This window comes from Bacteroides sp. An279 (assembly GCF_002159615.1).
In the GTDB taxonomy this organism is placed as follows: Bacteria; Bacteroidota; Bacteroidia; order Bacteroidales; family Bacteroidaceae; genus Phocaeicola; species Phocaeicola intestinalis.
On the sequence record NZ_NFJA01000012.1, the window covers coordinates 1 to 57,671 of the forward strand.

Consider the following 57,671-nt stretch of genomic DNA (forward strand, 5'->3'; position numbering starts at 1 on the left):
CCGCTCCTGTTCTTCGTCAGATAGCCCGCTATCTTCCTCATCACAGAAGCGAAAATGCCTCAAAAACTCATCCCAAATCATCGCACGATAAATTCAAAACAGCTTCTGACTTTAAATGCCAATGAAAAGTAATATATACTGCATCCGCAGTTTCAGTGCATTGAAACTGCCAGAACAGATAACTGCATCGGCAAACGCAGTATATATTACTCTCAGATACTATTTCTTTTTGGCATCAAATACAGACAAACAGACATAAAAAAAAAGGCTACCCCGAACGAGTCAGCCTCTTTTCTGTAGCGGGACCCGGGATTGAACCGGGGACCTCATGATTATGAATCATGCGCTCTAACCAGCTGAGCTATCCCGCCATACAACCGCCAGGCGTGGAAGCCACCCAACGGTCAAATCATTACTTAGTAGCGGGACCCGGGATTGAACCGGGGACCTCATGATTATGAATCATGCGCTCTAACCAGCTGAGCTATCCCGCCATCTTTTCGATTGCGGGTGCAAAGGTAAAACATCTTTTCGACATACGCAACATTTTCGCCCATTTTTCTTTTGTTTTCCTCCACATCTTTTGCACATCTTTTTCACTTCTTTTTTACCTCCAAAAGCTAAATCCACGTACAATGCATTCATATCCAGCCATATGCGAAATCCATATTATCACGTATATCATCAAAACGGAAAATACGCAAAAGAGAAAAGCGAAAAATAATAGACGATTCATTATGTAGTGTACAAAAAATTAGTTTAATTTGCGCCCGTTATTTTAATTCATAACTTTAACAAAGAAAAGCCTGAAACTATCTATGAAAAAGAAAATAAAGATAGAATATACGTTAGCTCCTGCATCAAGCACTATTTTATGGAACGCCATCAGCACTCCACCCGGATTAAGCCGTTGGTTTGCCGATAACGTAACCAGACTTAACAAGACATTTATGTTCAAATGGGGAAAGACCGAAACCAGAGAAGCCGAAATAACCAATTTCCGGACCGAATCATTCATCCGTTTTCACTGGAAAGACGATGAGCCACGCACCTATTTCGAACTAAAAATTTATTACAATGAACTAACCACAGACCTTTCACTAGAAGTGACAGACTTTGCCGAACCCGGTGAAGAAGATGACGTTATCAACCTATGGGACTCTCAAATTGAAGTGCTAAAACGGACGTGCGGTATATAATTTTCTAAAAATATACAAAACATCATGCTCCGCGTTGTTTTTTATGCTACTTTTGCAAGCTGACAACCATATATTAAGGAATGCTACGCATAAAAAAACTAGATATATTCGTATTGAAGAGCTTTTTACTGCTCTTTTCTGGGACGTTTTTCATCTGTCTGTTTATCTTCATGATGCAATTTCTATGGAGGTACGTAGACGAGTTAGTAGGAAAAGGATTAGAGATTAATGTTCTAGCCCAATTTTTCTTTTATTCAGGTCTGACATTGATTCCCCTGTCGCTTCCTCTGGCCATCCTACTGGCTGCACTCATGACATTCGGAAACTTTGGTGAGCGGTACGAACTGTTATCCATGAAGGCAGCAGGCATCCCCCTACTCCGTATCATGCGGCCAGTCGTACTGTTCTGCATGTTTCTGGGAGGCATGTCATTCTTTTTCCAGAACGAAATCGGTCCGCGTGCCCAAAAGCAACTATGGACACTCTTGGTTTCCATGAAGCAAAAATCTCCTGAAGTAGACATACCGGAAGGAGTATTTTATAGTGATATCGACGGTTATAACATTTATGTCAAGCACAAAGACCGGGAGACAGGTATGCTGAAAGACGTGTTAATATACAACTTTTCCGATGGATTCGAAAATGCACATATCATCTGGGCGGAAGAAGGAAAGTTGGAACTGACCGCCGACAAGCAGCACCTTTTCCTTCATTTGTATAATGGTGAACAATTTGAGAACCTGAAATCCCAATCTGTCATTTCACGTAACGTCCCCTACCGCCGCGAATCATTCAAGGAAAAGCATACGCTTATCCAGTTTGACTCTGATTTCAACATGGTGGACGGTAGTTTCCTCGACCAACGCTCGGATATCAAGAATATGCGGGAAATCTCCCAGGCTATTGATTCGTTGGAAATACACGCCGACAGTGTAGGACGCGCTTACTTCAACGATGTCATTAACTCTACTTACAAGACACCGGTACTGACCAAAGCCGATTCTACCAAATTGGAGAAACTGAACGTGGCATACCTGAATACTGACAGCATCTTCAATTCCATGACTTCGCAAGAAAAGTCTCAAACATTGAGCAAGACGGAAAACAGGATTTCCTCGTTGGCATCCGACTGGGAGATGAAAAGCTTTATGAGCAAAAGTACGGACGGAAATATCCGTTCGCACCGTTCCGACTGGCACAAGAAAATCACTCTTTCGTTGGCTTGTATCATCTTTTTCTTTATCGGAGCGCCGCTGGGAGCCATTATCCGCAAGGGCGGACTGGGTATGCCGGTCGTGATATCCGTGCTGATTTTTGTGGTGTATTACATTATCGACTCGGGCGCGACCCGTATCGGGAAAAGCGGCGAGATGAATGTGGCGCTGGGTACCTGGATGAGTACACTCGTGCTGGCACCCGTAGGAGCGTTCTTCACTTATAAGTCAAACAAAGATTCGGTGGTGTTCAATATTGACACGTATGCGGCGTTTTTCCGCAAGGTGTTTGGCATCCGCTTGTCGAGACACCTGTTTAAGAAAGAAGTGATTATCCATACACCCGAATACCGGAAAGATGTCGAGGCGCTGGAACACATCAGCGCATTGTGTGAAGACTATATGCGTATGCATCGGTTGAAAGGATTGCCTAATTATATCAAGCTATTCATGAACAACAAGCCGGACGATGCCATCGCTGATATCAGCAGGCAAATGGAAGCGGTGATAGAGGAACTCTCGAATTCGAAAGATCCAATCTTGCTGAACGCGATGAACAATTATCCTTTCCTGGCGGTTAAGGCTCATAAGAGTCCGTTCGGGAACCGCTGGCTTAACTTGGCGTTAGGTATCGTGGTACCTGCAGGATTGTTGGTGTACCTTAATATCTGGCGGTTCAGGCTACGGCTGGAGAAAGATTTAAAAAACATTATCCGGACCAACGGACAGGTTATACAACAAATAAAAGACCAACATTATTATTCATAACAATAACGCATTATGGACAAGATAAAGCTAAATACCGTAGAAGAAGCCATTGAGGACTTCCGTAAAGGAGAATTTGTAATCGTAGTAGATGATGAAGACCGCGAAAATGAAGGCGACCTTATCATTGCAGCCGAGCTGATTACGCCTGAAAAAGTGAACTTTATGCTGAAACATGCCCGCGGGGTGCTTTGTGCGCCGATTACGATGTCCCGATGCAAGGAGCTCGACCTTCCGTGCCAGGTAATCAATAACACATCGGTTTTAGGGACTCCGTTTACGGTGACTATCGATAAGCTGGAGGGATGTACTACAGGAGTTTCGGCTGCCGACCGTGCCGCTACCATCCGTGCGCTTGCCGACCCGGCATCGGTTCCTGAAACTTTTGGCCGTCCCGGACATATAAACCCGCTTTATGCGCAAGACAAAGGGGTGCTCCGCCGTGCGGGACATACCGAAGCAAGTATCGACCTCGCCAAGCTGGCAGGGCTTTATCCCGCGGCTGCTTTGATGGAAGTGATGAACGAGGACGGTACGATGGCACGCCTTCCCGAACTGCGCCAGATGGCGGACCAATATGGGTTTAAGCTGATATCGATTGCCGACTTGATAGCCTATCGTTTGAAGCAAGAGTCGCTGGTAGAGCGGGGTGTGGAGGTAGACATGCCTACCGGATACGGACATTTCCGCCTGATACCTTTCCGCCAGAAAAGCAACGGCCTGGAACACGTGGCGTTGATAAAGGGACACTTCGAGCCTGATGAACCCGTATTGGTGCGTGTACATTCGTCGTGTGCTACGGGCGACATTTTCGGTTCTTTGCGTTGCGATTGCGGAGAACAGCTTCATAAAGCCATGCAAATGATAGAAAGAGAAGGCAAAGGTGCCGTTATCTACCTTATTCAGGAAGGACGTGGCATCGGATTGATGGAAAAAATGAAAGCCTACAAGCTCCAGGAAGAAGGCATGGACACCGTAGACGCCAACATCTGCCTCGGACACCAAGCCGATGAACGCGACTATGGAGTAGGCGCACAAATCCTGCGTGAGGTAGGCATTCACAAGATGCGTCTGCTTACCAATAATCCTGTAAAACGGGTGGGACTGGAAGCCTACGGATTGGAAATCGTGGAGAATGTGCCCATCGAGGTCACACCTAACGTTTACAACGAACGTTACCTGCATACGAAGAAAGACCGCATGGGACATACGTTGCATTTTAAGAATTAGAATTGAAAATCAAAAATTAAAAATTGATGATTATGGAAACAAATGATTTGGCAAAAGTGTACGCGTCTAAAGCAAAGGCCGTACAAGCTACACTGATGCGCAATGTCTACACATGGATGACATTGGCGCTGGTCATTACCGGATTGGTATCTTTATACGTGGCAAAATCATACACGTTACTCTCGATGATTGTCGAAAACCGGATGCTCTTCTGGGGGCTTCTGATAGCTGAAATAGGATTGGTCATCTATCTTTCCGCACGCATCCACCGGATTGCTTTCAGCACCGCTACCCTGCTTTTTATCGCCTACTCCATTCTGAACGGAGTCACACTCGCCTTTATCTTTATGATATACACCATGAGTTCCATTGCCACCACATTCTTTGTTACGGCAGGTACCTTTGGCGTAATGGCACTCTATGGCTATGTAACCAAGAAAGACTTGAGCCGTATCGGAAATATCTGCATCATGGCACTGATCGGACTTATCATTGCTTCACTGGTCAACTTGTTCCTGCATAACTCAATGATGGATTTAATCATTTCGGGTATCGGTGTGTTGATTTTCACGGGGCTTACGGCTTATGATTCACAAAAAATCAAGCAGCTATTAACAGGAGAAGACATAGCGATAAATGATACCACCCAAAAGATTGCCCTGATGGGTGCCATGACACTCTATCTCGACTTTATCAATCTTTTCTTGTATTTACTTCGGTTCTTAGGCGACAGAAAGTAATAAATGTTTTTATATGTCATAAAAAATGCTTTATTTTGCACCGATTTTGAACTAAAATTAAAAAGAAGAATATGAATCAACTTTCAGAACGTTTAAACAGTTTGTCACCCTCGGCTACGCTGGCTATGTCGCAAAAGAGCGGCGAGCTTAAGGCTCAGGGCGTAGATGTAATCAACATGAGTGTCGGCGAACCCGACTTCAACACTCCCGACCATATCAAGGAAGCCGCTAAAAAAGCGATTGACGAAAACTATTCGCGCTATTCTCCTGTAGCCGGTTATCCCGCATTGCGAAACGCCATTGTAGAAAAACTGAAAAAAGAAAACGGACTGGAATATACAGCAGCCCAAATCAGTTGTGCCAACGGTGCCAAGCAGTCGGTATGCAACACGATTATGGCTTTGGTAAACAAAGGAGATGAAGTCATTGTCCCTGCTCCTTATTGGGTAAGCTATCCTGAAATGGTGAAGCTGGCGGAAGGTACTCCCGTCATTGTGCGTGCGGGTATCGAGCAAGACTTCAAGATTACTCCCGAACAACTGGAAGCGGCTATCACTCCTAAGACGCGCGCCCTGATTCTTTGCTCGCCTTCGAACCCTACCGGCTCGGTATACAGCAAGAAAGAACTGGCGGGACTGGCTTCGGTATTGGCTAAGCACGAGCGTGTCATTACCATCGCCGATGAAATCTATGAGCACATCAACTACATCGGCAAACACGAAAGCATCGCCCAGTTCAGCGAAATCAAAGACCGTGTGGTTATTGTCAACGGCGTATCGAAAGCGTATGCCATGACGGGCTGGCGTATCGGATTTATCGCCGCTCCCGAATGGATTGTGAAAGGTGTCAACAAGCTTCAGGGACAATATACTTCTGGTCCGTGCTCTGTATCACAGAAAGCAGCCGAAGCCGCTTACACTGGCACACAGGCTCCGGTAGAAGAAATGCGCCAAGCATTCGAACGCCGTCGTGATTTGATTGTCAAACTGGCGAAAGAAATTCCGGGATTTGAAGTAAACGTGCCCGAAGGTGCTTTCTACCTCTTCCCGAAATGCGATTCGTTCTTCGGTAAGAAAGACGGTGACCGTGTTATCAACAATGCGGAAGATTTGGCGATGTATCTGCTTGAGGTAGGCCATGTAGCCTGCGTAGGTGGTACTTCATTCGGTGCGCCTGAATGTATCCGCATGAGTTACGCCACTTCCGATGAAAACATCATCGAAGCCATGCGCCGCATCAAGGAAACAGTGGCAAAACTGAAATAAAAAGTTTTCCAAGAAACTGTTTTGAATTACTACAAAAAGTTTTTCTTAGCTTAATGTGTTCGTCTTGTGCGTACTTTGGGCGATAAATTCAAAACGATTTCTAACTAAATAAAGAACCGGGAATAAAGAATAACGATTTGTTTATTCTTCATTCCCGGTTCTTTATTTTTTACTGTTCTGCTACCAAATACAGCACCCGGCTGGCATAATCATTCAGCTTGTGATAGTCCACCTTATGCGTGTAAGGGATTTCCAAACCGTTTTCCATCAAGAACTTGCCCGAATACGATTTCCCTTCGAACGGGAGAGGCTCGTTATCGATACGGTTCAACTCTTTGACCCGATACATCTTCGCCGGGTCGAGACCTGCCATGCGCATACGAGGCAAATGCTGGTTATAAAACGTTTCCATTTTCCACCAATAGAATACCGCCTTGTCTTTCTCGGGCGAAGTGTACATCAGAGATGCCACACCCAAGCGGTCGTAGGGAGAAACCAGACGGTAGATATCCCCGAACTGCACTACGGGACGAATCATCTTGTAATCGGCTATTGCCTTCCGGCAAATCTCCTTCTCCTCCTCGGTCATGTTCTTTGGCTGGATTTCCATGCCCAGACGCCCGCTCATCGCCACATCGATGCGGTATTTGATAGGAACGGTACGGAAGACCTGATGATTGGGAGCCGAACTGATGTGGGACGCCATGGCAATCGCCGGAAAGAAATACGAGGTGCCCCATTGCATGTAAATGCGCTGGAGGGCATCGGTATTGTCGCTCACCCAAAACTCGTCGAACCAAGGCAAGTACCCCCAGTTGGCACGTCCTCCACCGCTGGCACAAGCCTGGATAGTAAGGTCAGGATATTTGGCACGGATACGGTTGCATACACTCTCGAAGCCACGATGATACTCGATGTACATGTGGCTCTGGTTATCATGGGTCAGGTAATTCGAACCGTGGTTCATAATCGCCATATTGGCGTCCCACTTGATATACTCGATTTCGGGATACTTGCTCATCAGGTCATCCACCACGCCGAACACGAAATCCTGCACTTCGGGATTGCCGAGGTCAAGTACAACCTGCGTTCCGCCACGTCCCAATACCGGATCGCGCTGGGGAGCTTTCACTATCCATTCGGGATGCTTCTCGTAGAGTTCGCTCGTAGTATTCGACATTTCCGGTTCTATCCAGATACCGAATCCCACATGATGTTTCTTCGCGTCACGGAGCAATCCCTCAATGCCTTCAGGAAGCTTACGGGTATCTACCACCCAGTCGCCCAACGAAGAATTATCGGTATTGCGCTGGTACTTGCCTCCGAACCATCCGTCATCCATCACAAACAATTCGCCGCCCATTGATTCGATGTCCGCCATCATCTGTTCCATGCCTTGCTGGTTGATGTCGAAGTAAACACCTTCCCAGCTATTGAGCAGGATTTTGCGAGGCTTGTCTCCATGCGCCAGCTTATAAGTGCGTCCCCAGCGGTGAAAGTTCCGGCTGGCTCCGCTCAACCCTTCGTCCGAATAAGTAAGGGCAAGCACCGGAGTCTTGAACGTCTCGCCTTTCTGCAAATGATACATGGAATTATCTTCATTGATACCGGCAAAGAACTGGTGGTATTCGCTATCATCGGTGTCAATACGGAGCTTATAATTTCCTGTATAGCAAAGTGCCGCACCAATGGTCCGCCCTACGTTTTCCTGTGGACGCCCGTCGAGCGAGAACATCACTTCGGCATGTGCCGTATGCGAATTGCGCACCCCGTCCTTGTTCTTTATCACTTTCATGCCCGGCTCCAACGGTTCCTGAACCAAACGCCCTTCGTTCGCCCACGAACCATACAGGCTGGAGAGCCATACATTGCCCCTGCGAATGGGCAGGTAAGCCGAAGCGAACTGGTTGAGCACTACGGGTTTCTTTTCTTCGTTCGTTATTTCGGTCCAGGTCTCAATGATGTCCACATCCTGATAAGCCCGGTAACATACGTTGACATAAAATGGATACACCTTATCTTTCAAGCGGACAGAAACTTCCTTTGTCTTATCCCCATCGGTCGTAGCCACGCTTTCCACCACCAGCTGGGTTGACATGTTCCCGTCGGCATGGCATACCGAGAGCGCCGTTTCTGCCGGAGTATTCATTCCATACACCGGATAAGCGGCATGATTGCACGTACGCACCGCATCAATCTGTTTCAGGTCCGCATCGCCCAGCTTCGTACCATAATATACATATTTCAATTCTCCCCCTTGCGGTGCATCAATCACCAGCGAGGTTTCGGGAGTAGAGAGTCGCACAAGTTGCTCTTGCGCCCATACACCGGAAGCGAAAAGCGAAGCTCCGGCAACTAATAAGACTTTAGCTTTCATGTTTTTCATGATGAGTTGTTTTAAATGATATCAATGCAAAAGTAGGCATATTCCACCAATGCGAATGATACTGTTTTATCTTTTTCATTACAGATAGTGCGGATTATTACAGAAAATGCTATATATTTGCTGAAAGAAACCTTAAAACGAATTACGGATGATGAAACAACTGCATTTCACCTTGCTCTTGCTTGCCGCCCTCCTGCTGGCAGGCTGCTCTACCGTCCCCCTGACCGGACGGAAGCAAATGCTTTTGGTATCGGATAGCGAAGTGCTGTCCTCCAGTCTTACCCAATACAACGACTATATCAAGTCGGCTAAGAAATCAGCCAATGCCGCACAAACCGCCATGGTGGTACGGGTAGGGAAAAAGATAGCCTCCGCCACCGAAGCCTACCTGCGCGCGAACGGCATGGCATCGGAAATCCAGAACTTCGCGTGGGAATTCAATCTCATACAAGACCCGCAAGTGAACGCTTTCTGCATGCCGGGCGGCAAGATTGTAGTTTATGAAGGACTGATGAAGCTGGTCTCGTCCGATGACGAACTGGCGGTAGTGGTAGGACATGAAGTGGCACATGCCGTAGCAAAGCATAGCAATGAACGCCTGAGCCAACAAGTAATGGCGCAATATGGTGCGAATATCCTCAATTCGCTGGTAAGCGACAAGAGTTCTGCGGTGCAAAAGGTTGCAGGCACGGTTTACGGCATCGGCGCACAATACGGCATGATGCTTCCCTTCTCGCGCAAACACGAATCGGAAGCAGACTATATGGGGCTGGTATTCATGACCATGGCTGGATACAATCCCGATGTAGCCGTCGGATTCTGGCAAAAGATGTCGGCAGGAAGCGGAGGGTCTGTACCCGAGTTTATGAGCACACACCCCAGCGATGCCACCCGTATCGCCGATATCCGGAAAGAACTGCCGGGCATCAAGGCGAAATATGGCAAATGATGAACATTTACTATTTGACAATTTACAATTTACGATTTACGATTTATCCCCTAATCCTATTTTGTACATTGCAAATAGAAATGAAATAAATTGTAAATTGTAAATCGTAATTTGCTAAATTGTAAATGAAACAACTCTTTCTTTCACTCGCTGCCATGCTTTGCGCTTTGTGCGCACAAGCACAAGAGAGAGCCTTCCTTCCTCTGTCGGGCATCTGGGAAAGTTCGTTAGGCACTTGCCGGCTTCCGGGCACCACCGATGAAAACAAATTAGGCAATCCGGCACAGGCACCTTACGTTACCACCCAACTGACCCGGCTCCATTCGTATAGCGGACAAGTCACCTACGAGCGCGACTTCACCTTGCCCGAAGGATTTGCCGGAAAAAAACTCCGCCTGATTATGGAACGCACCAAGCCCAGCACGCTTTGGATAGACGGAGACAGCATCGGAAGCTTCTCACACCTCTATGCCCCTCATTGTTATGAACTTCCTTCCCTGAAACCAGGCAAGCACCATATTGTCCTGCGTATAGACAATTCTGAAACATCAGTACCGAAAGAAATACAAAGTTCACATGCTTGGACCGATGCCACACAAACCAACTGGAACGGTATCTTAGGCAAATTCGGGATAGAAGCCTACGATACACCTTATATAAATAAGGTACAAGTCTACCCATCTGTATCTGAAAAATGCGCCCGCATAACATTGGAGGTATGGTCCGACTATCCCTGTTCAGCAATTGTCAGTATCCAAGGAAAAGCATGGAATACCCCTACTACACACGTGCTTCCCACCTTCGAGAAAAACATAACCTTGCAACAGGGTGCCAATTCGTTTACCTTTACACTTGGCATGGGAGAGTCTCCGCTGCTATGGAGCGAATTTCATCCTGCCTTGTATGGACTGGACATTGCACTTAACAACGGGCACTCACACGACCAGCAACACATAGATTTCGGAATGCGTGAATTCGGTACAGAAAACACGCAATTTGTTTTAAACGACAAGAAAATATTGCTTCGCGGCAAACACGATGCCTGCGTCTTTCCTCTTACCGGATATACACCAATGGATGTGGAAACATGGCGCAACATATTCCGCATAGCCAAACGATATGGCATCAATCACTACCGGTGCCATTCGTACACTCCTCCCGAAGCAGCCTTGAAAGCAGCCGATATAGAAGGTATCTATTTCCAAGTGGAACTTCCACTTTGGGGAGCCATACAGCGTAACAATATATCGTTGAACACATTCCTGAAACGAGAAGGCAACATGATATTGGACTGGCTGGGCAATCATCCTTCGTTCATGATGCTGGGACTAGGCAATGAGCTGCACGGAGACATTGACGTAATGCGCGAGTGGCTTGACGAGTTCCGCCGGAAAGACCTACGGCACTTGTATTGTTTCGGTTCGAACAACAATCTGGGTTGGCAAGGTCCGCAAGATGGAGAAGACTTTTTCGTAACGTGCCGGGTAGGCGGAGGCGAAGGATATTCGACTCATGTACGCTCTTCCTTCGCATACGTGGATGCAGAAAAGGGAGGCATCCTGAACAACACCCGTCCCAATACAACCGCCAATTATGCACAAGCCATTGCCCAGTGTCCCCGTCCCGTAGTGGGACACGAGACCTGCCAGTTCCAGATTTATCCCGACTTCCAGCAAATTGCGAAATACAAAGGCGTGCTGTATCCATACAATCTGGAAATATTCCGTAACCGGCTGAAAGAAAATCACCTATACGACCAAGCCGAAGCCTTCCATCGTGCTACGGGACATTTCTCTGTGGCATGTTACAAAGCCGATATCGAATATGCCCTGCGCACACCCGGCTTCGGAGGTTTCCAAATGCTCGACCTGCAGGATTACCCCGGACAAGGCTCGGCACTGGTAGGCATACTTGACGCCTTTATGGAAAGCAAAGGCATTATAGACCCCGAAACCTTCTACGGATTCTGTGCACCGGTAGTCCCTCTGGCAGAGATGAAAGACTTCTGCTGGCGGAACACCCAAACCCTTCAGGTACGTGTAGCCCTTTCGAATTACGAAGAAAACGACTGGAACACCCCTATCCGCTGGCAATTGATATCAGATGACGGGACGTGGGAAAAGAAAGGCACACTCTCCTACTCCGCACCGCAAGGAAATGTCACGCCCATAGGAAACATCGAGCTTCCCCTCAACGAACTGAAGACCGCGCAACGCCTGACCCTGAACTTACAGACAGGAAGATACCACAATTATTACCATCTTTGGGTGTACCCCGATGAGCAGGAAAGTACAGAAGGAATTTACATCGATTCCCTACTTAACAAGCAGGTGAAAGCCAAGCTGGCAAAGGGAGAAACCGTACTCTTGCTTCCCCGCCACAAGGACATCGGGAAACAAAGCGTAGGAGGCATGTTCACACCCGATTATTGGAACTATGCCATGTTCAAGACCATATCGGAAAATGCAGGCAAAGAGGTTTCGCCGGGTACGATGTCGATATTGACAAATCCCGCACATCCCTTATTCCGCCACTTCCCTACCGAAGAGCATAGTGACTGGCAATGGTGGAGCATCACCCGGAATTCGCGTCCGATGATACTGAACCACACAGACAAGGCATACCGCCCCGTAGTGCAAGTCATTGATAACATCGAACGGAACCACAAACTGGGTATTGTCTTCGAGTTCCGCATCGGAAAAGGAAAGCTTCTGGTATGCACCACCGACCTCAATGCCATTAAAGGCACACCCGAAGGAAACCAGTTCCGCACCGCCCTGCTCCGCTATGCAAAGTCGGCACAATTCCAGCCCGACACCGTATTGACATGGGAAGAACTGACCCGGCTTTTCACCGAGGACATCATCCAACGAGATATACAAGGAGTAAAGAATCAATCAGACTATAGTTCGAATGTGCCAATGTGAGAATGTGCCAATGTGAGAATGTGCTAATGTGACAATGTGCCAATGTGAGAATGTGCTAATGCGACAATGTGCTAATGTGACAATGTGCCAATGTGAGAATGTGCTAATGTGAGAATGCATTGGCTCATTAGCAAATTAATAAATTTAAGACCATGATAGTAAAAGACAAAAACGTTATCCGCGAAATTACTCCTCTTTCGGAAAAAGACTGCTTCTACATTGCCGACCGAAGGAAAAGCGAATTCACTTATCCGATGCATTTCCACAAGGAATTCGAACTGAACTTCGTAATCAATGCCCCCGGAGTACAACGCATCGTAGGCGACTCTGCAGAAATCATCGGCGAATACGACCTGGTACTCATCACCAGTCCAGATTTGGAGCATGTATGGGAACAACATGATTGCAAAAGCAAGGACGTTCGGGAAATCACCATCCAGTTCTCACCCCAATTCATGAAAACTTTACTCAGCACCAATCAATTCGACCGCGTCATGAAAATGTTCGACAAGGCACAAAACGGACTGAGTTTCCCCATGCAAGCCATTATGAAAGTCTATGCCCTGATAGACGAACTGCCCGACACGAAAGGTTTCTATGCCGTGACTCGCTTCCTTACCCTTTTATATGAACTTTCCATGTTCACCGAAGAAGCACGCGTGCTATCCAGTTCTTCGTTCGCGAAAATCCAACAACACTCAGACAGTCGCCGAGTGCAGAAAGTACAAGACTATATCAACCAGCATTACAAAGAAGAAATCCGGCTGAACCAACTGGCAGATATGGTCGGAATGACCGAAGTATCGTTCAGCCGCTTCTTTAAACTCCGCACGGGCAAAAATCTGTCCGATTACATCATTGACATCCGTCTGGGACATGCCACACGCATGCTGGTAGACTCCACCATGAGCATCGCAGAAATCTGTTACGAATCAGGATTCAACAACCTTTCCAATTTCAACCGCATCTTCAAAAAGAAAAAACTGGCATCCCCTAAAGACTTCCGGGATAATTACAAGAAGAAACGGATTCTGATATAGAACTGTTTTGCATGTACCGTATGCCGATTGGGAAGAGTTGTTGAGAAGCTGTTTTGAATTTCTCCAAAAAGTTTTTCTTGGCTTGATGTATCCGTTTTCGTGTGTGCTTTGGGCGATTTTTTGGTCCTTTTCGCTCCTGTTCTTCGTCAGATAGCCCGCTATCTTCCTCATCACAGAAGCAAAAATGCCTCAAAAACTCATCCCAAATCATCGCACGATAAATTCAAAACAGCTTCTGAAAGGCTTCACCGTACTTCACATTCCAGTCCTCTTAAAATCCTAAGGTGCAAGGACTGCAGTCCTACCCTATATAGGACTGCAGTCCTATTCCAATGGGACAGCAGTCCTGACTCGGTAGGACTCTTTACGCAATAAACTGCCTCCGCCCGTCAATCATTTCTATTCGTCTGCGTAAAGCATCTTTCCCTGTTATCCACCACTCCTATTTCATCAAAAATATCATCTTTTTATAGAATCGGATAAAATAGTATCAATTTCGTATTTCCGTATAGGCTATATTTGCAAAAAACAAATCTAATAGCTTATGTGGAAACAAATAATTTTATCCGTTTTAATTTTACCAGCGTTCCTCATCGGTTGTACATCCACACCGAAAGAGGTGTCTTCACCATTTATTCAAGTCAAGAACGGACAGTTCATCCGTAACGGACAACCTTATTATTATATAGGAGCCAACTTCTGGTACGGTGCCATCCTTGCCTCGGAAGGAACGGGAGGCAACCGCGAACGCCTGCACCGGGAACTCGACTTCCTGAAAGCCATCGGCGTGGACAACCTGCGCATCCTGGTCGGATCGGACGGAAAGCGAGGCGTCCCCACCAAAGTGGAACCGACCCTGCAAGAAGCTCCGGGCATCTATAATGATACTATTCTGGCAGGATTAGACTACTTATTGGCAGAAATGGAAAAGCGTGACATGCTGGCGGTGCTCTATCTGAACAATTCGTGGGAATGGAGCGGAGGATACAGCCAGTACCTCGCTTGGGCAAGAGGAGACAAGGCTCCCGTGCCTGCCGTAGACGGATGGCCCGCCTTCATGAACTATGTAAAAGAGTTCGTGGTATCAGACAGCGCACAAGCATTGTTTGCCAATCACGTGAAATACATCCTCACCCGTACCAACCGGTACACCCACCGGAAATATACAGACGACCCGACCATCATGTCGTGGCAAATCGGGAACGAACCCCGTGCTTTCGCTTCCGACTCTATCCATAAAGCAGCCTTCGCCAAGTGGATGAGCAAGACTTCTTCCCTTATCCGCTCGCTTGACCCGAACCATCTTATTTCTACAGGAAGCGAAGGCAAACACGGATGTGAAGAAGACATTGCCCTCTTCGAGAAAGTCCATGCCGATACAAACATCGACTACATGAACATCCACATCTGGCCCTACAATTGGGGCTGGGCACCGAAGGACAGCCTTCAAGAGAATCTAGAAAAAGCCTGCACAAACACGCAAGCCTATATCAACGAACATCTGAATATAGCAAAAAAGTATCAGAAACCGCTTGTACTGGAAGAGTTCGGCTATCCGCGTGACAGTTTTCAATTTGGTAAAAACATATCAACCCATGCCCGTGACGGGTATTACAAGTGTATCTTTGATTTAATAGTTAAACACGCAACCCATCAAAGCCTGTTGGCTGGTTGCAACTTCTGGGGCTGGGGCGGTTTAGCCGTTCCCTCCTCGGAACATGTTTTCTGGCAGCCAGGGGACGATTATACAGGCGATCCCGCCCAAGAAGAACAAGGGTTGAACTCGGTTTTCGCATCCGACTCCAGTACGATAAGCCTTATCCATACGGCAAATAAAGCATTGCTGCACAAGTCAGAAACTTCTTCGAAATAAATATTACGAAGGTGTATCAAGATTGATAAAATTATATTAGTTTATCCGTCAAGTATGCGGTAATTTTGCCAATGACAAAAAACGGTACGGCATAGTTACCGGCATACAGACGGCATACTATAATGTAACCTTAACTATTAACAATTCATCCTAATTTATCATGAACAAACATGCAAAAAGAACTGCATTTGCGGCAGGAATCTGTTTATCCATGATGTGGATAAGCGGTCCCCAAGCCATGGCAGCTTCCACCGAGTTCTACGCCTCCCAGCAGGCTCACTCAGTGTCAGGTGTCATCATCGATGCAACGGGACTTCCCGTCATCGGAGCGAACGTACTCGAAAAGGGTACAACAAATGGTGTCATCACTGATTTGGACGGTAAATTCACCTTAAACGTGAAACCAGGTTCCACATTGGTCATCTCTTACATTGGTTATGTAACTCAAGAAATCAAAATCACTAACCAAAAAAACTTGAACATTACACTAGAAGAAGATTCGGAAACATTGGATGAAGTCGTAGTGGTAGGCTACGGTACAATGAAGAAGAGCGACCTTTCGGGTGCTTCGGTATCGATGGATGAAAATGACTTGAAAGGGTCTATCATTACCAACCTTGACCAGTCTCTTCAAGGACGTGCGGCAGGTGTGACCGCTGTTACGACCTCGGGAGCTCCCGGTTCGTCTTCCTCGATCCGCATCCGTGGACAAGCCACCATCAATGCCAATGCCGAACCGTTGTACGTAATTGACGGCGTCATTGTACAAGGTGGTGGACAAAGTGGTGCCGATTTTGGTCTGGGTGACGCTTTAGGAAACGGTTCTGTATCCACCATTTCTCCTTTGTCGACCATCAACCCTGCCGATATCGTAAGCATGGAAATCCTGAAAGACGCTTCGGCTACAGCCATCTACGGTGCACAAGGTGCAAACGGTGTCGTATTGATTACCACAAAACGAGGCAAGGCAGGTGAAGCCAAATTCACGTATGACGGCATGGTAGCCGTACAACGTCAAACCAAACGCCTGGATTTGATGAACCTGCGCGAATATGCTAACTTCTACAATGACTTCGTGAATGTGGGAGAAGAAACAGAAAGCGCATACCTGTCCGACCCCAGTTTGTTGGGCAAAGGTACCAACTGGCAAGATGCCATTTTCCAGACCGCTTTGCAACACCAGCATCAGGTAAGTGCACAAGGAGGTTCGGACAAAGTGCAATATTACGTATCCGGTTCGTACATGGATCAGGAAGGTACTATCATCGGCAGTGACTTCAGCCGATTCAGCGTGCGTACCAACTTGGACGCACAGCTAAAGAAATGGTTGAAATTGGGCTTAAGCGCTACTTACTCCAGTACAGACGAAAGCTTGAAATTGGCGGACAGTAACCAAGGTCTGATATACTATTCACTGACCACTATTCCCAGTATACCTATTTATAATGTAGACGGAAGCTATTCTTCTATCTCCCAAGAAGGCTACACCAACCCCAACCCTGTGGCGTTGGCTTTGATGGACGATATCTTGCTGAACCGTCAGAAATTGACGGGTAATATATTTGCCGAAGTCACGCCTATCAAGAACCTGGTATGGCATGCCGAATTAGGTTACGACATCAGTGCCAGTAAAGCAGACCGTTACCAACCTATGGTAAATTTGGGCACATGGGTGCGTGATTCAAATTCAAGCAGCATCCAAAAGAACAGCTCCACTTTCTGGCAACTGAAAAATTACCTTACCTATAATGGTAATATTGACAAGCATAACTTCACAGTAATGCTTGGACAAGAATGTTGGAAATCAGACTATAACTATTCCAGTGTGGCAAATACAGACTTGCCTTCTGACGCTGTGCACAATCCGGCTTTGGGGGACGGTACCCCCACAATCGGTTATGGATTCGGGAACTCTTCCATGGCTTCCTTCTTTGCACGTGGCACTTATAATTACGATGACCGTTATCTTGCCACTTACACTTACCGTTACGACGGTTCATCCAACTTCGGTCCAGAGAACCGATGGGCAGGCTTCCACGCCATTGCCGCTTCCTGGCGTTTCTCTAACGAAAAGTTCTTCGAACCAATACGCAATGTCATCAACAATGGTAAACTACGTATCGGATGGGGACAGACCGGAAATGCCAACATCGGAGGTTACTTATGGGGATCAGCCATTTCCATCATGCCTACCGGACTGGGGATGAGTTACCGCCCGTCCAATATTGCCAACACCGGTATCAAATGGGAATCACAAGAACAGATTAATGTCGGTTTGGATTTAAGCTTTTTCAATGACCGTATCAATCTGACCATAGACTGGTATAAAAAGGAATCAAAGGACATGCTAATGCAATTGCAGCTACCTTCCTATATGGGTACAAGCGGAAACGTTTCTTCCGCCTTGGCTGCACCTTGGGGAAACTACGGACATATCCGCAATACAGGTGTGGAAATATCGTTGAACACACATCCGTTAATCGGCGCATTCCAATGGGATTCTGATTTTCAAATTTCGGTAAACCGCAACAAGTTAGTAGCGTTATCGGGAACCAGTGCCGCCCAAATCGTAGGATATGGACAATGGTCGGACGTAGTTACCGTTACCAATGTAGGCGAATCGCTTTATAACTTCTACGGCTATGTAACAGATGGCGTATACAAAGATCTGGAAGATCTGCAAACCTCTCCGAAACCTGCCAACAGCTATCCTTCGAACGGCGTATTCAACAAAAACAATACGGTATGGGTAGGTGACATCAAATACAAAGACCTGAACGGCGACGGTATCATTGATGAAAATGACCGTACAAACTTAGGTTCTCCACTTCCTAAATTCACCTTCGGATGGACCAACACGTTCCGTTATAAGAATTTCGACCTTTCGTTATTCATCAACGGTTCAGTAGGAAACAAAGTGTACAATTACTTAAGCATGACACTGACACACATGAACTCCACGTGGACCAACCAGCTGACGTCTGTAAACAACCGTGCCCAACTGGCACCTATCGACGCCTCAAAAGACTATTCAAATGGAGTAAACGTAAATGGTACAACCGTATGGCACTGGTATGACGATGTAACCAATGTCTATGTGACAAATCCCAACACCTCTACGCCCCGTGCCACAATCAATGATCCGAACGACAACGACCGTGTCAGCGACCGTTACATCGAAGACGGATCGTATGTCCGCTTGAAAAACATCACGTTAGGATATACTTTCCCAAAACGTCTGATAAGCAAATGGGGCATTGAGAACCTGCGTCTCTACGCCAATCTGCAGAATTTAGTGACCATCACAGGCTATAGCGGATATGACCCTGAAATCGGTGTAAGCACATCCAGCGCCAACGTTATGGGTCTGGATAATGGACGTTATCCGTCGCCTACAGTCTATTCATTTGGTTTGAATGTCACTTTTTAATCACTAAATCTTGAAAAATATGAAATTCAATTATCTCAAATACGGTATATTGGCTGTTGTATTGGCAGCAGGCACTTCTTCTTGCGAAGACTTCCTTGACAGACCGACCATAGACAATTACAACACGGACAATTATTATGAAACGGACGACCAATGTATTTCGGGCGTAAATTACTTGTATAACTCACCGTGGTATGACTTCCAACGCGGTTTCATCAAAGTTGGTGAAGTTCTTTCCGGAAACTATTACTGGAGCAATAGCCCCTACCTGACTTTTACAGTAAACGGAACAGATGAAGACCTTGTAAACATGTCTTATTCATTGTGGGCGGTCATCGGACATACAAACACAGTCTACGACCTCTTGCAAGAAAGTCCTGCATCCGAATCGGTCAGAAACCAATGCATGGGCGAATGCCTCACATGGAAAGCGTTGGCATACTTCTATCTGGTACGCACTTTCGGTGACGTACCTATTATCCACAACAATACAGAAGAACTGGTAAACGGCACTTACAATGAAAAGTACAAGGTGCAAAAAGCAGATGTATATGAATACATCATCATGACACTGGAAAAAGCGATGGAACTGTTGCCACGTTCGAGCAGTGCAGGCCGTATAGATTACTATTGCGCCGAAGGATTAATGGCAAAAGTATATCTGACCAAAGCCGGCGTAACGGGAACACTGAATGCCGAAGACCTACAAAGGGCAGCCACGTATGCCAAAGATGTCATAGACAATTCCGGACGTAGCCTGCTGACTAATTACAGCGATGTATTCCGGCTTGCCAACAATACGAACGAAGAAAGCCTGATAGCATGGCGTTGGACGGCTGAAGGCAACCAATGGACTTCACAAAACACGTTACAGTCAGACTTGGCCATCGACGGATTCGATGAATTCGGAGATTGCTGGGGCGGTTGGAACGGCATGTCGGTAGATTTGCAAGAAGCTTTCGGGGTAAGACTACTGGAACAAACCCCTGACGCTTGGATCAATGGCACAGACACCCGCCGTCAGGCTACCATGATGTTGCCCGGTGACACATACAGCTATTTCTGGCAAGACAAAGGTGGATTTGATTATCTCCGGTTTATTTACGACACCGATTACAATGCCGGAGCAGGGACATTGCAGTCTGCTACGGGTTCCAACACCGTAAAACACCTGTACGGTAACGCACAAGACCACGTAAGTGGTGCCGGACACTCTGCCGCTTATATGAAAAACAGCCTTGCCACCCATGTATTAAGGTTGTCTGATGTTTATCTGATTTATGCAGAAGCCATGATGGGAACAGCCCGTTCTACCTCTGACGCTTCAGTTATCGACGCTTTTTATGAAGTACGCCACCGTGCACAGTCTACTTATACACGCCCTACTTCCATTACTTGGGAAGATGTATGGAACGAACGTCGGTTGGAACTGGCTATGGAAGGCGACCGCTGGTATGACTATGTACGTGTAGCTTACTACAATCCCCAATTCTGCATCAATGAATTGAGAAATCAAAAGCGCAATTCGTTCTTCGGGCTGGATGATCTTTATGAAGCCTACTATAATACAGGGAACTGGACGGTAGACGAAACGGCAATGCGCTATGATGACAGCGTCGCCGCCCCCAATGTGACAGAAAGCAGCTTTACCCTTCCGTTCCCGACCGAAGACGTAGTATTCAATCCGCATTTGATGGAAGATCCGATTCATGAAGATGTACGTAGCCTGTATAGTTATTAATCTTAAAAACGCATAGATTATGAAATTACAAAATAAAATACCATTCAGCCTCTTTTGCCTGATAGCTCTTGTAGCGAGCTTTTCTATGGCATCCTGCGAAGACGAACCGGACAAGTACGAAGTAGCAGACGGCTTGCCCACAGTCCGTTACATCCGCTCTCCGTATGCAGTTTCAGCAGATTCACTGATTACGGAAGCCAGCACAGGAACAACCATTTGCCTGGTCGGCGAAAACCTGCGCAGCATTTATGAACTTTACTTCAATGATGTTCAGGCCATCTTGAACAGCAGTTACATGACAGACAATACAGTCATAGTAGATGTGCCCCAAAGCATCCCGACTGAAGTTTCCAATAAAATGTATATGGTCACCCGGAACGGTGAAACCGTGGAATACGATTTCAGTGTAACGGTTCCCGCACCTACCCTTACAACCATGTCGTGTGAATACGCTCCAGCAGGATCAGAAGTCACTATTACTGGAAACTACTTTGTCGATGACCCCAATGTTCCGCTTAGCGTAGTATTCCCCGGCGACATAGAAGTGACCGAATTTACCAACATCTCGCAAAGCTCCATCAGCTTCATCATGCCGGAATGTACCGAAGAAGGAGCTATAGATGTAACTACCATTTACGGAACCACGACCTCTGCTTTCCACTATTTAGACACACGTGGCATGTTGTTTGACTTTGATGGCATGACGGGTTTGGGCAATCATGGATGGCACGACCGTACCATAACTTCTGACGAAACATCCATCACCGGCAACTTTGTCCAATTAGGAGATGGCAACACCACGCTGGATGCGGCAGGCGGTTGGAACGACAGCCAGTTCGCTTTTGAATACTGGCCGGGAAGCTGGAATACTCCGACCGATTATCCTGAAGGTGAAGGAATACGCCTGTACGATTTAGCGGATTTCTCTGATTACACCAACATGAGCATCAAATTCGAAATGTATATTCCGTCAAGCAATCCGTGGAGTTCAGGTGCCATGCAGGTAATCTTTGCCGGTACCGACCTTGTGACTTACGGCAATGGCGGAACAGATATCTACGGAAACGCAATTGCAGGACCGAACAACACCTATTTCCAAAACGACGAACTGCCACGTGCCCTTTACCGTCCTTGGACTACGACTGGTTCTTATCACACAGATGACCAATGGGTAACCGTTTCATTGCCTATTTCATCGAACTTCATTTACGGATTTAACGGCGGAACAGCTACCGGTACGCTAAGCGCGGATGATTTTGCCAGCCTTGTCATCTTTGTCACTGGCGGCGGAGTAGAAGGAACAGAATGTACACCTTTAATTAAAATAGACAACATCCGTGCCGTACCCAACAGATAACATAAAACAATAGCACCATGAAGAATGTAAATAAAATAAAGACACTGTTGCTCTCATGCCTGGTCCTGTTAGGATTGTCAGCATGCGACAACGATGATTTGAGCACCCAACAGTATACTGGGGGAGTAAGCTTGAATGTATATGGTCCGCAACCCGTAGTACGTGGAGGGACATTACGTTTTCTGGGTTCGAATCTTGACCAAGTGACACAAGTAATCATTCCGGGAGTCAATCCCATTACGGATATAGATGTCCGCCAGTCGGGCATACCCAGCGAAATATGGGTACAGGTTCCGGTAGACGGTCCGGAAGAAGGTTATGTCACACTGGTAACCGCAAATGGGGAAGAAATCACAACACTTACCCAACTGACCTACGAAGAACCTATTGTTTTCGAAGGATTCTCTCCAGCTTCCGCCATGCCGGGAGAAACCATCACCATTACGGGAGATTACCTCAACCTGATTCATGAGGTGATTTTCGCCGAAGAGGTGGCTGTACCTGAAGAGAATTTCATTTCACACGACCGGTATCAAATACAAGTAGTTGTTCCCGACTCGGCCCGTACAGGAGAAATCATCTTGAGCGATGGAGCGGAAGAACTGCCCAACTGGATTTACTCGGAAGAAGAGCTGGAAGTAGGCACACCTACTGTCACCTCCATAACGACCGACACCCGGTTTAAAGCAGGAGAACGATTAAGCATCAACGGTACGGCATTGAGCCTGGTGGATTATGTACGCTTCGAAGGGGCGGAAGTTCCGTCTGCTGCTTTGGCAGAAGACGACAAGGAGCCGTTCAACGTCAATGAAAACGGTACCAACCTGACATTGACTTTACCGGCAGAAGCCGCTTCGGGAACGGTTGAACTGGTATTGCGTTCGGGCGTAACAGTCACAGCATCCCAACATTTCGAAGTCGTTGTGCCAACTGATATCACTGTAACAACCTCACGCATCAAAGCCGGAAATGCCCTTGCCTTATCAGGTAATGATTTGGATTTGGTCACCTCATTGTCTTTCCCCTCAAACGAAGAAGGGACAACTATAGACGGAGGCGAATTTACGGTAGCTGCAAACAGTTTGACACTAAACACAGTTCCCGAAACAGCTATCGATGGCAACCTTTCGCTGAACATGGCAAACGGCATGAGCGTAGCTGTGCCCTACACATTGGTTAAACCTACCGTTACTTCTTATTCTGCCAATCCGGTCAATGCTGGGGAAACCCTGACCTTGACAGGTACAGACTTAGACTTGGTTACAGGAGTCAGCATTGGCGGCGGAAGTACAGCTACCCCCATTGAAGGAAGCACAGAGAGCAACCTGACAATTACTGTCCCGATGGATTCGCAAAGCGGACCCGTATCCTTGATACTGGCAAACGGCACCTCGGTAGAAAGCGGCACCTTGAATGTAAACGAAGCCGTATTCTGCTACATAGCCAACATGCCCGAAGAAGACATCGTGGTGGGCACAATCTGCCAAGTAGAGATAGCCAACGGCGACAGATTGACCGAAGTGCAAGTAGACGGAACATCCGTCAACTACATTGTAAACGGCAACAACCTGTTATTCAATGTACCGACTACGGCTGGAAGCAACAGCACCGTGAAACTGATTTCATCGAACGGTGAAATTGAATACACGTTCCCGTTCGTTTCTGGAGTAGCAGAAGAAACAGTAATCTGGACCGGAAATTTCGATTTAGGCAACTGGGCAAACGGCATGCAAGATCTGGCATGGGGCGGATATGACTTTTCTGCATTACAAGCCGGGAATACAATCATCGTCTACTTCACACAAGATGCCACAGCTTCGTCATGGCAACTGAAACTGGGCAGAGGAAGTGACTGGAGCACGTTGCCCGACTTCCAAGAATATGCCGGAGGTGGAGATGCAACCGACCTAACGGCAGGAGCAACAAGTTTTTCATACCAGTTAGGTGCCAATGATGTCAACGAAATCTTAACCAACAATGGATTAATCTTCCAAGGTGCGAATGTGACCTTGACGCAAATATCCATCATATATTGAACCTTATAAAACGACAGAATTATGAAATTGAAAAATATAATCGGATTCTTGCTGCTTTCGATGGCATTCGTCACCGTTGCCTGCGATGACGATGTAGAATACACCATTACAGAGGTAGATGCCCCCGTATTGGTTTCTACTACCCCCGAAAACGGCTCTACCAACGTTTCGAGTGGCGATGTTACCATCAGCATCACTTACGACAAAAACGTGTTCTTCGCCAGCAGTTATGCGGATCAGCTTATCTTTACAGGCGGAACGGTGACGAGTGCAGATGTCATAGGAACCAGCCCCACATTGACCGTGAATGTAAACGTGCCTGAACGAGGAACACAATGCACACTGACCATTCCCGAAGGTCTGGTGACCGGACCGAATCAGATGCTGGCTCCCGAAGTAAGCGTAACGTTCACAACCACAGGACTTGATCAAAATCCGGTCTATACACTGACAGCCGAAGCGCAACGCGTGTACGACTTCTTACAAGAGAACTTCGAAACCCGCACCATTTCAGCTACAATGGCAAACGTGGCGTGGAACACCGAAAACGCCGAACAAGTCTACCAATGGACCGGACAATATCCGGCTATGAACTGCTTCGACTACCTGCACTTGGCTTCTTCACCTTCCAGCTGGATTGATTACTCGGACATCACACCGGTGAAAGAATGGTGGGACAACGGAGGCATCGTACTCGCCATGTGGCACTGGAACGTTCCAAAGACAGAAGGTGATACTGATACAAACAACTACACCTCAACCCTAAGCGAAACGGCATTTAACATGGACAATGCCTTTACCGAAGGAACGTGGGAATACCGTACCGTACAAGCTGACCTTGAAAAGATGGCAGGTTACCTCAAACTGTTACACGACGCAAACATTCCGGTCATCTGGCGTCCGCTGCACGAAGCTGCAGGAGGATGGTTCTGGTGGGGTAAGAATGCCGACAGCTTCAAAAAACTTTGGGTAGAAATGTTCAACTATTTCGAAGCACAAGGCTTGAACAACCTGATTTGGGTATGGACCAGCGAAACAGGCGATGCCGACTGGTATCCGGGTGATGCGTATGTAGATATTATCGGGCGCGACCTGTACGGCAACGATGCTGCCGACTGCGCTTCGCAATACCAAACCCTCATCAACGACTTCGGCAACAAGATGATTACGCTGAGCGAATGCGGTTATTCGGAATATACCGACTCTACGGTCGGACTGCTTTCTGAGCAATGGAACGCAGGTGCACGCTGGTTATGGTTCATGCCATGGTATGACTCCGACAACAGCACCACCCCACATGCCGACCAAACTTGGTGGGAAGACGCTATGAGCCAAGACTATGTCATCAAACGCGGAGAATTTAGATAAGCCTGTAGGTTTTTGAGTTCTTGAGTTTGTAAATTTGCAAACTCAAAAACTCAATAACTTATACTTTAAGCGGCATTGAAATATGCATATTGTAGATTGCCATCACCGTAGAGAAGCATGCGTTTTGATGAACATAAGTGACTCGACCGTTTAACATAAGTAACTCGACCGTTTAACATAAGTAACTCGCACGTTTCACATAAGTGAGTCGGCCATGTCACTTATGTTCGTCAACGGAGTCTTTTGACGTTCTGTGGCGACATCAACAAAATGCACAAATCCATACCGCGCATAATATAAAAACTCAATAACTCAAAAACTCAAAATGAAACCCATCCATACAATACTTGCAGGCACTTGCCTGATAGCCACAATGGCAGCCTGCAACAATGCAAAAGAACAAGAAGTGTCCGCACGCACCCCCGAAGCGCTCGCGATGCTCCAGACACTGAAAACGCTTCCCGAAAAAGGCGTGTTCATGTTCGGACATCACGATGATCCCGTGTATGGCATCCGCTGGGACGGAGATGAAAACCGCAGCGACGTGAAAAGCGTGTGTGGCGACTATCCCGCCATGATGTCGTTCGACTTGGGACATATCGAACTGAACGATAGCGTCAATCTCGATAAAGTATCGTTCGACCGCATCCGACGTGAAGTGGTAGCACAATACGAAAGGGGCGGTATGTCCTCCTTCAGCTGGCACCTCGATAATCCGCAGACCGGAAAAGACACATGGGATGTATCCGATTCTACCGTCGTGCGTTCCGTTCTGCCCGGAGGAGCCAACCATGAGAAATTCATCACATGGCTGGACCGTGCCGCCGATTACATGAACTCCATCCGCACAGCAGACGGCACCAAAGTGCCCGTCCTCTTCCGTCCGTGGCACGAACATACCGGAAGCTGGTTCTGGTGGGGACAAAAGCTCTGCTCTACCGAAGAATATAAAGCATTGTGGAGCATGACTTACAACCGCATGAAAGAAAAAGGTGCCGACCAGTTGCTTTGGGCATACTCGCCCGGCATTGAACCGAACGACACGACCGAATACCTGGAACGCTATCCGGGAGACAGCATCGTCGACCTCATCGGCGTAGATGCCTACCAGTTCGAAAGAGCCGCCTACGAACAGGCACTCGACAAATCACTGCGGATAATGACCCAGATAGGCAAGTCGCACAATAAAGCCATTGCCGTTACCGAGACCGGATACGAGACCATTCCCGATTCTACATGGTGGACCGGAACACTGATGCCTATTATCCAGAAATATCCCATCAGTTACGTACTGGTATGGCGCAATGCCCGCGAAAAGGAAAACCACTTTTATGCACCTTATCCGGGACAAGTGTCGGAACAGGACTTCGTGAAGTTCTACAACGACCCGAAAACTCTTTTTGCCGGAGATATGAAAAGTAACTAATTTAAATTGAACACAGAGACACAAAGACACAGAGAATTAAAGCAAACTTTGTGAACTTTGTATGCTCAAAATAAAACGCTGTGCCTCCGTGCCTCTGTGTTCATTTCCATAATAACCATAAACAACCACGAATATGACCTCATTTGAAGAAAAAGTAAAAGACCTCATTGCCCGTCACGAGGCACTCATCACACGTAAAAACGAACCTGTAGCTGAAAGCAATGGCGTGTACACACGCTATAAATACCCCGTCTTGACCGCAGCGCATACCCCTATCTTCTGGCGTTACGACCTTGACGAGAAAACCAATCCTTACCTAATGGAACGCATCGGCATGAACGCCGTGCTTAACTCGGGAGCGATTAAATGGAACGGGAAATACCTGCTCGTAGCCCGCGTGGAAGGTGCTGACCGCAAATCGTTCTTCGCCGTAGCGGAAAGCCCCAACGGGGTAGACAACTTCCGCTTCTGGGATTACCCTGTAACCATGCCCGATGACGTTATCCCCGCCACCAACATCTACGACATGCGACTCACGGCTCACGAAGACGGCTGGATATATGGTATCTTCTGTGCCGAACGCCATGACAACAATGCTCCGGCAGGCGACCTCTCTTCTGCTACAGCCACTGCAGGCATCGCCCGCACCAAAGACTTGAAGACATGGGAACGCCTGCCCGACCTGAAATCGAAGAGCCAGCAGCGTAACGTCGTGCTTCATCCCGAATTTGTCAACGGCAAATACGCCCTCTACACCCGTCCGCAAGACGGATTCATCGATGCCGGAAGCGGCGGAGGAATCGGCTGGGCACTGATTGACGACATCACGCATGCCGAAGTGAAGGAAGAGAAAATCATCGACCTCCGCTACTACCACACCATCAAGGAAGTGAAGAACGGCGAGGGTCCGCACCCTATCAAGACTCCGAAAGGCTGGCTGCATTTGGCTCACGGCGTACGCGGATGTGCCGCCGGGCTGCGCTACGTATTATATATGTATATGACTTCTTTGGAAGACCCGAGCGAACTTATCGCTTCGCCGGGCGGCTACTTCATGGCTCCCGAAGGTGAAGAACGCATCGGCGATGTATCAAATGTATTGTTCACCAACGGCTGGATTGCCGATGACGACGGCACGGTGTACATCTATTATGCTTCTTCTGACACGCGGATGCACGTTGCGGTATCTACCATCGACAAGTTGGTAGACTACTGCATGAACACGCCTCAAGACGGGCTGACTACTACCGCTTCGGTAGAAACGCTGAAACGGCTCATTGACAAGAACCTTGGAAAATGAATAATTAAGTATGAGGAATGAAGAATGGGGCATCTATTTTTCATTCCTCTTTCAGCTAAACAAATAAGTAAGTATGCAAAATTAATGATATTATCAGAAACACAGATTTTCGCGGATTAGCGCAGATTATTGTAATTTACGATTTGACAATTTACTATCCTTTAAATCGTACTTCGTAAATCGAAAAATAGTAAATTAAAAGAATCCGCGCTAATCCGCGTTAATCTGCGTTTCTGAGCCGACTGATTATATAAACTAATTCTCAACATCTACTTAATAACCATGATTAAACTCAAAGAAAAAATCGGCTACGGGCTGGGCGACATGGCTTCCTCAATGTTCTGGAAGCTGTTCGGAGCCTACCTGATGATTTTCTATACCGATGTATTCGGACTTCCGGCGGCTATGGTGGGCACAATGTTCCTCGTCACCCGTGTGTGGGACTCGGTGTTCGACCCTGTCATCGGCATCATCGCCGACCGTACGTCGAGCCGTTGGGGAAAGTTCCGCCCCTACCTGCTCTTTCTTGCCGTCCCGTTCGGACTTATCGGCATACTGACGTTCTATACACCTCCTTTTGGCGAAGCGGGTAAATTAGTCTACGCCTACATCACCTATTCGCTGATGATGATGGTCTATTCGGGCATCAACGTGCCCTACGCTTCGCTCTTAGGCGTCATGAGCCCCAACCCGAAAGAACGCGGCACGCTTTCTACTTTCCGCATGATGTTCGCCTACATCGGAAGTTTCATTGCCCTGCTGTGTTCATGCCCATGGCAAACGCTTTCAGCGGACACAGTACGGACATAGCCGCCCAACAACATGGCTGGCTGATGGCTGTAATGGTCATTGCGGCAATGTGCGTCTTGCTTTTCTTCGGCTGCTTCTCGTGGACCAAAGAACGGGTAAAACCTATCAAGGAAGCGAAAAGCTCATTGAAGGATGACATACACGACCTCTTCCATAACCGCCCGTGGTGGATTCTGTTCGGAGCCGGAATCGCCTCGCTGGTGTTCAATTCCATCCGCGACGGAGCGGCGGTGTACTACTTCAAATATTACATCGTGGAATCAGACTTCCACGTCATCACGCTTTTCGGGATGTCGTTCGTGCTGAGCGGACTCTTCCTCTCCGTAGGCCAGGCTGCCAATATCATCGGCGTAGTCTTGGCGGCTCCGGTCAGCAACAAGATAGGCAAGAAAAACACCTTTGCCATCGCCATGCTCCTTGCCACCGCACTCAGCATCATCTTCTATTGGTTCGACCGCAGCGACCTGGTATGGATATTCATCTTCCAATGCCTCATCAGCATCAGTGCCGGAAGCATCTTTCCGCTCCTGTGGTCGATGTATGCCGACTGTGCCGACTATTCGGAACTGCGCAGCGGAAACCGCGCTACAGGACTTATCTTCAGTGCCTCGTCGATGAGCCAGAAGTTCGGCTGGGCAATCGGCACGGCAGTAACGGGCTGGCTGCTCTCCTACTTCGGATTCCAAGCCAATGCCGAACAGAGTGCCGAGACCATCCACGGCATCAAACTGTTCCTCAGCTGGTTGCCCGGGGCTGCAGCATTCGTCTCGATGCTCTTCGTTATCGGCTATCCCTTGGGCGAACAGAAGATGAAAGAAATCATCGGCAAGCTGAACGAGAAACGGAAATCCTAACTTTCATTCTCACCACAGATTACACAGATTTTTTAATCAGACAGGAAGCTGATAAAATCTAAATTGAAAATCTGTGTAATCTGTGGTGAAAAAAACAATGCACTATGAATCAACTTATCAACCAGCTCCGGAACGAAATGCACTCCGAGCTTGAAAACAACATCCTTCCGTTTTGGATGAACAAAATGGAAGATAACGAAGAAGGCGGCTTCTACGGACAAATCACCGGCGAAGACGAATTGAAACCTGAAGCATCGAAAGGCGCGATACTGAACGCACGCATCCTGTGGACGTTCTCGTCTGCCTACCGCCTGCTGAAGAAACCCGAATACTTAGAAACAGCTACCCGTGCCAAACGCTATCTGATAGACCGGTTCTACGACCCGCAGTACGGTGGCATCTACTGGGAACTGGATTACAAGGGCAACCCGCTTGATACGAAAAAACAAATCTATGCCATCGGCTTCGCTATTTACGGTCTGAGCGAATATGCCCGTGCCACAGGGGATGCGGAAGCGTTGGAATATGCCCAAAGACTCTTCGATGCCATCGAACAACATAGCTTCGATTCCGAACAAAACGGATATGTAGAAGCCTTGACGCGTGACTGGCAACCCATCGGGGACATGCGCCTGAGTGACAAGGACGAGAACGAGAAGAAAACGATGAACACACACCTGCACATCCTGGAACCTTACACCAACCTCTACCGCGTATGGAAGGACGAACGGCTGGAACGACAGCTACGGAACCTGATTGAAGTATTCATCAGCCGCATCCTCGACCCACAGACCGGACACCTCAACCTGTTCTTCGAAGAAGACTGGACCAACAAATACCACATCGTCTCCTACGGACACGACATCGAAGCCTCATGGCTTATCCACGAAGCGGCATTGGTACTGGGCGACCCGGCGTTGCTGAAACGGATAGAGCCCCTCATCATCCGGATAGCTCAAGCCGCCGATGAAGGACTAAATCCCGATGGAAGCATGATATACGAAAACTTCCTCGACAAACAAAAGATAGACCGTGAACTGCACTGGTGGGTACAGGCGGAAAACGTAGTAGGACACATCAACCTCTACCAGCACTTCGGCAACACGGAAGCTCTCGACACCGCCGTCCGCTGCTGGGAGTTCATCAAGACGAAACTGATAGACCACGAACAAGGCGAATGGCACTGGAGCCTCCTGCCCGACGGCACCGTAAACCGCCGCGATGACAAGGCTGGATTCTGGAAATGTCCTTACCACAACGGCCGCATGTGCATGGAGGTCATCGAACGCTTCTGACTTTTTCACCACAGATTACACAGATTTTCAATTTAGATTTTAAAGTTTATACAAACAGTCAGTTCAGAAACGCAGATTAACACAGATTTTCGCAGATTATTTTAATTTACTATTTTTCGATTTACAAAGTACGATTTAAAGTTCAAATAGTAGATAGTAAATTGTCAAATCGTAAATTACAATAATCTGCGTTTCTAATAATTCAACAAAAACCATGAAACGATTAAGTTTAATTTTTTTGGCGATGCTGTTAGGCAGCATTGCTTGGGGAACGACCCTGAAATATACCGAAGTTCATGACATTCCCTACAAGGAATCGGAAGAAGCCTACGTGAAAGAACGCTGCAAGTTAGACATCTATTATCCCGAAGACACGACGGGATGCCCTGTTGTCGTATGGTTTCACGGAGGCGGACTGACACAAGGCAACAAGTCTTTCCCTTGGAAACTGAAAGAAAAGGGCATGGTGCTTGTCGCCGTCAACTACCGTTTGCTTCCCAAAGTGGAAATCAACGAATGCCTTGATGATGCAGCGGCAGCCGTGGCATGGGTATTCCTCGAAATCGGGAAATACGGAGGAGACAAACGGAAGATTTTCGTATCGGGACACTCGGCAGGAGGCTATCTGACCGCCATGATAGGCTTGGATAAGAAATGGCTCGCCAATTATCAGACCGATGCCAATGAGATAGCAGGACTCATCCCGTTCAGCGGACAGATGATCAGCCATTTCGCCTATCGGGACATGAAAGGCATCGGAAACCTGCAACCGACCATTGATGAGTACGCCCCGCTCTTTCATGTCCGGAAAGACGCTCCTCCCTTGGTATTGATTACAGGCGACCGCAACATCGAGCTTTTCGGACGATACGAAGAAAACGCCTACATGTGGCGGATGATGAAACTGACCGGACATGCCGAAACCTACCTCTACGAGATAGACGGACACGGGCACGGCTCTATGGCAGAACCGGCTTACCACATCTTAGAGCAACACATCCGGAAAATTTTAGGGAAACCGGTGGATAACAACTGACCAAGAATACCCCTACCACAAATCCCTATAAATAGGTATTGCCGGATTATTTCAAGCCTTGTATTTTTGCAGAAAGAAAAAAACAGAAAACATCATGCAAGTGCTGAAAGAAGACATACGCGACCGTATATTGGCTATTGCCAGGCAGCAATTCGCGCAGAATGGATATTCCAAAACTTCCATGCGTGAAATAGCCGGACTGGCAGGAGTTGGGGTCGGAAACATCTACAACTATTTTGTGAACAAAGACGAGCTGTTCCGTGAAGTGGTCCGTCCGGTCTTGTATGCCTTGGAAGCCATGTTGCAGGAGCATCACGGCATACGGGGCGAGGATATTATGATGATGCGGTCGGAAAAGTATCTGAAGTCCTGCATCGATGAATATGTTTCGCTTATTAACACGCACCGCGGGCTGATGGAAATTCTGTTGTTCCGCGCACAAGGCTCTTCATTGGAACATTTCCGCGAGAACTACACCGACCGTTCTACGGAACTGGTCAAGGCATGGTTCACGTCCATGCAGCAGAAGCATCCCGAAATCAATACGGCAGTGTCCGATTTTATCATCCACCTGCATACGGTATGGATGTTCACCCTGTTCGAGGAACTGCTGATGCATTCGGTTCCCCAACAGGAAATGGAAACCATCTTGCACGACTATATTCTTTTTGAAATTCAAGGCTGGAGGGCAATCATCCAAATATGAGATACAGACAACGTACATACGAACATTCAACCGTATTGGAACGGTTGGCAAGGAGGAAATCTTCACGGAGGTTTCCTCCTTTTTTTATGAACATTTCTGAATATCGTTCGCTTTTGCGCACTTTTCTCACATTCGGCAAAGCAAGTAAACTCGCTTTGCTCTCACTCAATCGAAACGTTCACTATTAAATTGCAATATAATGAAACAGAAACACGAATTTAAGAGCATTGTGGCGGAGACGTTGCTCATTCCGCTATACATGAGAGCGAAAGAAAGCCGCCGTGTCAATCCTATTCTGGATGACAAGGCAGCGGAACGGTTGGCAGACAGCTTGGAATACGATTATTCCCAATTCGATGGGGCAAAGCTGAGCGAAGTGGGCTGCGTGGTGCGCGGCTGGTATTTCGACCGTGCCGTAAAACGGTTTATCGATACGCATCCCCGTCCGGTAGTCGTAAATGTAGGGTGCGGATTGGATACCCGTTTCCAGCGTATCGGCAACCCCAAAGCTGTTTTTTATGACTTGGACTTGCCGGAAGTCATGGCACTACGTCGGGACTTGATACCCGAACAGACAGGTAATGTTTATATCGCAGCTTCCTTACTGGAAACCGACTGGATGGACGAGCTACGTCGGAAACATCCCGATGCGGAATTTATTTTCATTGTGGAAGGTGTGCTGATGTATTTTTACGAGAAGCAGGTAAAAAGTTTCCTGCATCACGTGGCAAGCCGTTTCGGAGGTGGAGAGTTGTGGTTTGACGTATGTGGCACCATGATGAGCCGGCATGGTGTAAAGCCCGATTCACTCCGCCATCATGAAGCGCAAATCCGTTCGGGATTGAGCGACGGACATCTGGTGGAACAATGGGAACCGGCTTTGCAACTCATCGAACAAGCTAACTACATGAAGTTTTTCCGCTCACGCTGGGGATTCTTCTTCGGACAAGTATTAGGGCGCATTCCTTGGCTATGTTATAAATTCAGTTCATTACTCGGATATAAAATCCTATCAAAATAATATACAATGAATCAAACAAAAAAGAAAGAAGGTCTGTCCCGGCTGTTCGAGATAGCGGGACAGAAGAAAGGACTGCTCGTCATGGCAGGCGTGTTGTCTGCCGGCAGCGCAATGTGTATGCTCGTGCCCTATTGGGCGGTTTATGAAGTTTTGAAAGAATTGCTGACACATGGAGGAAATCCCGCCGCTTCGGACGGAGCCGTCATGATACGTTGGGGATGGATAGCGTTTGGGGGACTTGTCGGCGGACTGGTATTGCTGTATGCCGCCTTGATGTCTTCCCACATTGCGGCTTTCCGCATACTCTATGGATTGCGTGTCCGCCTGTCCGAACACATCGGCAGGCTTCCGTTAGGGTATCTGAACAACACGTCCACCGGAGCCATCAAGAAAACGATGGACCAGAACATCGAAAAGATAGAGGGGTTCATCGCCCATACCATTCCGGACTTAGTGAACGTGGTAGCCACGGTAGCGGTGATGCTTGCCATCTTCTTTTCGCTGGATGCGTGGCTGACGGCCGTATGCCTGGCGGTCGTAGTGGTCAGTCTGTTTCTTCAATTCTCTAATTTCATGGGCAAGAGGGCAAGGGAGTTTATGGGCATCTACTACGATGCGCAGGAAAAGATGAGCGCGTCTGCCGTGCAATATGTGCGGGGGATGCCCGTGGTCAAGATATTCGGGCAGAGTGTCCGTTCGTTCCGTCAGTTCAATGCCGAAATCCAGGCATATAAGACCTTTGCCTTGAAGTGTTGCGACACCTACCAGAACGGGATGATCGCCTTTACGGTTCTGCTCAATTCGATGGTGACGTTCATTCTCCCCATGGGCATCCTGCTGATGCAGGCCAGTCCGCAATCCATGTCGCTGGCGGTGGTATGGCTGTTTTTCATCATCATGGGTCCGGGCATGGCTTCTCCCGTCTATAAACTGACATTCCTGGGAGGCAACACGCGCGACATCGATGAGGGTGTAAAACGCATCGACCGCATCTTGGGAAAAAAGCCTGTACCGGAAGCGGAGCACCCACAAGTACCTACATCCTACGATGTGGAGTTCCGCCATGTATCATTCTCCTACGAAAACACGGAACAGGGAACGCGGACGGAAGCCTTGCGCGATGTCAGCTTCACGGCACCGCAAGGAGAGATAACGGCGCTTGTCGGTCCGTCGGGGAGCGGCAAGTCTACGATAGCCAATCTGATTCCCCGCTTTTGGGATGTGGAACAGGGAGAAATACGCATAGGCGGCGTGGACATCCGCCAGATAGCCACGGAGAAGCTGATGGACATGGTGTCTTTCGTATTCCAGGACACTTTCCTGTTTTACGACACGCTCTATGAGAACATTGCCGTCGGCTCTCCCACTGCCACGCAGGAAAAAGTGATAGCCGCAGCCAAGGCTGCCCAATGCCATGACTTCATCGAACGGTTACTGCAGGGGTACGACACACGGATAGGCGATAAAGGTGTGTATCTCTCCGGAGGCGAAGCCCAACGGATATGTGTGGCGCGCGCTATCTTGAAGAATGCCCCGATACTGGTGCTGGACGAAGCCACGGCTTTCGCCGACCCGGAAAACGAGCATAAAATGCAAATGGCTTTGCAGTCGCTGATAAAGGACAAGACGGTCATCGTGATTGCCCATCGTCTTTCTTCCATCATTTCCGCACATCAGATTGTCGTCATGAAGGAGGGACGGATGGCGCAGTGCGGAAAACACGAAGTCTTGTCCGTCACAGAAGGTGTATATAAAAAGATGTGGGATGCCTATACGAGTGCTTACCACTGGACGTTGAACAAAAATTGAAAAGGAGAACAAGATATGAACGCAATCAAAAACATTACCATCGGACATACCGAACGGCTTTACAAGCCAGTAGGATACACCATGCTTGCCAACTTGGTCAATATCGTGCCGTTCTGCCTCTCTATTGAAGCGGTACGCATCATCTTCAGTGCCTTTGACGGGAGCGGACAGCCGCTTGACACCACCCGCCTTTGGTGGATATTCGGCATGATGGCTGTTTATATGCTGGTCATGGCTTTGGCGGAACGGGCATCCTATCGTGCCAATTTCCGAGGAGCCTACGAAATGAGCGCATCGGGACGCTTATCGCTGGCGGAACATCTGCGGAAACTTTCGCTGGGATTCCTGTCCAGACGCGACCCCGGCGATTTGTCTTCCATGCTTATTACGGACTTCATGATGGCGGAAACCGGTATCTCGCACCACCTGCCCCAGCTGATGGGTGCCGTGGTCATGCCTGTACTGGCTTTTGCCTCGCTGGTCTGGATAGACTGGAGGATGGCGGTCAGCATGTTTGCCGCGCTTCCGCTTGCCATGCTTGTATTGTGGGCAAGCACTGGCGTACAAAGGAAACTGAGCGGCAAGCAGATTCAAGCCAAAATAGATGCCGGAAACCGGTTGGAAGAATACCTGCAAGGCATCCGGGTGATGAAAGCCTACAACCTGCTGGGCGACCGTTTCGTCCGGTTGCGTGATGCCTTTGCCCAGCTACGCCGCGCTTGCATCCGGCAGGAAGCCTTGTTAGGTCCGTTCGTTTTGCTAAGTATCACAGTGGTTCGTGCCGGACTGACGATGATGGTTCTGTGCGGAACTTATCTTCTGCTAGGGGGCAAGCTTTCCATACTCGTATTCGTACTGTTCCTCGTAGTCGGTTCCCGTGTGTTCGACCCGCTGACTTCCGCCCTTACCAATTTCACCGAGTTCCGTTATTTCTCCATTGCCGGAGGACGCATCCTTTCACTGATGAACGAACCGGAAATGAAAGGGGAACGGCAATCTCCGGTGGCTGGCGACATCCGGTTCGAGCACGTATCGTTCGCTTATCAAGATAAAGAAGTGTTGCACGATGTAACCGTTACTCTTCCCAATAATTCACTGACAGCTCTTGTCGGTCCTTCGGGAAGCGGGAAAAGTACAGTAATGAAGCTTTGTGCCCGTTTCTACGACCCACAGAAAGGGCGTATCTTCTTCAACGATGTTCCGATGGATGAAACAGATCCCGAAAGCCTGATGAGCCACATATCCATGGTATTTCAGGATGTTTATCTGTTCCAGGACACCCTGCGCAACAACATCCGTTTCGGCAAAACCGATGCGACGGAGGAGGAAATCATCGCCGCAGCCAAGAAAGCCTGTTGCCACGACTTCATCATGCGCTTGCCTCAAGGCTATGACACGATGGTAGGCGAAGGAGGCTGCACCCTGTCGGGCGGTGAGAAGCAGCGCATATCCATAGCCCGTGCCATTCTGAAAGACGCGCCAATCATTCTGCTGGACGAAGCGACCGCCTCGCTCGACCCCGAAAACGAAGTGGAAGTGCAGAAAGCCATCGACACGCTCATCAAAGGACGTACCGTGATAGCCATTGCCCACCGACTTAAAACCATTCAGAACGCCGACCGGATTATTGTCTTGGACAACGGAGAAATCAGGGAAGAAGGTACGCACGATGAACTTATCCGGAAGGAAGGGCTTTACGCACATTTGTGGAATATCCAAGAAAACAGTTCCGGTTGGAAACTTGCCAATCAAATTGAAAACCATTGATATACAAATTTGTACATTTCAAAAGAACACAGATATTGCAAAGGCACAGACGGACATACAGGTTATTTTATTTGGCTGATTGCGACATTCATATAAATTTATTTTCCTGTGCTTCTCTGTGCCATCTGTACCATCTGTGTTCCGTACCGGCATAGCTGTATCGAAAAGATTTTCCCCTCCAGCCTGCACATTCTCTGCAAAAAAAATGTACTTTTGCAACACGAATCAAAAACAAGACAAACAGACAAACAAATGGAGAGCATCATCAGCAAATCTGAAAGAGAGCAAATCATCGCTCTGATGAAAAGAGAAGTGGTTCCTGCCATCGGCTGTACCGAGCCTATTGCAGTAGCACTCTGCACAGCAAAAGCTACTGAGGCTTTGGGCTGTACACCCGAACATATCAACGTCTATCTGAGTGCAAACATCCTGAAAAACGCGATGGGCGTAGGCATACCGGGTACGGGAATGATAGGTCTTCCCATCGCCATTGCATTGGGCGCACTCATCGGCAAGTCGGAATACGGACTGGAAGTCTTAAAAGACTGCACACCCGAAGCTGTAGAAAAAGGAAAGGAAATGATAGCACGTCCCCAGTGCATCAACATCGCCCTAAAAGACGACATCGAGGAAAAACTATACATTGAAGTGACCTGTACAAACGGGAACAATGTAGCGACCGCCATCATCAGCGGCGGACATACCAACTTTGTCTACTTATGCCGTAATGGAGAAGTACAGCTGGACAAACGTACCGGCACCATCTCGGCCGAAGACGAAGAAACGGTCGACCTCACTTTACGCAAGGTGTTTGATTTCGCCACCACTGCCCCCATTGATGAAATCCGCTTCATCCTCGAAGCCAAAAATCTGAACAAGGCTGCCGCCGAACAATCACTCAAAGGCTGTTATGGACACGGATTGGGACGTATGTTGTGCACTAACAAGAATGAAGAAAAGATTATGGGGAACAATACCTTCACCCACATCCTCTCGTACACCTCTGCCGCATGCGACGCCCGTATGGCAGGCGCAATGATACCCGTAATGAGTAATTCAGGAAGCGGAAACCAAGGCATATCTGCCACCCTTCCCGTAGTCATCTTTGCCGAAGACACCCACGCCACCGAAGAACAGCTCATTCGTGCGCTGACGCTAAGCCACCTCACCGCTATTTACATCAAACAGAGCCTGGGCAAGCTTTCGGCGCTCTGCGGATGTGTAGTGGCAGCTACCGGAAGCAGCTGCGGCATCACCTACCTGATGGGAGGCAGTTACGCACAGGTGATGTACGCCGTGCAGAATATGATTGCCACCCTCACCGGAATGATATGCGACGGGGCAAAGCCCAGCTGTGCCCTGAAAGTAACCAGCGGCGTATCTACTGCCGTGATGTCTGCCATTATGGCTATGGACCAGAAGTGCGTCACTGCCGTAGAGGGCATCATCGAAGAGAACGTGAACCGGAGCATCCGCAACCTGACCCTCATCGGTTCGAAAGGCATGAACGAGACCGACAAGATGGTGCTCGACATCATGACCCACAAACATTGTGATTAATCAGGTACTAGGAACTAGTTGACTAGGTACTAGGTTTTCAGATACCAAACATGCTCAAAGGTATTTAAAACCTAGTCAACTAGTACCTGGTCAACTAGTCAACTAAAAAATGACACATCCGGCAGACTACATACAGCGGCTTATCAGCGAAGGCGAACACGTGCATCAGGACTTCAAGTTCGAAATCTCCGATGCCCGGAAGATAGCCAAAAGTATCTCCGCCTTTGCCAATACCGAAGGAGGACGCCTGCTGGTAGGAGTAAAAGACAACGGAAAGATAGCCGGCGTGCGCTCCGAAGAAGAAATCTACATGATAGAAGCTGCAGCCCAACGTTATTGCCAGCCGCCCGTCGACCTGCATACCTATATATATAAGGTAGAAGGAAAAGATGTGCTGGAAGTGGTAATCGATGAAAGCCCGCGAAAACCCGTCTACGCCCTCGATGCCGAAGAACGGCGGTGGGCATACGTCCGCATCAAGGACGAAAACATTCTGGCAAGCCCTATCCACCTGAACATCTGGCAGCACAACAGGCACGAGGAAAAGGTCATCATCGCCTACACCCAACGCGAACAACAAGTACTGAACCTGCTGGCACAACATCCTTGCCTCACCCTCAACCAATGCCAACGCCTCACCCGGATGAACCGCAAGCTAATCACCAACCTCCTTGCCGACTTTATCCGCTTCGGACTGGTAGAGCAGGTATTCCATGAACACACGTTCTATTTCCGGCTGAAAGAGTAATGCCGTTATACTTCTCGCGGCATTAATTGGTGCATTTTATCGCTTGTCACCTTAAATCCACACGACTGCCTTGCTTGTAAGATTATTAATCTTCATGCCGAAAGATTATTAATCTTCACGCTGTAAGATTAATAATCTTACAAACAATGCTGCTTATGGCGGAGAAACCAAAGCTTGCTTGTCATGGCGGATATTCACTACTATTAATTATTTAGTACCACGTCACCTGGCTACCCGTATTGCTTCGCTGGTCCCACTTCAAGGCATCGGTCAACATACTGGAGTTGGCACGGATAGAGAAGTTATACGATGTGAACGGACCGAACACCAGGCCACAACTCATATTGAAGCAGTGCAGGTCGCGGGTGATATTTACCGTAGTCATAGACATTTCTTTCGAGGTAAAGTCGTAACCACTCGAATACGTGATATTCCAACGGCTTCCTATCTTCACATTTCCCGAAATGTTCAACGAATGGGTCAAGGCATACGGATAACGCATTTTCTTGATATTGATTTTACCACTGGTATTCTCGCGGATGCTATAACTGTAACTCAGGCTCAGGCTCCACGGCATATTGAATGCCAGATAACCGTCAGGGTCAAGTTTGGCATCTTCCGTCTTCCGGTTGGCTGTATTGTTTGTCTGGTCTGTACTTTCGCTATCCTCTTCATCGCTATCCTCCTCTTCATCTTTTTTGTCCTTGTCTTTCTTGTCCTCGTCATCTCCTTTACCGAACAGTTTCTTGAATGTGTCATTGTTCAGAGTATATGAGAACGAGCCACTGTATCCCTGAAAACGTCCGAAACGTCCGTACGACCATTCCGTGCGGTCGCTGGTCACTACATTTCCGTTTTCGTCAAATTTATAAGCATACGTGGCAAAGGTAGCATTCATATTAAAGGTATAACTCTTGGTCAGCTTCAGACGGGCACTCATCGTCAGGTTGCTCCAGCGCTTTTGGGCTATATCATACGACAGATTTGCCGTCAGGTCATCAATCAGACTGATTTTCTTGTACCCCGTCGTATCCTTATCCGATGCCATCTTCATTTCCAGATTGTTTTTCAATGAGAATGCAACGGTTTGTGAAACCCCTTGTCCCGGTACACCATACGGCATACCTTCGAAAGGAGAATATTCTGTAGTCCGCACTTCGCCGTTTTCGTCTGTATAGGTATAAGTTTCATAATAACCGAATTTTGATCTTCCAAAATCAGGCGTATACGTATAGCTCACAGTTGGCGTCACCACGTGACGGATGGTAATGTCCTTGCTCTTCCAAAACAACGGTTTGTACATACCATACAGTTTGGTGTTCATCGACAATGACATATTATAATCATACACACGATTAAAACCGTTGATGGTGTCACGCACCTCTTCACGCCGCTGTTCATCATAGCTGCGCATGATTTTCTTGGTATACCAACGCTCTGTATAGTCGAACGAAGGAGTAATGTTTATATAATTAAATAAGGTAAAGTTCGCCTCAATCGGGATATTGTGGCGCATACCGGTCTCCCATTGCGAGAACGGAGTTTTAAACAGCAGGTTATCCTTGGTGTCCACACTATTGGTCAAGGCACCCGTATATTGGAACGAAATTTTTTCGTACCAACGCTCGTTGCCCGCCGCCTTCTTGCGCTTGAAGGGGTAAATACGGCTCAACGAAATGTTTACATCAGGCAGTGTCATATTCAGCGAAGAGTCGCGAGTGTTCTGCGTAATGTTGAACGTACTCGAAATATTCAATCCGATTTCAGGGAAATTGCGTGAGTAACTGATACTGGACGCTTTCGTATTATTGCTATACGAAGAAGGGTCGTACAACGTACTCAAGCTGGAACGGTCGTAACTGCTGGTCGCAAAGTTCACACTTGCCGAGAACGAACTGTTCGGGTTTGCCTTAGAGTCCTGCCGGTGGCTCCACTGAATGCGGAAGTCTTTCGACACGGCATAGTCGGGCATATTCTTCTCGCCTGTCTTTGTCACCAGATAACTGGCATTAAAGTAACCGCTGTACTTATACCGTTTGTTATAATTCGATGCCACCGAAAGCCCCCACGAACCTTTGGTATAAATTTCACCCAACAGTTTCAGGTCCATCTTGTCGCTGATGGCAAAATAATATCCTCCGTCACGCAGGTAGAAACCACGGTTCATTTCGTCACCATACGTCGGCATGATGAATCCCGAAGAATAGCTGCTGCTGAAAGGAAAGAAACCGAATGGAATGGCAAGCGGCAACGGTACATCTTCTACCACCAACTGTGCCGGACCGAATACCACGTCTTTCTTAGGGCGCACCTTCGCCATCGAAAGCTTCAGGTAGAAGTGCGGATGCTCATGATTGTCGCACGTCGTATACTTGCCTTCCGTCATATAGATTTCATCATCCGCCCCTTTTTTGGCATTCACGCTGGTCACATAGCCTTCGCCTTGTTGGGTGATGATATCGTTGATAAAACCTTTCTTGGTCTTGAAATTATAACGCATCGTTTTCGATTCGTAAGGTGTCTCTCCATCCTTGAATATCGGAGTGCCCGAACTTACACCAGCCGTATCCACCACTCCTTCGGCAAATACCGTACTGCTATCCATATTCATCGAAATCTTTGCCGAAGTCAGTTCGATGTTCTGATAATTCACCTTACCGTTACCATACAAATGGGCATACCCTCCCTTTGTAAAGACTATAGAATCACTTGCTTCGTAAATTACCGGAGCGTCCAGCGGTTCTTTTTTCGAACTGTCGGCTGCCAGCGAATCGGCCATAAGGCTGTCTCTCATCAACGAATCAAGCTGTAACGAATCCGCTTGCAAAGAATCTGTACGAAGCTCTGTATTGTTTTTTCGTGCGCGCTTTCCCTTGGCACGCTGAGCCTCAGCGTACAATGAGAAAAAGCAGCTCACGAAAAACAGAAGCAAAAACGAGTATGTGGTTTTCTTAAATGACGTCATTCACTCTTTTTTTACACAATGCGCTGCAAAAGTAAGCATTATCCTGTAAATAAACACAGAAGCCTTTGTTTTTAATGTATTTTTAAGACTATAAAAAAAGCTCGCACCAATGGTCGAAACGCACGGCACCTTCTTCTCCGTGCTTAGCAACACTCTTGCGTGCCTTATCAAGGCTCTTTTCCTTGTCTAGTTTGGTCTTCGAAAAAAACTTGTCTGCAAAACAGATTATCTGTTCTTCCATACTCACCGGCAACATGTCACGATGTGGCAAAGGTAAACCACGGTCGAGGATATTCTGCAGAGAAAGACCGGCACCGGTATGCCGTTCGCATACCAGAGCATGACGCGGAAAACCTTCCTTACGCACCAAATCTGCTCCCAAATATCCGTGGCAGATATACGGATAAGTACCAAAACACTGAATGTCAGGAGCATCGGTCTGGAAAATGCCAATATCGTGCAGCACCGCCGCCTCACCAATAAAAGCCAAGTCTAGATTCAGTTCAGGATGTTTCTGTGCCAAAGCCAGCGCCTTGTCGGCAACCGAACGGCTATGTACCAGCAGGATATGCTTCAATTCATTATCTTCCGGATAAAATTTATCAATCAATGCGAATGGATTCATATACTTATTTTATTATATTTGTAACACGCGAAATTACAAAAAAATATTCATCCGTTATGAAATATCGATTATTATTCCTGTTTTTCATCTGTTGGAGCGTGTCAACTGCCCTCACCTCACTCTATGCCCAAGTACGTACTGGAGCCGAACAGACCGGACTGTACCTGCACTTGCTCAGAGGGAAACATGTATCACTGGTAGTCAACCAGACTTCTCTTATCGGAAAGACGCATTTGCTCGATTCCCTGTTATCGCAAAACATACAAGTAACATCCATCCTCGCTCCCGAACACGGAATACGGGGAGAAGCAGATGCCGGAGCCATCGTCAAAGATGGAAAAGACGCACGCAGCGGCATTCCGGTTCTCTCTCTTTATGGCAAGGACAAGAAACCCCGAAACGACCAATTAAAAGATACCGATATCATCGTATTCGATATTCAGGATGTAGGTGCACGCTTCTTTACCTACATCAGTACTTTATACTATGTGATGCAAGCTTGCGCCGAAAACGAGAAAGAACTGATTGTATTGGACCGGCCGAATCCGTGCGACTATATAGACGGACCTGTATTGCAACCGAAGTTCAAGAGCTTCGTAGGGATGCTTCCCATTCCGGTATTACACGGATGTACGGTAGGAGAAATCGCCCAAATGATCAACGGCGAAGGGTGGTTGGGGAATGGCTTGCATTGCAGACTGAGAATAATCCCTGTCGCAGGCTGGCATCACGGACAGCCCTATTCGCTTCCCGTCAAGCCCTCGCCTAACCTGCCCAACGATCAAGCCGTCGCACTTTATGCCTCCCTTTGTCCTTTCGAAGGTACATCGGTAAGTATAGGACGCGGTACCCCTTTCCCATTTCAAGTAATCGGGAATCCCACGCTCAAGACCTGCACATTCCGTTTTATGCCTCGCCCGTTAAAAGGTTCGGATATGAACCCGTTGCATAAAAACACCTATTGTTACGGTTCAGACCTGCGGCACACAGAAGCACCTGAAGGCTTTTCTTTAAAATACATCCTTGAAATTTACCGGCTTTACCGGAATAATCCAAAAGGCTTCTTCACCCGTCCCCATTGGTTTGACCTGCTGATGGGCACCGACAGTGTGCGGATGGACATACTGAAAGGAAAATCTGAAGCTGAAATCCGTACAGCGTGGCAACCCGCCCTCCAGCAATATAAAACCATGCGGAAAAATTATCTTCTCTATCATGATTATACTAATTGAATCCGCAAACATCCCATACGATACGCCCCTACAGCCAATTGGGTAAAGTGCGGATATGCATAAATCTTTATTGCCCATATTGCCTGTTCGCCGGAGAAATGACTACCTTTGCACCGGAAAACAGTTAAACGATGAAAGAAGCTTTACTTAAACTCCACCTGTCGGTGCTGATTGCAGGTGGTACGGGAGTGTTCGGGCGTGTGATTACGTTGAACGAAGGACTGCTGGTGTGGTACCGGCTGCTGCTTGCCACACTGATGTTTTATGCCGTGTTGTTTGTTTTAGACAAATTACGCAAGGTGCAACGGCGGGATGCGGTACGGATTGCTGCGACGGGTGTGCTGCTTGCCTTGCACTGGCTGTTCTTCTACGGCAGCATCAAGGCATCGAATGTGTCTATCGGAGTGGTCTGCCTCTCGCTGATGAGCTTCTTTACCGCCCTGTTCGACCCGCTTATCAACCGACACCGGGTATCGGCAAGCGAGGTGCTGTTCAGCCTGATAGGCGTGGCGGGCATCGTGCTGATATTCCATTTCGATACCCGTTACCGTGTGGGCATCCTGATGGGCATCCTCTCGTCGGCACTGGCTTCGCTCTTCACCATCTGCAACAAGCGGGTAGCGTCTGATTATCCGTCGGGCACTGTGCTGCTCTATGAAATGGGAGGAGGTTTCGCAGGGCTGAGCCTGCTGCTGCCCTTCTACCTGCATTTCTTTCCGGTTACGTCGCTCGTGCCTTCTGCCGCCGACTGGGGGAGCCTGCTGGCATTGGCTTCGCTCTGTACGGTATGCCTGTACATCCTGCAGATACAGGTTCTGAAGCGGATTTCGGCGTTCACGTTCAACCTGACCTACAACCTGGAGCCTATCTACAGCATCATCCTTGCCATGATTATCTTCGGCGAAGCGAAAGACCTGAACGCAAGTTTTTATGCCGGGCTGGGGATGATATTCCTGTCGGTGGTGATGCAGACCCTGCGGATAATAACAAAAGTAAAAAAACAAAAGTGTTAAAGCCAACAGGCAAAATGCCGGTTTTACAGAAGCACCGGCTTAACTCCTTTACAAATATGGAAAATCTGACACAACGCATCCGGCTATTGCTGGAAGCATTAAACGAACGAGTATTCGGCAAAGAGCATATCATAAGCCTGTCACTACTATCGGCAGTGGCAGGCGAAAGCATCTTCCTGCTCGGTCCTCCGGGAGTAGCAAAAAGTATGGTGGCGCGACGATTGAAGCTAGCATTCCGCAATGCAGGTTCATTTGATTACCTGATGTCGCGCTTCAGTACCCCCGATGAAATCTTCGGTCCGGTTTCCATCTCGAAATTGAAAGACCGCGACACGTACGAACGGATGACAGAAGGCTATTTGCCTACTGCTACCATTGCTTTTCTGGACGAAATCTGGAAGGCAGGACCAGCTATACAGAATGCCCTGCTGACCATTCTGAACGAGAAAATATATCGCAACGGCAACCATACTTTCCGGGTACCGCTGAAAGGGCTGGTGGCTGCCTCTAACGAATTGCCTGCCTCAGGACAGGGACTGGACGCCTTGTGGGACCGCTTCCTGGTGCGGATGCTGGTGACAGGCATAACCGACCAGTCTGACTTCGACCGTATGATAGCTTCGCCAGACGAAAGCGAACCTTGTGTTAATACCGCCCTGCAAATAGAAGAACAAGAATATGAGACATGGCAAGGCAAAATCGGCTCAATCAGCATCCACTATTCCATTTTCGAAGTGATACATACGCTGAAAGAAAAAATAGAAGACCACAACCACAAACTACAGAATGCCGAATCGACGGAGCAACCTCTGTATGTGTCCGACCGCAGGTGGAAAAAACTGGTGAAGCTGCTACGTACATCGGCTTTCCTGAACGGTTCGGACACCATACGCCTGACCGACTGCCTGTTGTTACGCCATTGCCTGTGGAACGAGGTATCACAGCTGGAGGAAATAAATGAGATGGTAACAGACGCCATTCGGATGAGCGCCGAAGGGTATCTGTTGAACCTGCAGGGCTTGCACAGGGAGATGGAAGCTCTGAAAGACGAGCTGTCATCGGCAGCAGCCGTGCACGAAAACCGAGATCCGGGACTGCTGTTGGTCGACTCGTATTATCACCAGATAGACAAAGTGCGGCTGGCAGGAAGATTGCTGATGTTTGCATCCGACTATCAGTCGCTCGACACCATCGGGAAACTGTTCTACCTGCACAAAGACAAGTATAAGAGCCAGTGTTTTATCTTGAAGCGCTACGACCTGTCGATGCGGAACAAGGTGCCGCAGCATAAAATCTATTCGCTGCGCAAGGGCAACCGCTCGGTCTTTATCAATGATTACGAATATCCTTTGGTGTGTGTGCCCGGTTGTGAACCGCTGCCCCCACAAGCCGCAGGGACGGACAAGGAAAAGCTGGAGGAACGCTTCTGCCAGCTGAACGACTTATTGCTACGGGTGGAAGGAGGATGCAAAGACTTTTATACACAAGAATGGGCATATGCAGACCGGCACCTGTTCCTGAACGAGCAGGAACGAGACATCATACGGGGATTGCTGGAACATCAGCAGACATCGGTAGCAGATTATCGGAACGAACTAAACGAACTGGAACATGCATATCGGGAAGAGAACACGGAATATCCGTCTGAAAGCATTGAAGGCAATCTATTTGGCTGAGCTTCGTCAGCGTTGCTCCAAACATCTGCAGGAAGCGTTGCATAAACGTATCGTGTTCCCTGCCGAACTGGAGGACGCCATATGGCAGTATTACCGCAAGACATCTCCATCGCTCCAGGAGTTTTACTCCCGCTATACGCCCGAATGGGAGATGTTCTACGATGCTGAGTCTTTGTCGCCCGGCGATTTCCTACTTTTTCTGAAGCGGATGCTCCCGGCTTTCCGTAAGCGCTATGCACTTACCGAACTGGATGTGCCGTATTACATCGGAAAACTGGAACAACCGGCCAGCACAGATGCCGGGCGGAAAAACTTACAGGAGTTTTTTCTAAACAAGTGGCACCGCCTGCTTACCGCCAAGGAATACGATTACCAGTATCATCACATCGCCTCTTTATGCAACAGTTTTGCACTGCTGAAGGCAAGTACAGGCATGAAGACCGAGACCAACCTGATAAGTTCGCGCATCCGCTGGCTATTGTACAACCATCCGGAACTGTACCGGAAGGTGATGCATTACGAGAAAACAATGGAACAGAACCGGCACATACACGAACTGGTACGGGTACTGGGCAAAAGAAGCCAGGGAGAAAAGAAACGCTTCGCCCCCTTATCGGGAGCACAAAAAGAGCAGTTGGTGCGTCATGCCACACAAAGCGACATCGAAGGCATTACGCTGGGCAACGACCTGAATCACCTGTTACCCATAGAGTATTGCTATTTTGCCGAAGAAACACTACGTCCCGTCTTTATGCAACGCTACACGGAAAAACGCTTGCAGATGTTCGACAGCCGTTCGCAAGAAGACCGTTCGGCGGCACAGCCGGGCAAGAGGGAAGTAAGCGGACAAGGTCCCTTTGTCATTTGCCTGGATACATCCGGATCGATGGAAGGCAAGCGGGAACAACTTGCCAAATCGGCCGTACTCGCCATTGCCCGCCTTACCGAAAGCACACACCGCAAGTGTTACATCATCAATTTTTCGGAAGAAACCGAACATCTGCTGGTAAAAGACCTGTATACCGACTTACCTGTGCTGGTGGAATTTCTGAACCATAGTTTCGGGGGAGGCACCAGCATGGAACAGGCCGTAGACGAAGCGGTGCGAATGATAAACAGCAACGGATGGCACCGTTCGGATGTAGTGATGATTTCCGATTTCGAAATGCCCCCCATATCTGAAACACTGATGAAACAGATTTTGGGACTGAAACGTAAGGAAACGGCTTTCTATGCCCTGGTGTTCGGAACACGTCCCGAAATGGATTACCTGAACCTGTGCGACCGCTGCTGGAACATGGACATTCCGGGGTAACACGAACTGTCCTGCGCTTCGCTCACAGGAGTTAAAAGACAATAGTTCTGTTAGGATTTCCATTAGTAAAAGTATTGGTTTCTAACTCCCTGAAATGACTCCTTATGGATGAAATGCGGGCATTCATATAATGTTATAAAAACGCAAAATCCACTTTTTCTGAAAATATAAGCGCAAAAATTTTTGAGTTTCTGAGCAATCCATTATATTTGTGTAGAATTTGGCAAAAAATGACGGAAGAAGACAAAAGGCTACTGAATACGTTTGAAGGAAGATTAAGAAACCTGCTGTTCCTGTTCGAAGAACAGAAAAAGGAAATAGCTTCACTCCGGCACCTTTTGGAAGAAAAGGAAGCTGCTATCGCACGTATGGAAAGTGACCGGAAAGAACTGGAGTCAAGATATGCCAATTTGAAAATGGCCCGTATAATCAGTATCAACGATACGGAACTCAATGATACGAAGAAAAGGTTGACGAGGCTGGTGCGTGAAGTCGAAAAATGTATCGCTTTGCTGAATGAATAAGCCAAAAGGTAAACGAGTCATGAAAGACGACAAATTAAAAATACATCTGCGGATCGACAACGAACTATATCCCTTGGTCATTGACCGCGACAAGGAAGAGCTATATAGGAAGGCGGCTAAGCAGATTGACTATAAACTAAACAAATATCGCAGTATGTATCCGGAGTTCAGCCTGGCCAAACACTGGGCTATGACTGCACTGGAACTCTCTTTTGAGAATGTATCCTTGAAAGACCGGAATGATACACAGCCGTATGCAGAAAAACTGAAACAGCTGGCTGATGATATAGATGAATGCATTCATCCTAAACCTGACGATTAGGAGACAGGAAAGTTTAGTATAGAACAAGGAAGATTTTACGCACAACTGGAATGCCGGAACAAACCGGCAGGAAAGTATGTGCGTTTTTTATTTATATTTTTAAACTAAATAGTAATGTTTACAACAGTAGTAATATTCACGGTTGTTGCTTTCCTGGTAGGAGGAGCAATTTCGTACGCTTTTTTCAAGTTCGGCCTGAAATCGCGGTACGATAAAATTATAAAGGAGGCCGAAACAGAAGCAGAAGTTATCAAGAAAAACAAGTTGCTGGAGGTCAAAGAAAAATTTCTGAACAAGAAAGCCGAGCTGGAAAAAGAAGTAACAGCACGCAACCAGAAAATCCAACAGGCTGAAAACAAACTGAAGCAGCGCGAAATGGTATTAAGCCAAAAGCACGAGGAACTGCAACGCAAACGGAATGAAACCGAAGCCATCCGCGAAAACCTTGATGCACAGCTGGTGGTTATCGACAAGAAGAAAGAAGAACTGGATGCCCTCCAGGCACAAGAACGTAAAAAACTGGAAGCCTTGTCGGGACTGTCTGCTGAAGAGGCTAAAGAACGTCTCGTCGAATCGCTGAAAGAAGAAGCCAAAACGGAAGCACAATCGTATATCAACGACATCATGGATGATGCCAAAATGTCGGCAAACCGCGAGGCAAAACGCATTGTCATACAAACCATCCAGCGCGTAGCAACCGAAACCGCCATTGAAAACTCTGTAACCGTATTCCATATTGAATCGGACGAGATAAAAGGACGGATTATCGGACGGGAAGGAAGAAATATCCGTGCCTTGGAAGCCGCTACGGGAGTGGAAATTGTAGTTGACGATACGCCCGAAGCCATTGTCCTTTCGGCGTTCGACCCCGTACGCCGAGAAATAGCCCGTTTGGCATTACACCAACTGGTAACCGACGGACGTATCCATCCGGCACGCATCGAAGAAGTGGTGGCTAAGGTGAAAAAGCAGGTAGAAGATGAAATTATCGAAACCGGTAAGCGGACAACCATCGACCTGGGTATCCACGGTTTGCATCCCGAACTGATCCGTATCATCGGTAAGATGAAATACCGCTCTTCGTATGGACAGAATCTGTTGCAACATGCACGTGAAACAGCCAACCTGTGTGCCATCATGGCATCCGAACTGGGACTGAACCCCAAAAAAGCCAAACGTGCCGGCCTGTTGCACGATATCGGCAAAGTGCCCGATGAAGAACCTGAACTGCCCCATGCACTGCTGGGTATGAAACTGGCTGAAAAATATAAGGAAAAACCAGACATCTGCAACGCCATCGGTGCCCACCACGATGAAGTGGAAATGACCAGCCTTCTGGCTCCTATCGTACAGGTATGCGATGCCATCTCTGGAGCACGTCCGGGAGCACGACGCGAAATTGTAGAAGCTTATATCAAACGTCTCAACGACCTGGAACAACTTGCCATGTCTTATCCGGGCGTAACCAAGACGTATGCCATCCAGGCAGGCCGAGAGCTTCGTGTCATCGTAGGCGCAGACAAGATAGACGACAAGCAGACCGAAAGCCTGTCTACCGAAATCGCCAAAAAGATACAAGACGAAATGACATATCCGGGACAAGTCAAGATTACGGTTATCCGCGAAACACGCGCCGTAAGCTTCGCGAAATAGTCATTACTGCTCTCAAAACCCCAGTAATTAGAAAGAGTTAGAAGAATTTAAAGGAGTTAGAGGGAGTTAAATGCCAATAGCACAGAAGTATTGGCTTTTAACTCCCTCTAACTCCTTTAAACAACTTCTTGTAGGCAAATGCGGAATCACCCCATTAACCCACCACTTTTTCGGCACAACGCAAACCTTCTTCATAAAGCGCGGTCAGTTTCTGGATGTCTTTATCTATCCGGTTTACTTTCACGGGCGCTTCGGGACGGATGGCTATGATACGCCCTTCATCTTCCAGCCTCTCTATCATTTCCAACTGCTCATTGTATGCCTGACACCGCCGGCTCAACGCTACACGCAAACGAGGATAGCGCGTATAGATGATACGCGGTATGCGGATATCTTTTTCCGTCTTCCGATAGCCCCGGTTCCGGGTAAGCACAACCACATTCTTGGCATATCCTTGCGAAACAGCACGCATCACCGGAATAGAATCGACAATACCTCCATCGAGCATGGGACTCCCGTCTACCCACGTTATCGGACACACATAAGGCAAGCTGCTCGATGCTTTGGCAATTGCCAGCAGGCGCCCGCGGTCGTGTTTCTCTTCCAGATAACAGGCCCTGCCGGTGACACAATTAGTGGTCACCATCTCAAAACGTGCAGGGTTACGGAAATATGCTTCGTAATCGAAAGGCAATATCGTAGCAGGAAACTTTTCATACAGCAGATGCTGGTCAAGAATGCTGTGCTGGTGCCACAGATACTTCAACCCGATGTAACGGTATTTAGCCAGCATCTCGATGTTGCTGTAACGTGCCCTGCCCGGCTGGTGCGACAAATAAGACAGACCGTTGCATGCACCAGCCGAAACGCCGACAACATAAGGAAACTCTATGCCTTTCTGCATAAAATAGTCGAGCACACCGCAGGTGAACACCCCACGCATGCCTCCTCCTTCCAATACTAAACCCATTTTTGAATAATCCATAGCCATAACCTTTCTTTTATTTGAATCCGCAAACATCCCCTACAGCCAATTGGGCAAAATGCGGATATTCATTTCTTTTATTTGCTACAAAGATACATTTTTCAGAATATAGAGAGAACTTTTCAATTTAATTTTCTACTTTTGCAATACTTACTACAAAGGTATTACCAAAAACCATAACAATATGTTCGAATCTACCGTATATAGCAAACGCCGTCAGGCGTTAAGGGACAAGGTCGGCAACGGCCTAATCCTGATATTGGGAAACAATGAGGCACCAGCCAATTATCCCGACAATACCTATAAATTCCGTCAGGACAGTTCGTTTCTTTATTTTTTCGGACATGCCCATCCGGGATATGCAGGAATACTTGATGCAGATTCCGGCGAAGATTACTTTTTCGGCGATGACGTCACGATGGACGATATCATCTGGATGGGTCTCCAACCCAGCGTAAAAGAACTGGCTGCACGAGTAGGAATAGACAAAAGTTTCCCCTTTGGTAAGCTGAAAGAGGTGATAGGCAAAGCCATCGCCCAACGTCGGAAAATTCATTTCCTGCCTCCTTACCGCTACGACAACATGCTCTTGCTGGAAGACCTGACCGGCATCCGTGCCTCACTGGTCAGACAGCACAGCTCGCTTGAACTCATCAAGGCGGTAGTAGCCTTACGTTCGGTAAAAGAACCCTGCGAAATAGAAGAAATCGACAAAGCCTGCAACATCGGTTATGAAATGCATACCGCAGCAATGAAACTTTGCAAACCGGGTGTATCCGAACAATACATCGCCGGTGTACTGGACGGCATTGCCGCATCTTACGGCAATATGGTATCTTTCGCCACAATCTTGAGCCAGAACGGACAGACCTTGCACAACCATGACCATAGCCAGATACTTCAGGCAGGCAGACTGATGCTGACCGATGCAGGAGCCGAAAGTACGACCAACTATTGCTCAGACCATACACGTACCATCCCGGTAGGAGGCAAGTTCACCAGCCGCCAGCGTGACGTGTACAGCATCGTGCTGGCTTGTCACGACCGTGCCCTGGAACTGGCACGTCCGGGTATCACCTACAAATCGGTCCATCTGGAAGTGTGCCGTGTACTGGCACAAGGGCTGAAAGACCTGGGACTGATGAAAGGCAACGTAGAGGATGCCGTAGCAGCAGGAGCACATGCCCTGTTCATGCCCCACGGACTGGGACACATGATGGGTATCGATGTACACGACATGGAAGACCTGGGACAATGTTACGTTGGTTATGACGATGAAGTACGTCCTTCCGAACAGTTCGGCCTGGCATCCTTGCGTATGGGACGACGCTTACAGGAAGGCTTCGTCATCACCGACGAACCGGGTTGCTATTTTATCCCCGACCTGATAGATAAATGGCGTGCCGACAAAATGCATACCGACTTCCTCGACTTCAATGCCATTGATAAGTATAAGGATTTCGGGGGCATCCGACTGGAAGACGATATCCTGATTATCCCCGGCGGTTCGCGCTTCACCGGTGAAAAACATATCCCCATCACCATCGAGGAAGTGGAAGAAATCATGAAGTAATTAATAATTAAATAATGAACAATTAATAATTAATGGTGAATAGCGGAAATCGAAAGCATCCGCCGTTATTAAGTATTAATTATTAACTATTAACTCTATAAATAACAATGAATAAACTTATCGCAATTTTAGCAATGGGCATCTGCTTTAGCAATGTATATGCCAAAGGTCCTAAGAAAGACAAGACAGAAGAAGAAGGATTTGTATTTACTACGGTAAAAGAAAACCCGATTACTTCCATCAAAGATCAAAACCAGTCGAGCACGTGCTGGTCGTTCTCTACCCTCGGTTTCTTCGAATCGGAACTGCTCCGGTTGGGAAAAGGAGAGTTCGACTTGTCGGAAATGTTCGTTGTACATCATACGATGGAAGACCGTGCCGTAAACTACGTGCGTTATCACGGCGATGCTTCCTTCTCGCCGGGCGGAAGTTTTGAAGATATCGTATACTGTTACGAAAACTATGGAATGGTGCCCCAAGAAGCCATGCCGGGCATCATGTACGGCGATTCACTCCCGAACCACAACGAACTGGATGCCGTAGCTTCAGGGTATGTAGATGCCATAGCCAAAGGCAAATTGAAAAAATTAAGTCCAGTCTGGAAAAACGGAGTATGTGCCATTTACGATACTTACCTGGGCAAATGTCCGGAACAATTCACCTATAAAGGCAAGACCTACACACCGCGAACCTTCGCCGATGAAGTATTGGGATTGAATATGGATGACTATGTTTCGCTGACCTCGTACACACACCATCCGTTCTACAAACAGTTCAGCATCGAAGTGCAAGACAACTGGCGCAACGCTTTGTCGTATAACCTTCCCATTGACGAACTGATGGCAGTAATGGAAAACGCCATCAACAATGGATACACATTCGCCTGGGGAGCTGATGTAAGCGAACAAGGCTTCACACGCAATGGAGTTGCCGTATGCCCCGATGTGGAAAAAGGCGCCGAACTGACAGGCTCGGATATGGCACATTGGCTGGGTTTGAGCCCTGCAGACAAACGCAAAGAGCTTACTGCCAAACCGCTTCCGGAAATCACCGTAACCCAAGAGATGCGCCAGGAAGCTTTCGACAATTGGGAAACGACCGACGACCACGGCATGGTCATCTACGGCATCGCCAAAGACCAGAACGGAAAAGAATACTTTATGGTAAAAAATTCATGGGGCACGGAAGGCAAGTACAAAGGCATCTGGTATGCATCGAAAACTTTCGTCGCTTATAAAACTATGAATATACTGGTACATAAAAAAGCAATCCCGGCAGATATAGCCAAAAAACTGGGGCTGTAAATCAATAATATAGAATATTTATAAATAATTAAACGGCTGGTTCCTGAAAATAATTCGGGAATTAGCCGTTTTTTTCTTGCTTTTTTCTTACTTTTACAAGTTGAAAGAGCAGGGCATATTTTCAAGTATTCATACCCCGCTCCTTTGAATGCAGAAAAAGAAAGAAAAAAAATATATAAATGAACTACAAATGGAACTATCAACCTCCTACACTCGAAGAACGGGAAGCAGCTAAGGCTCTGGCGAAAGAAATTGGCATCAGCCCAATTCTTTGCCGGCTGCTCTTACAAAGAGGTATTACCTCGGCTGGTGAAGCCAAACGCTTTTTCCGCCCGCAACTGAACGAACTGCACGACCCGTTTCTCATGAAAGACATGAGTCTAGCCGTGGAGCGCCTGAATAAAGCCATGGGACGGAAAGAGCGCATCATGGTGTATGGAGACTATGACGTGGACGGCACAACCGCCGTTGCACTGGTATACAAATTCCTCCAGCAGTTCTATTCGAACATCGACTATTACATCCCCGACCGTTATAACGAAGGGTATGGAGTATCGAAAAAAGGAGTGGATTATGCGTACGAAACCGGCGTAAAGCTGATTATTGTGTTGGATTGTGGCATCAAAGCGGTAGAGGAAATCGCCTATGCCAAGGAAAAAGGTATCGATTTTATCATCTGCGACCATCATGTACCCGATGATACATTGCCGGTCGCGGTTGCCATCTTGAACCCGAAACGGTTTGACTCGACTTATCCTTACGATCACTTGTCGGGTTGTGGAGTGGGCTTCAAGTTTATGCAAGCCTTTGCACTGAACAACGGGATAGAGTTTCATCAACTGACTCCTCTGTTAGACTTGGTAGCAGTAAGCATCGCATCTGATATTGTACCCATCATGGGAGAAAACCGGGTACTGGCTTATCATGGCTTACGCCAACTGAATACCAACCCCAGCGTAGGACTGAAAGCCATCATCGATGTATGCGGCTTGTCTGACAGGGAACTCAACATGAGTGACATTATCTTTAAGATAGGTCCCCGCATCAATGCGTCCGGCCGTATACAGAATGGAAAGGAAGCCGTAGACCTGCTCACGGAAAAAGATTTCCCTGCAGCATTGGAAAAAGCCAATCAGATCAACCGGTATAATGAAACACGGAAAGACCTGGATAAGAATATGACGGAAGAGGCAAACAAGATTGTCGACCATTTGGACAATTTGTCCGAACGGCGATCTATTGTCATTTACAACGAAGCCTGGCACAAAGGAGTAATCGGTATCGTCGCATCACGTCTGACGGAAATCTATTACCGACCTGCCGTTGTATTGACACGAACCGATAATCTTGCCACCGGCTCTGCACGTTCGGTATCGGGATTTGATGTATATAAAGCCATCGAATATTGCCGGGATTTGCTGGAAAACTTCGGCGGACATACATATGCCGCAGGGCTTTCGATGAAAATAGAAAACGTACCGGAGTTTACCCGGCGTTTCGAAGAGTATGTAACCGACCATATCCTACCTGAACAGACCAGTGCCACCATTGATATCGATGCCCAACTGGATTTCAGGGATATCACTCCGAAATTCTTCTTCGACTTGAAGAAGTTCAATCCTTTCGGACCTGAAAACCCGAAACCGGTATTCTCTACGCTGAACGTTTACGATTATGGCACGAGTAAAGTAGTAGGACGTGACCAGGAGCATATCAAATTGGAATTGGTAGACAACAAGTCAAACAATGTGATGAACGGAATCGCATTCGGACAAAGTTCGCAGGCTCGTTATATCAAGACCAAACAATCGTTTAATATCTGCTATACCATTGAAGAAAACACTCATAAACGAGGAGACATTCAGTTACAAATAGAGGATATTAAACCGAGCAAACAGACATGACCGATTATAAAAGCATATTGAAACACTACTGGGGATATGACAATTTCCGAGGCATACAGGAAGACATTATCTCCAGTATCGGTAGTGGACGTGACACGTTGGGGCTGATGCCTACGGGCGGTGGAAAGTCCATTACCTTTCAAGTGCCTGCCCTGGCGAATCCCGGACTATGCCTGGTCATCACTCCGCTGATTGCCCTGATGAAAGACCAAGTACAAAACCTGCGAAAACACGGTATCAAGGCACAGGCAGTCTACTCGGGTATGACGCGTGAGGAGATTGTCATTGCACTGGAAAACTGCATCTTCGGTGACTATAAGTTTCTATACATTTCACCCGAACGGCTCGGCACCGAAATCTTCCAGAACAAGTTGCGCAGTATGAAAGTAAGCATGATAACAGTAGACGAATCACACTGCATTTCGCAATGGGGATATGATTTCCGTCCTGCCTACCTGAAAATAGCCGATGTGCGCAAACTCTTGCCCGATGTACCCGTACTGGCACTGACAGCTACAGCTACCCCCGAAGTGGTAAAGGACATCCAAGTACGGCTTGCCTTCCGCGAAGAAAACGTATTCCGGATGAGTTTCGAGCGCAAAAACCTTGCCTATATTGTCCGCCGCACGGAAGATAAAAGCGGTGAATTGCTACATATCCTTAACCAAGTGCAAGGTTCTGCAATCGTCTATACACGAAACCGGAAACGCACCAAAGAAATATCACTA

At 47.7% G+C, this 57,671-nt stretch carries 40 protein-coding genes, 2 tRNA genes and 1 pseudogene (1 of these 43 running past the window's edge); 36 read left to right on the forward strand and 7 right to left on the reverse strand.

The window, feature by feature from the left end; translation table 11 throughout:
* Window positions 1-297: 297 nt before the first annotated feature.
* Together B5F78_RS03780 and B5F78_RS03785 are read right to left on the reverse strand one after the other, a co-directional pair.
* Window positions 298-371, reverse strand: a tRNA-Met gene (locus tag B5F78_RS03780).
* Between the two features lie 49 nt (window positions 372-420).
* Window positions 421-494: transfer RNA gene (locus B5F78_RS03785), tRNA-Met, on the reverse strand.
* A 324-nt stretch (window positions 495-818) separates the two neighbouring features.
* On the opposite strand from B5F78_RS03785, the gene B5F78_RS03790 reads away from it, so the two are divergent.
* From B5F78_RS03790 to B5F78_RS03810, 5 genes are all read left to right on the forward strand, one after another.
* Window positions 819-1,199 (forward strand): START-like domain-containing protein, encoded by a 381-nt coding sequence (locus B5F78_RS03790; protein ID WP_087406066.1) that lies wholly within the window; start codon window positions 819-821, stop codon window positions 1,197-1,199.
* Between the two features lie 80 nt (window positions 1,200-1,279).
* Window positions 1,280-3,181 carry an LptF/LptG family permease gene (locus B5F78_RS03795; RefSeq protein WP_087406067.1) on the forward strand — a complete coding sequence of 634 codons (1,902 nt, stop codon included), beginning with the start codon at window positions 1,280-1,282 and terminating at the stop codon, window positions 3,179-3,181.
* A gap of 12 nt (window positions 3,182-3,193) precedes the next feature.
* A complete protein-coding gene (locus B5F78_RS03800; RefSeq protein ID WP_022039863.1) occupies window positions 3,194-4,408 on the forward strand; it encodes a bifunctional 3,4-dihydroxy-2-butanone-4-phosphate synthase/GTP cyclohydrolase II in 1,215 nt (404 codons plus the stop codon).
* A gap of 32 nt (window positions 4,409-4,440) precedes the next feature.
* Entirely contained in the window at window positions 4,441-5,148 is a 708-nt protein-coding gene (locus B5F78_RS03805) for a Bax inhibitor-1/YccA family protein (RefSeq protein ID WP_087398187.1), read from the forward strand.
* 71 nt (window positions 5,149-5,219) lie between these two features.
* Window positions 5,220-6,413 carry a pyridoxal phosphate-dependent aminotransferase gene (locus B5F78_RS03810; RefSeq protein ID WP_087406068.1) on the forward strand — a complete coding sequence of 398 codons (1,194 nt, stop codon included), beginning with the start codon at window positions 5,220-5,222 and terminating at the stop codon, window positions 6,411-6,413.
* Window positions 6,414-6,582: 169 nt separating this feature from the next.
* On the opposite strand, the gene B5F78_RS03815 is transcribed toward B5F78_RS03810, so the two are convergent.
* Window positions 6,583-8,799 (reverse strand): alpha-galactosidase, encoded by a 2,217-nt coding sequence (locus B5F78_RS03815; RefSeq protein ID WP_087406069.1) that lies wholly within the window; start codon window positions 8,797-8,799, stop codon window positions 6,583-6,585.
* Window positions 8,800-8,950: 151 nt separating this feature from the next.
* Here B5F78_RS03815 and B5F78_RS03820 point away from each other — a divergent pair, with 151 nt between their 5' ends.
* The 3 genes from B5F78_RS03820 to B5F78_RS03830 all read left to right on the forward strand — a co-directional run bounded on the left by B5F78_RS03820 (window position 8,951) and on the right by B5F78_RS03830 (window position 13,715).
* On the forward strand, window positions 8,951-9,748 hold the full coding sequence (locus tag B5F78_RS03820; RefSeq protein WP_087406087.1) for a M48 family metallopeptidase: 798 nt from the start codon (window positions 8,951-8,953) through the stop codon (window positions 9,746-9,748).
* A 125-nt stretch (window positions 9,749-9,873) separates the two neighbouring features.
* Window positions 9,874-12,675, forward strand: a complete 2,802-nt coding sequence (locus B5F78_RS03825; protein WP_087406070.1) for a glycoside hydrolase family 2 TIM barrel-domain containing protein — start codon at window positions 9,874-9,876, stop codon at window positions 12,673-12,675.
* A gap of 152 nt (window positions 12,676-12,827) precedes the next feature.
* Entirely contained in the window at window positions 12,828-13,715 is an 888-nt protein-coding gene (locus B5F78_RS03830; RefSeq protein WP_087406071.1) for a helix-turn-helix domain-containing protein, read from the forward strand.
* Here B5F78_RS03830 and B5F78_RS03835 read toward each other — a convergent pair.
* Window positions 13,669-13,926, reverse strand: coding sequence for a hypothetical protein (locus B5F78_RS03835; RefSeq protein WP_162608477.1), 258 nt, complete (start codon window positions 13,924-13,926; stop codon window positions 13,669-13,671). The two genes, B5F78_RS03830 and B5F78_RS03835, sit on opposite strands and share 47 nt — an antisense overlap.
* Before the next feature lie 333 nt (window positions 13,927-14,259).
* Between B5F78_RS03835 and B5F78_RS03840 the strand changes: the two genes are divergently transcribed.
* The 17 genes and pseudogenes from B5F78_RS03840 (at window position 14,260) to B5F78_RS03920 (ending at window position 39,852) form a co-directional block, all read left to right on the forward strand.
* Complete coding sequence (locus tag B5F78_RS03840; RefSeq protein ID WP_087406073.1) at window positions 14,260-15,588, forward strand: glycoside hydrolase 5 family protein; 1,329 nt, start codon at window positions 14,260-14,262, stop codon at window positions 15,586-15,588.
* Window positions 15,589-15,799: 211 nt separating this feature from the next.
* Window positions 15,800-19,018: a SusC/RagA family TonB-linked outer membrane protein gene (locus B5F78_RS03845; RefSeq protein ID WP_430746818.1), complete on the forward strand. Its 3,219-nt coding sequence runs from the start codon at window positions 15,800-15,802 to the stop codon at window positions 19,016-19,018.
* A gap of 19 nt (window positions 19,019-19,037) precedes the next feature.
* Window positions 19,038-20,759 carry a RagB/SusD family nutrient uptake outer membrane protein gene (locus B5F78_RS03850; protein ID WP_087406074.1) on the forward strand — a complete coding sequence of 574 codons (1,722 nt, stop codon included), beginning with the start codon at window positions 19,038-19,040 and terminating at the stop codon, window positions 20,757-20,759.
* 19 nt (window positions 20,760-20,778) lie between these two features.
* Complete coding sequence (locus B5F78_RS03855; protein ID WP_087209467.1) at window positions 20,779-22,116, forward strand: glycan-binding surface protein; 1,338 nt, start codon at window positions 20,779-20,781, stop codon at window positions 22,114-22,116.
* A gap of 17 nt (window positions 22,117-22,133) precedes the next feature.
* On the forward strand, window positions 22,134-24,152 hold the full coding sequence (locus B5F78_RS03860; protein ID WP_087406075.1) for an IPT/TIG domain-containing protein: 2,019 nt from the start codon (window positions 22,134-22,136) through the stop codon (window positions 24,150-24,152).
* A 21-nt stretch (window positions 24,153-24,173) separates the two neighbouring features.
* Window positions 24,174-25,520, forward strand: a complete 1,347-nt coding sequence (locus B5F78_RS03865) for a glycosyl hydrolase (RefSeq protein ID WP_087406076.1) — start codon at window positions 24,174-24,176, stop codon at window positions 25,518-25,520.
* Between the two features lie 325 nt (window positions 25,521-25,845).
* Window positions 25,846-26,946, forward strand: a complete 1,101-nt coding sequence (locus B5F78_RS03870; protein ID WP_087406077.1) for a glycoside hydrolase family 26 protein — start codon at window positions 25,846-25,848, stop codon at window positions 26,944-26,946.
* Window positions 26,947-27,079: 133 nt separating this feature from the next.
* Window positions 27,080-28,246 carry a glycoside hydrolase family 130 protein gene (locus B5F78_RS03875; protein ID WP_087250059.1) on the forward strand — a complete coding sequence of 389 codons (1,167 nt, stop codon included), beginning with the start codon at window positions 27,080-27,082 and terminating at the stop codon, window positions 28,244-28,246.
* A gap of 282 nt (window positions 28,247-28,528) precedes the next feature.
* Window positions 28,529-29,910 (forward strand): annotated as a pseudogene (locus B5F78_RS03880) (MFS transporter).
* A 104-nt stretch (window positions 29,911-30,014) separates the two neighbouring features.
* The gene (locus B5F78_RS03885; RefSeq protein ID WP_087406078.1) at window positions 30,015-31,205 is read left to right on the forward strand and encodes an AGE family epimerase/isomerase; all 1,191 of its coding nucleotides are present in this window, start codon (window positions 30,015-30,017) and stop codon (window positions 31,203-31,205) included.
* A gap of 214 nt (window positions 31,206-31,419) precedes the next feature.
* Window positions 31,420-32,241 carry an alpha/beta hydrolase gene (locus B5F78_RS03890; RefSeq protein ID WP_164470536.1) on the forward strand — a complete coding sequence of 274 codons (822 nt, stop codon included), beginning with the start codon at window positions 31,420-31,422 and terminating at the stop codon, window positions 32,239-32,241.
* Window positions 32,242-32,335: 94 nt separating this feature from the next.
* On the forward strand, window positions 32,336-32,947 hold the full coding sequence (locus B5F78_RS03895) for a TetR/AcrR family transcriptional regulator (RefSeq protein ID WP_087406080.1): 612 nt from the start codon (window positions 32,336-32,338) through the stop codon (window positions 32,945-32,947).
* A gap of 199 nt (window positions 32,948-33,146) precedes the next feature.
* Window positions 33,147-33,968 (forward strand): class I SAM-dependent methyltransferase, encoded by an 822-nt coding sequence (locus B5F78_RS03900; protein ID WP_087406081.1) that lies wholly within the window; start codon window positions 33,147-33,149, stop codon window positions 33,966-33,968.
* A gap of 6 nt (window positions 33,969-33,974) precedes the next feature.
* Window positions 33,975-35,777 carry an ABC transporter ATP-binding protein gene (locus B5F78_RS03905; protein ID WP_087406082.1) on the forward strand — a complete coding sequence of 601 codons (1,803 nt, stop codon included), beginning with the start codon at window positions 33,975-33,977 and terminating at the stop codon, window positions 35,775-35,777.
* Window positions 35,778-35,792: 15 nt separating this feature from the next.
* A complete protein-coding gene (locus tag B5F78_RS03910; protein ID WP_087406083.1) occupies window positions 35,793-37,544 on the forward strand; it encodes an ABC transporter ATP-binding protein in 1,752 nt (583 codons plus the stop codon).
* Between the two features lie 261 nt (window positions 37,545-37,805).
* A complete protein-coding gene (locus B5F78_RS03915) occupies window positions 37,806-39,104 on the forward strand; it encodes an L-cysteine desulfidase family protein (RefSeq protein ID WP_162608478.1) in 1,299 nt (432 codons plus the stop codon).
* A gap of 109 nt (window positions 39,105-39,213) precedes the next feature.
* Entirely contained in the window at window positions 39,214-39,852 is a 639-nt protein-coding gene (locus B5F78_RS03920; protein WP_022039064.1) for an AlbA family DNA-binding domain-containing protein, read from the forward strand.
* A 211-nt stretch (window positions 39,853-40,063) separates the two neighbouring features.
* On the opposite strand, the gene B5F78_RS03925 is transcribed toward B5F78_RS03920, so the two are convergent.
* Window positions 40,064-42,817: a putative LPS assembly protein LptD gene (locus B5F78_RS03925; protein ID WP_087210038.1), complete on the reverse strand. Its 2,754-nt coding sequence runs from the start codon at window positions 42,815-42,817 to the stop codon at window positions 40,064-40,066.
* Between the two features lie 88 nt (window positions 42,818-42,905).
* Window positions 42,906-43,442, reverse strand: a complete 537-nt coding sequence (locus B5F78_RS03930) for an HDIG domain-containing metalloprotein (protein ID WP_022039656.1) — start codon at window positions 43,440-43,442, stop codon at window positions 42,906-42,908.
* Between the two features lie 56 nt (window positions 43,443-43,498).
* Here B5F78_RS03930 and B5F78_RS03935 point away from each other — a divergent pair, with 56 nt between their 5' ends.
* From B5F78_RS03935 to rny, 7 genes are all read left to right on the forward strand, one after another.
* Window positions 43,499-44,674 carry an exo-beta-N-acetylmuramidase NamZ family protein gene (locus tag B5F78_RS03935; RefSeq protein WP_087406085.1) on the forward strand — a complete coding sequence of 392 codons (1,176 nt, stop codon included), beginning with the start codon at window positions 43,499-43,501 and terminating at the stop codon, window positions 44,672-44,674.
* 131 nt (window positions 44,675-44,805) lie between these two features.
* Window positions 44,806-45,687 carry a DMT family transporter gene (locus tag B5F78_RS03940; RefSeq protein ID WP_022039658.1) on the forward strand — a complete coding sequence of 294 codons (882 nt, stop codon included), beginning with the start codon at window positions 44,806-44,808 and terminating at the stop codon, window positions 45,685-45,687.
* Window positions 45,688-45,743: 56 nt separating this feature from the next.
* Window positions 45,744-47,363, forward strand: a complete 1,620-nt coding sequence (locus B5F78_RS03945) for an AAA family ATPase (protein WP_087251073.1) — start codon at window positions 45,744-45,746, stop codon at window positions 47,361-47,363.
* Window positions 47,299-48,678, forward strand: coding sequence for a vWA domain-containing protein (locus B5F78_RS03950; protein WP_087406088.1), 1,380 nt, complete (start codon window positions 47,299-47,301; stop codon window positions 48,676-48,678). The genes B5F78_RS03945 and B5F78_RS03950 overlap by 65 nt, the downstream gene beginning before the upstream one ends.
* Window positions 48,679-48,908: 230 nt before the next feature.
* Entirely contained in the window at window positions 48,909-49,202 is a 294-nt protein-coding gene (locus B5F78_RS03955) for a hypothetical protein (protein ID WP_022039661.1), read from the forward strand.
* Between the two features lie 19 nt (window positions 49,203-49,221).
* Window positions 49,222-49,524, forward strand: coding sequence for a cell division protein ZapA (locus B5F78_RS03960; protein ID WP_022039662.1), 303 nt, complete (start codon window positions 49,222-49,224; stop codon window positions 49,522-49,524).
* Window positions 49,525-49,638: 114 nt separating this feature from the next.
* A complete protein-coding gene (gene rny / locus B5F78_RS03965) occupies window positions 49,639-51,177 on the forward strand; it encodes a ribonuclease Y (protein WP_022039663.1) in 1,539 nt (512 codons plus the stop codon).
* A gap of 154 nt (window positions 51,178-51,331) precedes the next feature.
* Here the strand turns inward: rny and B5F78_RS03970 are convergent, their stop codons facing one another.
* Window positions 51,332-52,168 carry a patatin-like phospholipase family protein gene (locus B5F78_RS03970; protein WP_022039664.1) on the reverse strand — a complete coding sequence of 279 codons (837 nt, stop codon included), beginning with the start codon at window positions 52,166-52,168 and terminating at the stop codon, window positions 51,332-51,334.
* 178 nt (window positions 52,169-52,346) lie between these two features.
* Here B5F78_RS03970 and B5F78_RS03975 point away from each other — a divergent pair, with 178 nt between their 5' ends.
* From B5F78_RS03975 to B5F78_RS03990, 4 genes are all read left to right on the forward strand, one after another.
* Window positions 52,347-53,735 carry an aminopeptidase P family protein gene (locus tag B5F78_RS03975; protein WP_022039665.1) on the forward strand — a complete coding sequence of 463 codons (1,389 nt, stop codon included), beginning with the start codon at window positions 52,347-52,349 and terminating at the stop codon, window positions 53,733-53,735.
* A gap of 107 nt (window positions 53,736-53,842) precedes the next feature.
* Window positions 53,843-55,039 carry an aminopeptidase C gene (locus tag B5F78_RS03980; RefSeq protein ID WP_022039666.1) on the forward strand — a complete coding sequence of 399 codons (1,197 nt, stop codon included), beginning with the start codon at window positions 53,843-53,845 and terminating at the stop codon, window positions 55,037-55,039.
* A gap of 179 nt (window positions 55,040-55,218) precedes the next feature.
* Window positions 55,219-56,943, forward strand: coding sequence for a single-stranded-DNA-specific exonuclease RecJ (gene recJ / locus B5F78_RS03985; RefSeq protein WP_022039667.1), 1,725 nt, complete (start codon window positions 55,219-55,221; stop codon window positions 56,941-56,943).
* A protein-coding gene (locus B5F78_RS03990; RefSeq protein WP_087406086.1) for a RecQ family ATP-dependent DNA helicase crosses the window boundary here: on the forward strand, window positions 56,940-57,671 show its 5' end (the start). Its footprint extends 1,173 nt past the window's final position; only the first 732 of its 1,905 coding nucleotides appear in the window; its start codon is at window positions 56,940-56,942; its stop codon lies off the right edge, out of view. The genes recJ and B5F78_RS03990 overlap by 4 nt, the downstream gene beginning before the upstream one ends.

Excerpts from the sequence above, each read along its gene's own strand:
- B5F78_RS03820 (WP_087406087.1), top strand. The coding sequence starts at position 8,951 with ATGAAACAACTGCATTTCACCTTGCTCTTGCTTGCCGCCCTCCTGCTG.
- B5F78_RS03945 (WP_087251073.1), top strand. The coding sequence starts at position 45,744 with ATGGAAAATCTGACACAACGCATCCGGCTATTGCTGGAAGCATTAAAC.
- B5F78_RS03960 (WP_022039662.1), top strand. The coding sequence starts at position 49,222 with ATGAAAGACGACAAATTAAAAATACATCTGCGGATCGACAACGAACTA.
- B5F78_RS03830 (WP_087406071.1), top strand. The coding sequence starts at position 12,828 with ATGATAGTAAAAGACAAAAACGTTATCCGCGAAATTACTCCTCTTTCG.
- B5F78_RS03815 (WP_087406069.1), bottom strand. The coding sequence starts at position 8,799 with ATGAAAAACATGAAAGCTAAAGTCTTATTAGTTGCCGGAGCTTCGCTT.
- B5F78_RS03935 (WP_087406085.1), top strand. The coding sequence starts at position 43,499 with ATGAAATATCGATTATTATTCCTGTTTTTCATCTGTTGGAGCGTGTCA.
- B5F78_RS03895 (WP_087406080.1), top strand. The coding sequence starts at position 32,336 with ATGCAAGTGCTGAAAGAAGACATACGCGACCGTATATTGGCTATTGCC.
- B5F78_RS03860 (WP_087406075.1), top strand. The coding sequence starts at position 22,134 with ATGAAGAATGTAAATAAAATAAAGACACTGTTGCTCTCATGCCTGGTC.
- B5F78_RS03870 (WP_087406077.1), top strand. The coding sequence starts at position 25,846 with ATGAAACCCATCCATACAATACTTGCAGGCACTTGCCTGATAGCCACA.
- B5F78_RS03840 (WP_087406073.1), top strand. The coding sequence starts at position 14,260 with ATGTGGAAACAAATAATTTTATCCGTTTTAATTTTACCAGCGTTCCTC.
- B5F78_RS03930 (WP_022039656.1), bottom strand. The coding sequence starts at position 43,442 with ATGAATCCATTCGCATTGATTGATAAATTTTATCCGGAAGATAATGAA.
- B5F78_RS03970 (WP_022039664.1), bottom strand. The coding sequence starts at position 52,168 with ATGGCTATGGATTATTCAAAAATGGGTTTAGTATTGGAAGGAGGAGGC.
- B5F78_RS03875 (WP_087250059.1), top strand. The coding sequence starts at position 27,080 with ATGACCTCATTTGAAGAAAAAGTAAAAGACCTCATTGCCCGTCACGAG.
- B5F78_RS03925 (WP_087210038.1), bottom strand. The coding sequence starts at position 42,817 with ATGACGTCATTTAAGAAAACCACATACTCGTTTTTGCTTCTGTTTTTC.
- B5F78_RS03910 (WP_087406083.1), top strand. The coding sequence starts at position 35,793 with ATGAACGCAATCAAAAACATTACCATCGGACATACCGAACGGCTTTAC.
- B5F78_RS03810 (WP_087406068.1), top strand. The coding sequence starts at position 5,220 with ATGAATCAACTTTCAGAACGTTTAAACAGTTTGTCACCCTCGGCTACG.
- B5F78_RS03790 (WP_087406066.1), top strand. The coding sequence starts at position 819 with ATGAAAAAGAAAATAAAGATAGAATATACGTTAGCTCCTGCATCAAGC.
- B5F78_RS03865 (WP_087406076.1), top strand. The coding sequence starts at position 24,174 with ATGAAATTGAAAAATATAATCGGATTCTTGCTGCTTTCGATGGCATTC.
- B5F78_RS03885 (WP_087406078.1), top strand. The coding sequence starts at position 30,015 with ATGAATCAACTTATCAACCAGCTCCGGAACGAAATGCACTCCGAGCTT.
- B5F78_RS03800 (WP_022039863.1), top strand. The coding sequence starts at position 3,194 with ATGGACAAGATAAAGCTAAATACCGTAGAAGAAGCCATTGAGGACTTC.
- B5F78_RS03975 (WP_022039665.1), top strand. The coding sequence starts at position 52,347 with ATGTTCGAATCTACCGTATATAGCAAACGCCGTCAGGCGTTAAGGGAC.
- B5F78_RS03955 (WP_022039661.1), top strand. The coding sequence starts at position 48,909 with ATGACGGAAGAAGACAAAAGGCTACTGAATACGTTTGAAGGAAGATTA.
- B5F78_RS03980 (WP_022039666.1), top strand. The coding sequence starts at position 53,843 with ATGAATAAACTTATCGCAATTTTAGCAATGGGCATCTGCTTTAGCAAT.
- B5F78_RS03825 (WP_087406070.1), top strand. The coding sequence starts at position 9,874 with ATGAAACAACTCTTTCTTTCACTCGCTGCCATGCTTTGCGCTTTGTGC.
- B5F78_RS03845 (WP_430746818.1), top strand. The coding sequence starts at position 15,800 with ATGATGTGGATAAGCGGTCCCCAAGCCATGGCAGCTTCCACCGAGTTC.
- B5F78_RS03905 (WP_087406082.1), top strand. The coding sequence starts at position 33,975 with ATGAATCAAACAAAAAAGAAAGAAGGTCTGTCCCGGCTGTTCGAGATA.
- B5F78_RS03890 (WP_164470536.1), top strand. The coding sequence starts at position 31,420 with ATGAAACGATTAAGTTTAATTTTTTTGGCGATGCTGTTAGGCAGCATT.
- rny (WP_022039663.1), top strand. The coding sequence starts at position 49,639 with ATGTTTACAACAGTAGTAATATTCACGGTTGTTGCTTTCCTGGTAGGA.
- B5F78_RS03805 (WP_087398187.1), top strand. The coding sequence starts at position 4,441 with ATGGAAACAAATGATTTGGCAAAAGTGTACGCGTCTAAAGCAAAGGCC.
- B5F78_RS03855 (WP_087209467.1), top strand. The coding sequence starts at position 20,779 with ATGAAATTACAAAATAAAATACCATTCAGCCTCTTTTGCCTGATAGCT.
- B5F78_RS03835 (WP_162608477.1), bottom strand. The coding sequence starts at position 13,926 with ATGATTTGGGATGAGTTTTTGAGGCATTTTTGCTTCTGTGATGAGGAA.
- B5F78_RS03850 (WP_087406074.1), top strand. The coding sequence starts at position 19,038 with ATGAAATTCAATTATCTCAAATACGGTATATTGGCTGTTGTATTGGCA.
- B5F78_RS03940 (WP_022039658.1), top strand. The coding sequence starts at position 44,806 with ATGAAAGAAGCTTTACTTAAACTCCACCTGTCGGTGCTGATTGCAGGT.
- B5F78_RS03950 (WP_087406088.1), top strand. The coding sequence starts at position 47,299 with ATGCATATCGGGAAGAGAACACGGAATATCCGTCTGAAAGCATTGAAG.
- B5F78_RS03900 (WP_087406081.1), top strand. The coding sequence starts at position 33,147 with ATGAAACAGAAACACGAATTTAAGAGCATTGTGGCGGAGACGTTGCTC.
- recJ (WP_022039667.1), top strand. The coding sequence starts at position 55,219 with ATGAACTACAAATGGAACTATCAACCTCCTACACTCGAAGAACGGGAA.
- B5F78_RS03920 (WP_022039064.1), top strand. The coding sequence starts at position 39,214 with ATGACACATCCGGCAGACTACATACAGCGGCTTATCAGCGAAGGCGAA.
- B5F78_RS03795 (WP_087406067.1), top strand. The coding sequence starts at position 1,280 with ATGCTACGCATAAAAAAACTAGATATATTCGTATTGAAGAGCTTTTTA.